Raw genomic sequence first — 56467 nt, 5'->3', positions numbered from 1 at the left:
ATGCTCGCGGAGGTCGACGTGATCGCCGCCCCGACCGTCCCGATCACCGCGGTGCGGGCCGGCGAGGAGACGGTCAGCTGGCCCGACGGCACGGCCGAGAGCGTCTCCGACGCCCTCGTACGCCTTTCCGCCCCGGCCAACATCACCGGGGTGCCCGCCCTGTCCGTCCCGGTCGGCCACGACACGGCGGGCCTGCCGATCGGCATGCAACTGCTCGGCCGCCCGCTCGGGGAGCGCACACTGCTACGGGTCGGCCACGCCTACGAGCAGACCCAGCCCGCCCGGGCACTCGCACCGGCCGCCGCCCACTAAACGCAAGAAATATGTTTTAAGATGCTTTCATGAGCCGCAAACCGATGGTGCGCCCCGGCGGCCGCAGCGCCCGGGTCCAGGCGTCGGTGCACACCGCCGTCCGCGAACTCCTGGCAGAGGTGGGCCGCGACGCACTGACGGTGCCGCTCGTCGCCCACCGCGCAGGAGTCACCCCCTCGACCGTCTACCGCCGCTGGGGCGACCTGCAGGAGCTGCTGTCGGACGTCGCGGTGGAGCGCCTGCGACCCGACACGGCGCCGGAGGACCACGGCGACCTGAGGTCCGACCTGACGGCCTGGGCCGAACAGTTCCTCGACGAGATGGCGTCCCCCTCGGGCCGCGCCTACATCCGCGACGCCCTGCTCGGCGACCCGGACGGCGGCAACGCCGGCCAGTGCTCGGCCTACGCGGCCGAACAGATCGACGCCATCCTCACCCGCGCGATCGACCGCCAGGAGAACACCCCCGCCGTCGAGACGGTCATGGACGGCGTCGTCGCCCCCTTGATGTACCGCATCCTCTTCCGCCCGGCAGGCCTCGCCCCCGCCTACGCGCGCCGCCTCGTCGCCGAGCTCCTCGACCCCCGCGCGGGCCGCACGGCGTGACCCGCGGTACCGGGTGATCGCTCGCCAACCGGCCTGCGGTGCAACCGAATTCGGCTCCGTTCGCCCCCTTGCCAAGGTTAGTGACGTTTCCTAACTTTGCCTCATGTCCGAGACCTCACGGCACAGCCGGTCCACCGACAACGCGCCGTCCCTCGAATCCGCCGCAACCGACCGGGCCGGCCACACCACCCGGCCCCGCCCGGCCGAGCAGCACGGGAGCCCCGCCGCCCGCCACTCCCGGCGCGACCTCCTCCGGGTGGGCGCGGCGGGCGGAGCCGCCCTCGCCGCCGCCGGCATCCTGCTGCCCGGCACCGCGCACGCTTCCGCACGCCCCACCGTCCTCGGCACGCCGCCCCTGCCCGCGCCCAGGAGCGAGAGGGCCGCCGGGTCCGCGCTGCGCCCCTTCGGCCGGCACCTGGCCTTCGGGGCCGATCCGTCCCAACAGGTGGTCGTCTCCTGGCAGGTACCGGGTGCGGTGACCGCGCCCTTCGTCCGGATCGGCCTCCAGCCCGGCGACTTCGGCTCCCCCGTCGCCGCCGAAGTCCGCACGCTGGTCAGCAAGCTCTCCTGGCAGCACCCGGTCGAGGACCAATCCCTGGTCAAGCCGACGACCGTCACCCAGTACTACCTGCACGCACAGCTGGACCGCCTGATCCCGGACACCACGTACTACTACGTCGTGGGCCATCAGGGCTACGACCCCGCAGGGCAGCGCGCGCAGCCCGGCGACGTGGCGAGCTTCCGCACCGCGCCCGCCCCGGGACGCGGCACCGGGTTCACCTTCACGGCCTTCGGCGACCAGGGCATCGGGTCCAACGCGGCCGCCACCGGCCGGCTGGTCGCCGGCCTCGGCCCCGCCTTCCACCTCCACATGGGCGACCTGTCGTACGCCAACAGCGGCGGCAGCGGCCAGACCGGCGACACATACGACGCCCGCCTGTGGGACGCCTTCTTCGTGCAGAACGATCCCGTCGCCGCCCACACCCCCTGGATGATGGCGGTCGGCAACCACGAGATGGAGCCGTGGTACGCGTCCGACGGCTACGGGGGCGTCCGCGCGCGGTTCACGATGCCCGACAACGCCTGGGGCCAGTCCACCGGCATCTACTCCTGGCGGTACCAGAACGTCGGCCTGATCAGCCTCGACGGCAACGACATCTGCTACAACACCCCGACCAACCTGAACCACACCAAGGGCAAGCAGAAGACGTGGCTGGAGAGCCGACTCGCCGCGCTCCGCGCCGACAGGACCATCGACTTCGTCGTCGTCTACCTCCACCAGTGCACGTACTCCACCTGCCACGACAACGGGGCCGAACTCGGTGCGCAGCAGGACTGGGCCCCGCTGTTCGACAAGTACCAGGTGGATCTGGTGCTCAGCGGCCACAACCACATCTACGAGCGCACCGACCCCATCCGCGCCGGCAAGGCCACCCGTAAGGTCGGCTCCGGCGGCACCGTCGACCCCGTGAAGGACGGCACCACCTACGTCGTCGCGGGAGGCGGCGGTGACGCGCTCTACACCTTCCCTGCCGCCGACACCTACCTCGGGCACGAGACCCCGAACGACTCGCCCGTCCCCATGGTGATCTCCGATCCGAGCGGCCACGACCACACCGTCAAGGTCACCTGGTCCAGGGTGCGTTACACCGGCTACTGCCTGGTGGCGGTCGACGCGGCGCCCGCCACCCCGGGCAAGCCGGCCCGGCTGACGGTGCGCTCACTCACCGAGAACGGCACAGCCGTCGACCTGTTCACCGTGCAGCGCAGCTGAGGCGGCGCACCCACTGCCGTCAACCGCGCCGGAGGCGGAAGCGGAGGGCGTGCCGGCCTTGCCGTCCAAGGGCGGGGCCGGGGAGGGCGTCGCCGACGGCTCCGGGGTGCTCGCGGGGCCGGTGGCTGCGGCGGTACCTCCGGGTGTCCGCTGGTCCATGGCCTTGACGGTGAGGGCCCCGGCCCCCAGCACGGCCACCGTCGCGATGGAGGCCACCAGCACGCCACGACGGCCCTGGCGTCGCGTGGGCTGGTTCGGCACGTCGGCGGTGGTCGGCTCACCGTCGCCGCCACCGGCCCCGCCGCGTCCGGTCGCCGCTCATGCGTCGGTGCGGGCCCGGCTCCGCTCGGCCGCCAGCTGGGCGGCCCTGGCGGCGATCGGATTGACGTGGGCCCGGCGCGCCTGCTGCATGGCCGTCAGCCGGTGCACCACCACGATCGCGGCCACGGCCGCCACCAGCCTCAGCGCCGCCCCGGCCGTCTCCACCCGAACCGCGCTGCGCAGTTCCTCCAGGCTGCCGTCCACCGCTATGTGCACGGACTTCAGGACGGAGTAGGCGTACCAGCCGACCAGAAGCGAGCCGATCCAGGTGGACCACCACAGGACCAGAACCCGCTGCGACAGCGTAGGCCGTCGTCCGTCGGCGTCGAGTGGGGCGCTCGCCTGCCAGCAGTCCACCATCAACTGCCAGGGGAACCACAGCAGGACGATCGGGGTGAACCAGGAGCCGATGGTCCAGCCGCGCCCGAGGCGGTGCCCGTTCGGCACCAGCAGATCGGCGTTCTGGCGGACACGGTGGAACCAGCGGATGAACACCACGGCGGTGGCCAGCATCACCACGATCGAGAATGTGTTCACCCCGGTCGCCAGAGTGCCCAGCGAGGCGACCTCGTCGGCGCCGACGTCGCCCGACCCGTCCAGAAGCCGACCGAGGATCGTGTCGCTCCAGAGGTCGATCACGACCACCCATGCCGACACTGCGGCGCTCAGCCCCAGCAGGACGAAGACCGCCACCGCGAGGCCGTTCGCCGAGCGGTATGCCGCCAGCCAGCCCGGAGTCGCCTCGGTGCAGCCGAAGCAGCGCCCGCTCTCGGTCCCCACGGGACGCGCCCCGCACACCACACACACCATCAGACCGTCAACTCCTGGATTTGCCGCGCGCCCGGACATCCGCGCTGGCCACGCCGAAGCCCCGACCGGGGCAGGCTCGCCGACCTTAGGGGGTCCACGACCTCTTCCGCCAGCAGGAATTCACAGCTCGGCGACGGTATCCGCACATAGCCGACAGATCGTACGGGCGTCGGGCCGTCCGGGGTGAAACGCCTCCGGCGCGGCACTGCCGGCGAGCACGGGCCGGCCGATGGAACACGACGTGCCGACGGACGGAGTCCTGACCCCGCCCCGTTTCGGCTCCGCCCGGGCGCCTTCGTACGCTGGGAGGACATCAGGGGGCGCCCGGTCTGCTGGACACCGGCCGAAACCAGCCGAAACCGCGCGGTCCACACCACGCGCCGCCGGCATCCAGCATCCTGGACCCGCCCCTTCCCGGCCTTGGCCGGGATCGCGCTTGGGAGGAACCGCCGTGGGGAAGAAGATCCCGGTCCGGACCGGATGTCAGAACTGCTCGCGATGCACCGGCTCGATCGGCGGCAACGCGGCCCGCAAGGCGGCGCGGGGTACCGGGGTGACGGTGGGAGCGCTCGTCACCGTCGGGGTGAGCCTGCTGTTCATCCGGAAGTGCCGCGCGTGCGACCACCCCATGGGTAGCCACCACCACCGCTGACCACGGACCTCGACGGGCCCGTCCGGCCCCCGTCGGATCCGGACAGGCCCGTCGGCCGGCGGCTCAGGCCGCTTGGTCGTCCAGGTGCTTCAGGAAGTCCAGCAGCGCCTCGTTCACCTCGGCCGGGCGCTCCTGCTGCGTCCAGTGCCCGGTCTCCGGCAGCCGGACGTGGCGGTGCAGCCGGGGCACCCGGCCCAGCAGGTGCGCCAGCACGTCCGGCGGGACGAGCGCGTTCACCAGGTCCAGTTCGCCGGCCACGTACAGCGCCGGGACCTGCACCGTCAGGCCGTCGAAGGCGGTCAGCAGTTCGGCGTTGCGGTCGATGTTGCGGTACCAGTTGAGCCCGCCGGTGAAGGCGTGCTCGCCGTGCCGGGCGTAGTCGGCCGCGAAGGCGTCGATGTCCGCCTCGGTGAGCCAGTCCGGCAGCCGCTCCGGCTCCGGGACGGTGTCCAGCAGGGTCTTGCCCTCGGGCACGACCCACGCCCGTGGCTTGCCGTCGGGGTGGGTGCCCCCGAGGATGCGGCGGAAGCTCGACTTGATGTCGGCCGCCAGCTCGGCGTCGGCCCGGCCGGGCTGCTGGAAGTAGATCTGGTAGAAGCCCTCGCCGAACCTCTCCCGGGACTCGCTCGTCGGCCGCAGCCCGCTCACGCCCACCGGCGGGACGCTCAACCCGGCGACGCCGCGCACCAGATCCGGCCGCAGCGTGGCGGCGGCCCAGGCGACCGGGGCGCCCCAGTCGTGCCCGACCACGACGGCCCGCTCCTCGCCGAGCGCGCCGATCAGCGCCGTCACGTCGCCGACCAGGTGCAGCAGGCTGTACGCGTCCACGGACTCGGGCTGCTCGCTGCGGGCGTACCCGCGCTGGTCGGGGGCGACGACCCGGTAACCGGCCTCCGCGAGGGGGCCGAACTGGTGCCGCCAGGAGTACCAGCTCTCCGGGAAGCCGTGCAGCAGCAGGACCAGGGGGCCCTCGCCCTGTTCCGCCAGGTGCAGCCGCACGCCGTTCACCTCGACGTGGCTGTGCTTGATCGCGTCGTTCAACTCCCGCTCCCGGTCCGCTCCGAAGGTCCGGGGCGTCGGCCGCCCCGGTTCTGCCCGCCCCAACACCCCCGGAGCCCCGGGCATTCCCCCCGCCCCGCACGCGACGCGGCCGAGGCCGCCCCGGAACTCCGGGACGGCCTCGGCCTCATGGTGGTGCGTCAGTTCACCGTGTAGCTGTACGGGATCGCCGCGAGCACCGAACCGGTGGTGCTCAGGACGTTGTTGGCGGTCGCCAGCGAGGTGGGGCCGGACACCAGGTACAGCACACCGTGGACGGTGCTGCCCTTCGGGCCGGTCGGGGTGACGGTCACCTGCAGCGAGCCGCTGGCACCCGGCTGGACGGTCACCGGGTTGGCGGCCGGGGCCGTGGCGTCGACCGCGCGGGCGTACGGGTCACCGGTGCTGGAGGCCAGCGCCGGGTCGAACGCCTGGGTGTGCGCGGTCGCCGTGATGGTGGCGGTGCCGGTCGGGGCGCCGGCGGTGCCGAACGGACCGATCTGCTGCAGGAAGGTGCCCCACACGCCGGGGAGGATCGGCTGGGCCTGGCTGCCGGTGTCGGTCACGACCGAGATGGTCGAACCGTCCTGGGCCTTCTTCAGGTCACCGAAGAGGTCCGGCGAGCCGGTGGTGCCGGACAGCTCCAGGTGGGCCGGCGTCGAGGAGGCCGCCACCGCCTTCAGCTGGTCGGTGCCCGGCGGGACGAGGAAGGACGGCACCGCGGAGGTGAGGCTCAGCGGCAGGCTGACCGTCGCGGAGGCGCCCTGCGGCACCAGCGGGAGGTCCGCCCGGCGGTCCAGGCGACCGTCGGCCGAGATGTTCTGCGGGGCGACGGTGTTGTTGGTGTAGTTCACCTGGACGGTGACCGGCTTGCCGGCCGCCAGCTTGGTGCGCGCGTCGTTCGGCAGGCCGGCGGCGGTGGCGCGGTTCTGGTTGAACGCGACGGTGCCGGTGAAGTCCTGGGCGAGCTCCTGGCCGCTGACCGGGCCGAGCACGTTCAGGACGAACCGCCAGCGGCCGGCGGCCGGGTTGACGGTGGTGGCCGAGACGCCCCCGGTGGTGCCGGTCAGGTTGCCCTGCGCGTCGAGCAGGCCGTTGCCCTCGATGTCGATCGGGGTGCCGTTCGGGCTGATCAGCGCGCCCTGCATGAGCAGCTTCGAGTCCTTGGCGACGGTGAGGCCGACGCGCAGGTCCTTCTGGCCCTTCGGGACGTCGAAGGCGTACGCGAAGCTCTGCGTCGGCGAGGAGCCGCGGCCGTTGCCACCGGTGATGGTGCCGGTGAAGGTGCCGGTGCCCTGGTTGACCGGGACGAGGCTGCGGAGCACGACCGGGACGCTGGTGGTGGTGCCGTTGGAGCCGGCCACGGTGATCGACTCGCTGGAGTCGCCGCTGGTCGCCGGGGTGGTGAGCTGGACCTTCAGGGTCTTGGTCTCACCCGGCTTCAGGTCCGCGACGGTCGGGCTGACGGCGCCGGCCGGCACCGCGCGCTGGGTGGCGGTGCCCAGCTGGACCGGGCCGTTGTAGCCGGCCTTGCCCGCCGGGGTGTACAGGATGGCGGTCCACTCGCCGGCCACCGGGTGCGGGACGTCCACCAGGCCGAAGTTCGCCGAGGTGGCACCGCCCTGCGGACGGGTGTTGGTCTCGAAGCGGCCCGACGGGTCGAGCAGCGTCATGCGGACCACCGGGCCGTTGACGACCGGGCTGGCCGCACCCTGCCAGGCGATCGACGCCGCGAGGCGGTCGGCGCCGGCCGGGACGGTGAACTTGACCTGCTTCTGCACCCAGGTGGCGCCGTTGGTGGCGTACTTGAAGGTGTCGGTCGAGGCCGTGTCCAGCTGGACGGTCTGCTGGTTGCTCGCCTGCGGGACGAAGGTGCGGGTCGCACCGCTGACCGTCTGGGTGGCGCCACTGGTGTTGGTGACGGTCACGTCGGCGGTGTGGGTCGAGCCGGGGGTGCCGGCGACGTCGACCTGACCGGAGGTGACGACGACGGTCTTGCTGTCGGACGAGCCGGAGCCACCCTGGTAGCCGCGGGCGGCCTCGACGGCCGCACGGACGTTCAGCAGACCGGCGCCCTGCTCCTCGGCCGGCACGCCGAGGTCCTGAGCGGTGCCGGTGATGAACTTCTTCACCAGCGCCGGAGCGGGCGACTGGCCGTGGTGGGTGTCGCGGTAGGCCTGGATGACCAGGGCCGCGGCGCCGGTGACGAACGGCGCGGCCTGGCTGGTGCCGCCGAACGACTGGATCGGCGAACCCTGGCCGCTGAAGCCCGTGCAGTCGGTGTACTTGCTGGTGTCGGGCGAGCAGAGCGCCCAGTCCGACTCGCCCGGCGCGACCAGGTCGACCGTGCGGCCGGCCTGGGTGAAGCCGCCCGAGGAGAGCGCGGAGATGCGGTTGTCGCTCCAGGTCTTGTTGGAGAACTGGGAAGCCGCGTAACCGGTCTGCTGGTAGTTCTGGTTGTCCGTGGAGGCACCGACCGCGATCACGTTCGGGTCGGTGGCCGGGGTGCCGATGGTGCCGCTGATGCCCGCGTCGCCGGAGGAGACGGAGACGGTGACACCGGCCTTGACGGCCTGGTCGTTGAAGAGCGAGATGGTGTCGTGCGCGCCGCTGTCCGGGGTGACGTTGCCGCCGAAGGACTCGTTCAGCACGTCGACCTTCGCGACCGAGACCGCGTAGTCGATGGACTGCAGGATCGACGAGTTGGACATGATCTCGCCGCCGGCCCGCAGGGCGACCAGCGAGGCGTCCGGGGCGAGGCCGCGGATGCGGATGTTGCAGCCGGCCGGCAGGGCGCGCGAGGAGTTGACGAACTTCGCGACGTCGTACACCTGGCGGCCCTGTGCGATGACCGCCGAGGCGTCGCCGAAGGCCTCCGCGCCACCGGTCGGCGCGTCCACGCCGTCGCCCGCGAAGTCCTGGTAGTCGACGACCGCGTGCGAGCCGTCGGCCCGGATGAAGTCCGGGTTGTTCGGGTCGAGGCCGTCCGCGATGTAGGCGACCTTGACGCCCTTGCCGGTGGCCAGGTCGGCCGCGCCGGGCTTGCCGCCGGCGCCGACGGCGTGCGTGGAGTAGAGGCCCTCCGGCTCCAGCAGCGGCTGGGACGGGTCGGACGGGCAGACCGTGTTGGTCGCGTTCTGCTCCGCGCCCTGGCTGCCGTTGCTGCCCGAAACGGCCTGCGGGGCGGCGGCGGCCTTGGGCGCCTTGGCGCCGGCCGTGGTGTCCGCGGCGTCCTTCTTGGCCGCGCCGGCGGCCGGCGGCGCGACGGCGACCTGCTCGTCCGCCACCACCGAGGCGACGGCCGGGTCGGCGAGCAGCGCGGCGCGCAGCGCCGGGCTGACGGTGGCCGAGAACGCGTTCCCGACCACGAAGCTCTTGATGTTGGTGCCGCCGTTGGCCTTGACCTTGTCCAGCAGCGGCGCCTGGGCGTTCGCGGCCTTCTGCTTACGGGCGCCGAGGTGGCCGTTGTCGGCCGGGGCGTCCGCTATCTGGTCCTTGAGAATCACGATCACCGGCACCGGGGCCCCGTCCGCGGACGCCACGGGGGCGTTCTGCGAGTCGGGGACCGGAGTCGCGTTGGCGCTGGACCCGAAGGTCAGGACCATGGACGCGGCGGTGACCGTGACGGCAGCTGCTAGCTGGGATTTCCGCCAGCCGATCAATGGACATCCTTTCGTCTGATGAGACGTCAGGTTGCGCAGCCCAGCGTACGCGGATCCTGTCGGACGCGTGGTTGCTCCGGACCGCGCGTCCCGACAGCGGTCGCATTCCAGCGCATCCGACACGACCACGACAAGGGGGGAAATGCCCATTAAAAAGTAAAAAAGACCATCAGAAAGTAAAATTCACAGCAGAAATCGGGCCATGTCCGCCCCTTTTCCCCTGACCGGGCCCGGCCGGATCCGTTCGATCCCGGTCGAAAAATGTCGGTGGCGAACTCTGGACACTGGCGAACCACCGCCACCTGCGACACATCGTCAACACCGCCACAGACCCTTCCCCGCACGCCCGCACTGAAACCGGACATGACAGAGCCGGCGGCCGCGGGAGGGCGGCCGGAAAGCCCGGCCGCCGCGACCGCAAGGACGGGATCAGGAGGCCGCGAACCGCTCCTGGGCGTCCGCCAGATCCTCGGCGGTGGGCGCGTCGTCCTGGGTCAACCGGTGGCGCCAGTACCCGGTGAAGTCGATCGACGACTTCGGCACCCCGCGCTCCTCCACCAGCTGCCGGCGCAGCGCCCGCACCGCGCCCGCCTCGCCGGCCAGCCAGGCGAACGGCGTGCCGCCCGGCAGCCCGGCGGCCCGGACGGCCCCGACCAGCGCCTCCCCCGGAGCCCGCCCGCACCGGGTCAGCCAGTGCACGGCCAGTTCGGCACCGCTCTCCAGCGGCTGCCGCTCGGCCTCGTCCGCGACCTCGACGAACGCCACCGCCCGCACTCCGGCGGGCAGCGCCGCGACCAGCGTCGCGATCGCCGGCAGGGCCGTCTCGTCCCCGGCCAGCAGCACCCAGTCGGCAGCGGCGGCCGCCTCGGCGAACGGGACCGTCGGGGCGTACAAGGCCGAGGGACCGACCATGCCGAGCCGCTGCCCGGGCGCGGCGCGGTCCGCCCAGGCCGCGGCCGGACCGCTGTCGCCGTGCAGGACGAAGTCGATCTCGACCAGCCGGGTGCCGGGCCGACGGCGGCGGAGGGTGAAGCTGCGCAGCAGCGGGCGCGCGGCCTCGGGGATCGCCAGGTACGCCTGGTACCAGCTCATCGGATCGTCGCTCTGCGCCGGCAGTTCGGGCTCCGCCTGCCCGGGGCGGGGGAAGCACAGCTTGACCTGCTGGTCGGGCGCCACGCCCACGGAGTCCGCCAGGGCCCCGGCCTCGAAGGTGACCCGGGCGGTGCGCGGCGTGATCCGGCGGACCTCGACGACCTCGACGAAGGTGACGGGCAGTGTCATCGCGAAACCCCTTCGATTGATAACCTTACGGCATAAAGAGTTGCCGTGGCCGAAGTTACTTTACGCCATAAGGAGTTGCTGCATGGTCGTCTACGCGGGACAGGGCGACGCCCACCGGTCCCTGTCCCTGCTCTGGGGCGCGACACCGGAACCGGGCACCGGGCGTACCGGGCGCAGCGGCCCCAAGCCGGGCCTCAGCGTGGACGCGATCGTGTCCGCCGGCATCGCGGTGGCCGACACGGACGGCATGGCCGCGCTCTCGATGCGCGCCGTCGGCGAGCGGCTCGGCCGCACCGCGATGGCCCTCTACACCTACGTGCCGGGCAAGGCCGAACTCCTCGACCTGATGCACGACCGGGCACTCGCCGAACTCCCGGCCGACCCCCCGGTCGCGGACGGCTGGCGATCGGCCGTCACCGCCTGGGCCGAGGAACTGTACGCCTGCTACCTGCGCCACCCCTGGATGCTCCAGGTGTCCCAGGCCCGCCCGGTGCTCGGCCCGGCCGAACTGGCCGCCATGGAACGCCTGTTGCGCGCCCTGCGGCCGGCCGCCCTCGCCCCGGGGCGGCTGCCCGGCGTGGTCGCGGCGCTCTGGCAGCTCGTCCGCGGCATGGCGGCGGTGGCCGCCGAATCGCGCGGCGCGGCCGCCGCGACCGGCGTCGCCGACGAGGACTGGTGGACCACCCGATCCGCCCGACTCGCCGAACTGGCACCGGACTTCCCCGAGCGCTTCCCCCTGCTGACCGCACTGCAGGGCGCCGCCGACGGTACCCCGCAGGACCGCGACCAGGAGGCCTTCCGCACCGGCCTCGCCGTCCTGCTCGACGGCGTGGCGGCCTCCGCCGCTGCCGCTGATTAGCCCCGGCGGGCCGCGGGGATCGCCAGCAGGATGCCGAGCACCAGCAGGATGGCGTACCCCGCGGTCTCATGACCCTCCGGCACCAGGAAGCGGACGAAGCCGAACAGGCGGAAGCCCTCCAGCCGGTCCGCCAGCAGGCCGGACCCGCCGCCGAGGATCAGGACGAAACCGAGATAGCCGAGCAGGGTCTTCATACCCCGAGCCTAGACAGCGCCCCGCGCCCGGAAATCCGACTTTCGGCGCGACCCGACCCATCGAAGGTAGCGACCACCGCGATGCCCGGGGCTGAACGGACCGCCCTGTGCTTCGGGCTCCGCCGGTCCCCCGACCCGCCGGGGGTGAAGGCCCGGCCGGGCCGGGTGGTGGGAACGGGAGAGGGGCACCGGGTGTGTCCGGTGCCCCTCTCCTCACGGTGCGCGTCCGCTTCGGCGGGCCGGTCCCGCCTCGGCGGCGGTCAGTTCATGAAGGTGACGTCCCAGTGGCTGCCCTCGTTGGCGTAGATGTTGCCCGAGGGAGCGGTCCACAGGTCGGCGCCGTCGGCGCGGGTGCCGCTGTGCGCGAAGTTGCCGGTGATGTAGTTGGTGAGGCAGCTCATCATGCCGAAGTCCAGCTTGTAGCCGTTCCCGTGGCTGTAGGTGCCGCTGGCGTGGCCGGTCTCGGTGCCGCCGGTGATGTTCAGCGGGCAGCTGCCGACCGCGTGCTTGAGCGCGACGGCGCCGTCCGCCGAGGCGCGGCGCAGGCCGTCGAAGGAGGTGCAGCTGCTGTTGTTGCGGTCGGAGCAGCCGCCCGAGGAGGACCAGGTGATCCCGGCGGACGAGAGCATCGAGGCGGCCTGCGACTGGCTCAGGGTGTCGCCACCGCCGCCGCCGGTGCTGCCGCCGCCGGAGACCAGGGCGGCCCAGGTGGCGGGGCCGACGATGCCGTCGACCGGGTTCAGGCCCGCGGACTGCTGGAAGTTCCGCACCTTGGAGTCGGTGCCGGCGCCGAAGGCACCGTCCACGGCGAGCCCGGCACCGTGGGCGTTCAGCTGGACCTGGAGCGCCTTGACGGCGTCGCCGTTGTCGCCCTGACGGACGGTCACGATCAGCTTGGACCAGGTGTCGGTGCCGACGACGCCGTCCACCGGGTTCAGGCCGTTCGCGCTCTGGAAGCTCTTGACCTTGTCCTGGGTGCCGGGGCCGAAGGCACCGTCGGCGGTGGTCCCGAAGCCGCGGGCGCTCAGCAGGTACTGGACGGTGGTCACATTGTCGCCCCGGTCACCGTTCTGGACGATGGGCCAGCTCGCGGCCTGGGCGACGGGGGCGGACAGCAGTGCCGCAAGGATCGCGGCGAACATCGCGGCGACTACGGCCGAGACGCGCTTCATGACGGTTCCTCACTGAGTGGGAAGGAAAGTGGAGAGGGGGTGGCGGCAGGGAAGGGCCGCCGCCGGAAGCGGAGCGGGGCGGTCGTGATCAGAAGTACGTCGGGATGAACTGGTAGCACGGCTGGGTGTGGCTGTAGACCATCGAGTTGCCCGTGTTCTTCCCGACGATGCCGTCCGGCACGATGCTCGGGTTGCTCTGGCTCTGGACCTGCTGGAAGTACGTCACCAGCCCCTTGGTCCGGGGACCCCAGAGGCCGTCCTCCTTCACCGAGACACCCTGGATGCCACCGTTGGAGGCCCAGGTGTTCAGCAACTGCTGTACGCACAGCACGCTCTGGTAGCTGTTCGGGTACCCGTCGCCGATGTAGTCCGCGGTGGTCGACGCCTGCGCCGGAGCGGCCAGCGCGAGCGTGGCGCCCGCCGTGGCCAGGGCGAGAGCCGTCTTGAGACCGAGCTTTGTCCGCATCATGGTGTGCCCCTTCCTGTGGGCCCGGGGAGGGAGTCCGGGCGGCCACCAGCCAAGCAGCGCCTCACGCGTCCCACCAGGTCATGCCGTCCCGGGACGCGGCCGGGACGGCCGTCCACGTTCATCCGGGGTCCGGGAAGCGGCAGTGTGGTCAGGGCGCGGGGGTGGTGGCCGGTGCCGGGGGCTTGGGCACCGGCATGGCGCTCGCGCGGGCGGCAGGGTCGTTGACGACGCTGGTGCAGGCCGCGCCGCCGGACCGGTGGCCGCACACCTGGAGAGTGGTGTCGCCCGGGCCCGCGTCGACCATCACCGAGTAGTTGTCGTAGCCCCAGTGGATCAGGGCGGTCTCCTGCTCGCCGGTGTTGGTGGTGATCGTGGCGCTGTCACCCGGGGAACCGTTGGTGATCCCGGCCCAGGCGGCCCGGCAGCGCGGGCTGTAGTGGACATAGAGGATCGCCTCGCCCACGTTGCCGGTCAGCAGGGTGCGCTCGTCGAGGTCGCACCCCTGGGTCTGAGGGTCCTTGCCCGCGCAGCCCACGCCCTGACAGGGCGTCGGCGCCGTCGGCGTCGTCGCTGCCGCCACCGGCTGCGATCCGGTCCGGTCGTCGTGCGTGCCGCGTGGGTACAGGGCCGCGAACAGTGCGAACGCGGCGACGACGGCCACGCCCAGGAGGGTCGCCGGCCGCCGCCACCCGGCGAGCGCCGGCCCGGCGGTGTCGGCGTCCGCCGTGGAGGGGGACGGATCCGGCGACGCTGCGGGCTCGACCGCTTCGACCGGCGGCGCGGGTGTGGGTACGGGTGCGGGCGTCGATATGGGTACGGCGGCGGGTGCGGCCTCCGTGTCGCGGGCGGCCTCGGCCTGTCGCAGGAGGGAGGTCAGCAGCGCGGCGTCGCACTCCACCGCCGCGATCAGGCCGGACAGCGCCTGCGAGGTGATCAGGCGCTTCCCGTTCAGCCACCGCTCCCAGGACGCCTTGCTGAGGTGGGTCCGCTTTCCCAGGTCGGCCAGCGAGATCCGGTGCGCGTCCTTGACCGCGCGCAGTTCCTCGGCCAGGCGCCGAGCCGGCTCCGAAAGATCAGCGGGGAGTGGCTTCCAGGACTGGCTCATCTCGGCTACCTCGTCAGGTGGATCGATGGGAGGCGTGGGACTGATTGCAGCCTGTGAGTTTATGCGGTCATTGCCTGTCCTTTCCACGCCTCCACGGACCGGCCCCGCCCCTGCCCGGGCCCCGCCCGGAGCCGCCGATCGGGACCGGCGTTCCGGGAGATCGTCTCAACTTGCTCCGGCCCGGCGTCTCAAAGCACAGCTCAGGGCCGTGGTGCGGGTTGGGTCGTCCCACAGCTTTCGGAGCTCTCGCATCTCACCGGAGGATGCCGCAGAGTTTGCATGGCTTTTGACCACACCAGAGTGAGCCACACCAGAGTGAGTACGGGGAGTAGCACCATGGTCCGCCACCTTGCATCCGGCAACACGCCTCCGGCCCCTGCCGATCAGCTCGCCAGCGAGCTCCAGGCGCTGAAGTCCGGTTCCGGTCTGACGTACGTCCGGATCAGCGAACGCACCCACTACGCGAAGTCCTCGTGGGAGCGGTGGGTGAACGGCAAGCAGTTCCCGCCCCGCGACGCCGTCGAGCGGATCGCCGGCCTCTGCGAGGGCGACGCCGCGCACCTGCTGGACCTGTGGAACCTGGCGGACGCCTGTCGCGCGGCGGGCGGTGCGCCGGACCGCACGGCGCCGGTCGGGCCGGCCGGCGCCGTGCGGTCCGAGGACCGGGACCGGGACCGCCAGCAGGTGGCCGTCCTGTGGTCACTGGCCTCGCTCGTGCTGATCCTGACGGCGGGTCTGGTGCTGACCACCGCCGACCGGCGGACCTTCCGGCGCAGCAGCTGATCCACCGGCCACGACGCCGCGTTCACCCCGGGACGGTTCCGGAAACGACGATGCCCCCGCGGAGCGCAGCGGCTCCGCGGGGGCATCGGGGGTGTCCTGGTCGTCCGATCAGTACCAGTTGTGGGACTGCCAGAAACTCCACGCCGAGCACGGGTCGCCGTAGCGGCCCTTGATGTAGTCCAGGCCCCAGCTGAGCTGGGTGTTCGGGTTGGTCTGCCAGTCGGATCCGGCGGCGGCCAGCTTGTCGCCGGGGAGCGCCTGCGGTATGCCGTACGCACCGGACGACGGGTTGGTCGCGTAGACCTTCCAGCCGCTCTCGTGGATGTAGATCTGGTCCAGGCAGCCGAACTGGCCGCTCACGCTCCAGCCGTGGCTGCCGAACTTCCACTGGGCGGTGATCTGCACGGTCCGCGCGATCCCCAGCGCGTTCATGGTCGCCGGCCCGGCGATGCCGTCGTAGCTCAGGCTGTGCGCACGCTGCCAGGTGGTGACGGCGTCGGTCGTCCCCGAGCCGTAGGCGCCGTCCGCGCCCGAGCCGACCGCGCGCTGCACCTCGGCGACCTTGTTGTGCAGCGCGAGTTCGGTGCGGCCGCCGTACACGCCGTCCTCGTCGAGCCCGTTGTCGTGCTGGAAGCTGCGGACGGCGGCGGTGGTGTTCGGGCCGTAGGTGCCGTCGACGCCGCCGCCGGCCAGGTAGCCGATCCCCACCAGGTTGCGCTGGAGCCAGGTGGTGGAGTCGAGTGCCTGTGCCGGTGCGGGCAGCAGGGCGAGTGCGACGAATGCGAGCGCGGCTGCGGCGAGTCCGCGCAGGGCCGAGGTACGTTTCACGGGTCATCCCTCCAGGGCCTGTCGGGTGATCAGGCGGTGTCGCCCACTGTCGGGCTCAACTGGCCGTCCCACCAGGGATCCTGGCGTCCCAGGGACGTCCCCGCAGCCCTCGGGGTGCCCGGTGGTCCCGGCGTGTGCGGCCGCCGACGCCGGTGCCCCTCGCGGGCGGCAGGTCCGCGAGGGGCACCGGCGGATGCGGCGTCAGGCGACCAGCCGGCTCCAGGTCCGGGCGTCGACCACGCCGTCGGCGGGCAGCGACGCCGAGTTCTGGAAGGACGTCACCCCGGACTGCGTGCCGGGGCCGAACGCGCCGTCGACCGTCACCGGGATCCCGTGCGCGACCAGCTGGCTCTGCACCGCCGTCACCGCGCTGCCCGAGGCGCCGCGGGCGAGCGGCGCGACGGCCTGGCTCCACGTCTGGTTGCCCGCGACCCCGTCCGCCGAGGCGTGCGTGGTGTTCTGGAAGGCCGTCACGGCGCTCTGCGTGGCCGGCCCGTACGACCCGTCCACGGTCAGGGTCGCACCGTGCTGCACCAGCAGGTACTGCAGCGTCTTCACCCGCTCGCCCGAGGCCCCGCTGCTGAGCATCGGCCACACCGGCCCGGTCGGGTCCCCGCCGATCCGCGCGGCCACATCGCGGCGCAGCTGCGGGAGCAGCGCGTACAGGCGGTCGCCGGGGCACTCGGTGTTGTTGAAGTCCCGGTGCCCGTAGATCTGGTAGGCCCGCAGCCCGTACTGGCGGCAGATGGAGGTGATCAGGTCGACCAGCGCCGCGTACTGCTCGCTACGCGGGTCGACGGTGCTGTAGGTGCCCTCGTTCTCGATGCCGATCGCCACCGTGTTCTGCGCCGTGCAGTGGGCGGACTCTACGTGCTGGGTGCCGCCGAGCAGCGTGGACAGGCTGTTGTGGCGGCCCTCCATGATGTACGCGCCGCGGCTGATGGTGAAGTGCTGGCCGGTGTCTATCCAGCTCTCGCTGTCCATCTGGTAGGTCTGCATCGACCGGGCCAGTGAGAACGCGGCCGCCTGCGAGTAGTCCGTCACGTTGGCGGTCGCGGTGTGGTGCACGATCACCTTGTCCGGCACGCCGGCCAGGACGTTGATGGGGCTGCTGGAGGGCCGGGCCCCCCACGCGTTCGTGTCGGCGATCGCCGGTCCACCGGCGGCCCGTGCCACCCCGGCGGGCAGCACGGACGAGAGCAGTGCACCGGTACCGATCGCGAAGGCGCCGGCCAGCACCGAGCGGCGGCCGGGGTGGGACGGGGTCGGGTCGGGGTTCATACGGGGCTACCTGGTCCTCAGCTGGTCGGGTGGTGGTGAAAACACCGCTGCCCTCGGGCCTCTTGACGGCGCGAGGGCAGCGGTGGAGTCCGGGCCCGGCGGGCGGGGTGTCGCGCGGCCGGCCGGGTCGGCTCCGGTCGCGTCGACGACGCGGCGCGGCAGAGCCGGGTGGCTCCGGAGCAGACGCGCTGCTACCTGGTCAGGAGCTGGTGGGCAGCGCGGCCCGGCACTTGCCGTCCCACCCCTGGTCGCCGTAGTCGAGCAGCAGGTCACCGGTGAGGGGGCCCACGATGCCGTCGGCGTGCTTCGCGTAGCTGATCAGCATGTTCTGCATCCAGATCACCGCGCTGCGGGTGTTCGGGCCCCAGTAGCCGTCCTCCTTGAGCGACGGGTAGTTACCGCCCCGGGCGAGGGAGAACTGGTTGAAGTCGTGTTGGACGCACTGCACGGCGGTCCAGTCGTTGGCCTGGTTGTCACCGACGTATCCGGCCTGGGTGTTGGCACTGGCCGTGCCGGCCAGCGTGGTCGCCGCGATGGCGGCGGACGCCGTCACCACGGCGGCACGCTTGACCAGGGAGTGAATCGCCACGGTTCTCCTCGGGCTAGGGCATGGTCCGCACTCGACGGACTCGATGACCGCCACGCTAGGAGCGGCACGGTCCGGACCACCACGCTTCGCCGTCCCCGAACCGTCCCTGGACCGTCCCTGATCCCGTCCCGGGACGTCCGAGATCCGGCTTCACCCGCCCACGGACCGTCAGCGACCGGATCGTGCCCGCCCCAGCGGCTGCGCGAGTCCGGCGCACCCTGGAGTGGAAGTCACCGAGTCGCCGGCCGGATAAGCGATGGCCTCGGCGATCTGCGCCGGGTCAGCCGAGCGCCCGGTCGAGGTTGAACGCCGCGCTGATCAGCGAGAGGTGGGTGAACGCCTGGGGGAAGTTGCCCAGTTGTTCACCGGTCGGGCCGATCTCCTCGGCGTAGAGGCCGAGGTGGTTGGCATAGGTGAGCATCTTCTCGAAGGCCAGCTGGGCCTCCTCCAGGCGCCCGGCGCGGGCGAGCGCCTCGACGTACCAGAAGGAGCAGATCGAGAAGGTGCCCTCGGTTCCCCGCAGGCCGTCCGGGCTGGCCTGCGGGTCGTAGCGGTAGACCAACGAGTCCGACACCAGGTCCGTGGTGAGCGCGTCCAGGGTCGAGAGCCATTTGGGGTCGGTGGGCGAGATGAACTTGGCCATCGGCATCATCAGCAGGGAGGCGTCGAGTACGTCGCTGTCCAGGCCCTGGACGAACGCTCCCCGCTCGGCCGACCAGCCGCGCTGCATGATCTGCCGGTAGATCGCGTCACGGCTCTGCCGCCAGCGGGGGAGGTCGGCGGGCAGGCCGCGCCGGTTCGCCATCCGGATGGCCCGTTCGATCGCCACCCAGCACATCAGCCGCGAGTACAGGAAGTTCCGTCGACCCCCTCGGGTCTCCCAGACGCCTTCGTCGGGCTGGTCCCAGTGACCGCAGAGCCAGTCCACCACGACACCGACCTCGTCCCACCGGTCGCTGCTGATCGGCTGTCCCCACTTGTCGTACAGGTAGACGGAGTCGATCAGCGCTCCGTAGATGTCCAGCTGGAGCTGGCCGGTGGCGGCGTTCCCCACCCGCACCGGAGCGGATCCCAGGTATCCCTCCAGGTGGGACAGCTCGTGCTCGGGCAGTTCGTCGCGTCCGTCGATGCCGTACATGATCTGCAGCGGGCCCGTGGCGGCGATGTCCTGGCCGGAGCCCTGCATGCCCCGCTCGTCGAGGAAGGCCATGAACGCCTCCGCCTCCGAGGTGAAGCCCAGCCGGAGCATGGCGTAGATGCAGAAGGCGGCGTCGCGGACCCACACGTACCGGTAGTCCCAGTTGCGCTCGCCGCCGATCTGCTCGGGCAGGCTGGTCGTGGGCGCGGCCACGATCGCGCCGGTCGGCGCATAGGTGAGCAGCTTCAGCACCAGCGCGGAGCGGTGCACCGTCTCCCGCCACCGACCGTGGTAGCGCGAACCGGCCAGCCAGCGCCGCCAGAACCTGACCGTCGCCTCGAACTGCTCCTCCGCCTCGGCCCGGGGGCAGGCGCGGGGAACGACGTCGTCGCCGATCTGGTCGAGGGCGAACACCGCGGACTCGCCTTCGAGGAGCTTGAAGTGCGACCACACGTCCAGGTCGTCGCACTCGAGCGCCGCGGTGGCCGTCAGCGCCAGCGACATCGACCGGGACCGGAAGAGCGCCTCGTGGGCCCGCAGCTCCACGGTGTGCGGTTCGGCCCCGTAGCCGAAGCGGGGAGCGATCCGCGCCCGGAACGGGAGCGTCCCCCGCACACAGATCACCCGTCGGATCAGCCGGTGCCGGGCCGCCTCGCGCGACTCGTCGACGACCGGCATGAAGTCCTGGATCTCCGCCACACCGTCGGAGGCGAAGAACCGCGTGATCAGCACGTTGGTGTCGGGGAAGTAGAACTGTCGCGTGCGGGTCGGTACATCGGCGGCCAGTTCGAACGATCCGCCCCGGTCGGCGTCGAGGATGGACGCGAACACGCTGGGTGCGTCGAAGCGCGGGCAGCAGTACCAGTCGATGGTGCCATTGGTGCCCACGAGTGCGGCGGTACGGAGGTCACCGATCAGGCCGTGCTCGGAGATCGGCAGGTAGCGGGCGCCGTCCACGCCTCCGAGACAAGCATTCCCGAACGCCATGTCGGCCTCCCTACCACTGCGGCCCGGGCACCGAAGAATGTCCCTATTCATGGTAGTCGGCCCGGACCGCGACCACCCGCCCTGCACGAGGCCACGCGCTGTCGGCATGCCCTCTGACCAGGCCGGACGAGGTCTCCGGGAGGGCGGGGTCGCCGGCTCGCAGCCGATGCCCCCGTTGACCGAAGGCAGTCCTGGCGGGCGGCGCGTGTCCCGGGCGGATGATCACCGATCCGCAGGTGGAGTGCGGCCAGCCGGACGGAGCAGCAGGCGCGGCGGCCCGGCGGCGGCCCGGGTACGTTCGCCGTGTGCAGCAGAAGTCACAGCAGGTCAGCAGGATAGCGGCGGCCGCCGCGGTGTCCGCCCTGGCGCTCGGCGCCGGCGTCCCGACCGCCGACGGCGATCCGACGGCCTTCGGTGCCCCGCCGGCCTTCGGTGCCCCGACTGCCTTCGGGAAGGACTCCGCCGGCGCGGTCGGCGGGGAGCGGCTCGGCCGATCGACCGTCCAGGTCGCGCCGCTGGCTGGTGCGCCCGCGCTCCCGCGCGCGTTGACCGGGCGGTCCTGGCTGATCGCCGACGCCGGCAGCGGCGAGGTGCTCGCGGCCCGCAACGCCCACCTGCCGCTGGCCCCGGCCAGCACCCTGAAGATGCTCTTCGCGGACACCGTGCTGCCCAAGTTCGACCGCGCGACGGAGCACCGGGTGACCGCGGCGGAGCTGGCCGACGTCGGTGTCGGCAGCAGCCTGGTCGGCGTCAAGGAGAACCTGCCGTACCGCGTCGAGGACCTCTGGCGCGGCGTCTTCCTCAGCTCCGGCAACGACGCCGTCCACGTCCTCGCGCACATGAACGGCGGCCTCCAGCAGACCGTCGCGCAGATGCAGGCCCGCGCCAAGGCGCTACAGGCCGGCGACACCAAGGTGGTCTCCCCCGACGGCTACGACATGGACGGCCAGGTCTCCTCCGCCTACGACCTCACCCTGTTCGCCCGCGCGGGGCTGCGCAACGCCGACTTCCGCGCCTACTGCTCGACCCGCACCGCGCGCTTCCCCGGCGGGCTGGACAAGCTCACCGGGCAGCGCATCAGCTTCGACATCGCCAACACCGACCGGCTGCTCGGCAAGTACCCGGGCCTGATCGGCGTCAAGAACGGCTACACCACCAACGCGGGCGCCACCTTCACCGGCGCCGCCCAGCGCGGCGGCCGCACCCTGCTGGTGACGGTGATGCACCCCGAGGCGCAGGCCAAGGTCTACGACGAGGCGGCCGACCTGCTCGACTGGGGCTTCGCGGCGACCGGCAAGGTCCAGCCGGTCGGGCAGCTGGTGGAGGACACCTCCGCCGCCTCCGCGGGCCCGGCCCCCGTGCGCGGCGGGCCCGCCTCCGGCCCCACCGCGAAGGTGGACCCGCAGGCCGTCCAGGACAGCGGACCCGGCCTCGGCCCGGCCGCCTGGACGGCCGCGTCCCTCGGCGCCGCACTCGCGCTCTGGGCCGCCTGGCGCACCGCCGCCCGCCGCCGCGGCGCACCCGCCGCCTCGGCCGCCGCCGCGCCGCCGGCCGAGCTCCCCCGCCCGGGCGCCGGCGCCGTCGGCTCCACCGGTGTCGGCGGGTGCGGCCGGCTGACCCGCCGGGCCCGCGCCCTGGCCGTCACCGCCCGCACCCGTCTGCACCGCTGAGCCCCCGGCCACGGCCACGGCCACGACCGGCCGGCCAGCGGTGATCGGGGCGGGGCCCTAGACTTCCGGCCATGACCACGCCCGACCCCGCCTCGCCGGACCGGCTCGCCCGGATCATCAGCCTCGCCGCCGGGAGCTACCTCCTCGTCAGCACCTACAAGAAGGACGGCACCGCCGTACCGACCCCGGTGTGGGTGGTCCGCGACGGCGAGGCGCTCGGCGTCTGGACCGTCGCGAACTCCTGGAAGGTCAAGCGGATCCGCAACCGCGCGGACGTCCTGGTCGGCCCGTGCGACGTCAAGGGCCGGCCGACCGGCGAGCAGTACCCGGCCACCGCCGAACTCCTCAGCCCCGAGCGCACCGCCGCCTACCGCACCCTGCTGCGGCAGAAGTACGGCCTGCTCGGCGTGCTCACCCTGCTCGGCAGCCGGCTGCGCCGCGGCGAGCGCGGCACCGTCGGCATCCGGATCACGCTGACCTGACGCCCCGCCACCGCCCGGCCTTCCCGGTGGGCGGAGCGGGAGCAGCCCGGGCCGTGGCAGGCTTGGCGACCATGGGAGTCAAGGACGCGGCCGGGGCCCGGGGCGGGCTGTCGCTGCTGGTGGTGGACGGTGCCAACGTGGTCGGGTCGGTGCCCGACGGGTGGTGGCGGGACCGGCGCGGCGCCGCCGAGCGGCTGCGGGACGCACTGGTCGCCGTCGCCGGGCAGGGCCTGCCGGAGCGGCCGGGGCCGCTGGAGGTGGTGCTGGTCGTGGAGGGCGCGGCCCGGGGCGTGCGCGAGGTGCCCGAGGTGCGGGTGGTCGCCGCGACCGGCAGCGGTGACGACCTGATCGTCGAGCTGGTCCGGGCGGCCAGGGCCGATCAGCCTGACCGGGACTGCCTGGTCGTCACCGCCGACCGCGAACTGCGGGCCCGGGTCGGCGCGCTGGGCGCAGCGGTCACCGGGCCGCGCAGCGTGCGGCGCTAGGTGTTCTGCCCCGTGAGGGTGGGGTCAGTCCGCCTGGGTGGCGTACATGCCCCAGTGGATCGCCTGGTCGGAGGCGGTGACGGTGAACTGCAGGTCCCGGCCGGGTCTGGCGGGGATCTCCACCGAGCCGATGCCGATGGCGTCCGCCGGGCACTGGACCGCGAAGTCGGCCGGGGCCAGGCCGGCGACGTGGACCTGCACCGAGCCGCCGCCCTGGCAGCCGACCGTCACGGTGAAGGGCATCGAGGGGTTCACGGAGGCTGACACGGCACCGCCGTCGCCGATCCATTCCGGGATCCAGCCGATTCGGCGCCGGGCGCATTCACCGGCAGCCGGACTCAGTAACGGACGGCCTTGACCACCACGGGCAGCAGCCGCTGCTGTGCCGGGGTTCGGCTGAACGCGATCGGGGCGGCCTGCTCCCCCACCGGGACGTGCTCGGCGCCGACCACCGTGCTGTCCACGGCCCTTCCGGCGGTGTCGGTGAAGTCCACCTGCACCGCGTAGGAGGCCGCGTTGATGCCCTGGTTCTCGATGGTGGCCACGACGGCGGGCAGCCCACCGGAATCGCTCAGCGGCACCGGGGTGAGGGTGACCGAGTCGAGGGCGTTGCCGCCGCCGGGCAGATCGGCGAGCACCGAGGCGGCCTTGGCCTGGGTCTGGGCCTCCTGGGCGGAGACCGAGGCGGCGAACGAGGCCGCCACCGACGCGTCGGCCGTGGGGGCCGCGGACGGCGACCCGGCCGGTGACGGGGAGGCGGTGCCCTCGGAGGCGGTGGCCGACTCGGACGGCGCCGGCGCCGAGGCGGCGACCGAGGGGTTGGTCGACGAGCTGCTGCACGCTGCCAGCACCCCGGCAGCCGCGAGGGCCGCCAGCAGGGCGGCCGCCCGGCGGCGGGGACGGCGGCCCTGCCGACGGCTGGTGGCCGAGGGACTGGGAAGGCTGTGGAGTTCGCGCACCGGGGTTCTCTCTTCTCGCTCGGCGTCCGGCGGCCGGAGGCCCGTATGCACCCCATGCTTCGGGGTGCCCCGGGCGGGAGCGAGAGCTGCACACCCGTTCGAGTGGAGGGGATGACGATCAGCGGGAACGGCTCGGACTCCGGCTCCCGGACGCACCCCCGGTGGTGGGAGGCGGACGGCGTGGGCGATGGAGGGCGCCTCCCGGGGATCACCAACGGGCACCGGCAACTCTTCTGACGGGAAGTAGCCGGGCCCAGCTCAGCGGGAGGCGCCGTCCCGGACGCTACCCGCTCCGTTCGGGTCCGTCATCCGAATAAAACCGCTGGTGGTTCGAACCGTACGGGAACCAACCGCCTCCGCCGTCCGACTGCTGGGGGGTGAGTGCGAAGTCGCCGGGTGTCCGGCCGTTGAGTGTGCTGGCGGGGTTCGCCCTGCTGCTGGTGGTGGTGTTCGTGGCGGCGTATGCCGTGGGACGGCAGGCGGGGCCGGTGTCCCCCGGGCTGAGGCCCGGGAACCAGGGCAGCGACTCGCCCGGGATGGGCGGGCACGACATGGGCGGGATGCGGTGAGCCCGGTCGCGGGGGCCGATGCCGGGGCCCTGGTGAGCACCGATCTGGCGGTCGGCGGGATGACCTGCGCGGCCTGCGTGGGCCGGGTGGAGAAACGGCTGGCCCGGATCGACGGGGTGAGCGCCGGGGTGAACCTGGCGACCGGTCGGGCCCGGGTGCTGCATCCCGCCGCGGTGCCGGTCGCGGAGCTGGTGGCAGCGGTCGAACGCGCCGGCTACACCGCAGAGCCCGCGCCCGAGGGAGTGGGCGTCGGAGTGCCGGACGAGGAGCCGGCGGAGCGGTGGCGGCTGCTGGTGACGGCCCTGCTGGCCGTCCCGGTGGTGGTGCTGTCGATGGTGCCGTCGCTGCAGTTCCCCGCCTGGCAGTGGGTCTGCTTCGCGCTGGCCGTCCCGGTGGTGACCTGGGGGTCGGCCGGGTTCCACCGCCGGGCCTGGCAGGGGCTGCGGCACGCGGCCGCCACCATGGACACCCTGGTCAGCCTGGGGGTGGTGGCGTCCTTCGGCTGGTCGGCGTACGCGCTGGTGTGCGGCGGCGCCGGGGAGATCGGCATGCGGATGCCGTTCTCGCTGACCGCGGACGGCGGCGGCGCGGCGCACGTCTACCTGGAGGCCGCGGTCGGGGTGCCGCTGTTCGTGCTGGCCGGGCGGCTGCTGGAGGGCCGGGTGCGGCGGCGCAGCGGTTCCGCGCTGCGGGCGCTGGCCGAGCTGGGCGCGAAGCAGGTCTGCGTCCGGGCCGGCGGCACCGGGGAGGAGCGCCTGGTGGCGATCGAACTGCTGCTGCCCGGGCAGGAGTTCGTGGTGCGCCCGGGCGAGCGGGTGGCCACCGACGGGGTGGTGGTCGAGGGCGGTTCGGCGCTCGACCTGAGCCTGCTGACCGGGGAGAGCGTCCCGGTGGAGGTCGGTCCCGGGGACAAGGTGGCGGGCGCGACGGTCAACGTCGGCGGCGCGCTGGTGGTGCGAGCGACGGCCGTCGGCGCGGACACCCAGCTGGCCCGGATCACCGCGCTGGTGGCCGAGGCCCAGGCCGGCAAGGCGCGCGCCCAACGGCTGGCGGACGCGGTGGCCGGGGTGTTCGTGCCCTGCGTGCTGGCGGGTGCGGTGTGCGTACTGGGCTTCTGGCTGGGCGCGGGCGCGGCCCCCCAGGCGGCGGTGACGGCCGCGGTCGCGGTGCTGGTGGTGGCCTGCCCGTGCGCGCTGGGCCTGGCCACGCCGACGGCACTGCTGGCGGCGACCGGGCGGGGCGCGGAGCTGGGCGTGCTGGTGCGCGGACCGGAGGTGCTGGAGAGCCTGCGCCGGGTCGACACCGTCGTCCTGGACAAGACCGGGACGCTGACCACCGGGCGGATGGAGCTGGCCGAGGTCACGGTGGCGCCGGGCCTCGACGAGCGCGAGGTGCTGCGGCTGGCCGGCGCGGTGGAGCACCGCTCGGAGCATCCGATCGGGCGGGCCGTGGCGGCGGCCGCGCGGGAGCGCTGCGGCCCGCTGCCCACGGCGGACGGCTTCGCGGCCGCCACCGGGCTCGGGGTGTCCGGGGCGGTCGAGGGCCGTGCCGTCCGGGTGATCCGCCCGGACGGCACGGCGCAGCCGCTGCCCACCGCCCTGGCGGACGCCGTCGCCGCGGCTGCGGACGCGGGCCGCACCGCCGTCGTGGTGGAGCTGGACGGGCGGGCCTCGGCCGTGCTCGCGGTCGGCGACACGCTGCGCTCGGGCAGCTGGCGGGCGCTCCACCGGCTGCGCGGGATGGGCCTGGAGGCCGTGCTGGCGACCGGGGACGGTCCGGGCGCGGCCCGGGCGGTGGCGCGCGAGCTGGGCATCGAGCAGGTGCACGCCTCGGCCTCGCCGGAGCGCAAGGCCGAGGTGGTGGCCGAACTGCGGGCCGCCGGGCGGACGATCGCGGTGGTCGGCGACGGCGTCAACGACGCGGTGGCGCTGGCCTCGGCGGACCTCGGGGTGGCCCTGGCCTCGGGCAGCGACGCCGCGATCGGCGCGGCGGGACTGACCCTGGTGCGCGGCGAGATCGAGGCGGTGGTGGACGCCGTCCGGCTGGCCCGGCAGACGCTCGCGACGATCCGGGCCAACCTGCTGTGGGCCTTCGGCTACAACGTCGTGCTGATCCCGCTGGCGGCGGTCGGACTGCTCAACCCGATGCTGGCGGCGGTGGCGATGTCGCTCAGCTCGCTGCTGGTGGTCGGCAACAGCCTGCGGCTGCGCACCTGGCAGCCGGGGCGCGGCACCTCGGCGGCCCGGAAGGGGGCGCGGCGATGAGCGCGATCGAACGGCTGCGGACGGTCGGCCCGCCGGTGGGCGCGGCGGCGCTGACGCTGGCGCTGCTGACCGGGTGGACGGCGGCCGGCGGAGCCGGGCGGCCCCGGCCGGTGGAGGCCGGAGCGGGCTGGCTGCTACTGCCGACGGCGGGCGCGGCCCCGGCCACGGCGGCGTTCTTCACGATCCGCAACCCGGGCGACGTGCCGGACGAACTGACCAGTGCCAGCTGGGAGTTCGGCGGTCGGATCACCCTGAAGCGGCACCTGCACCAGGGCGCCGCAGGACGCTGGGAGCCGGTGAGCGCGCTCCCGGTGCCGGGCCGCGGCGAGCTGGCGATGTCCCCGGAGGACGCCGACCTGATGATCGCCGACCCGCCGCCGCTGCGGGCCGGCCAGTGGGTGGAGTTCACCCTCGGCTTCCGGCACAGCCCGGAGCTGCGGCTCAGGGCCCAGGTGTTGCCGCCGGGCTCCCGCCCGCGCTGAGCGGGCCCGCGACCGGCCGCCGGGGACGCCGCCGTCCCCGGCCGGCCCCCGTCAGGTCGCCGAGCCCGCCGCGGACCCGGAGGAGCCGGCGGCCACGGGCTGCTGCTGGGTGGAGCAGTGGATGCCGCCGCCGCCGGCGGCGATCGCGTTGATGCTCACCGGCACGATCTCGCGCCCGGGGTGGAGGTCACCCAGGATGCCCGCCGCCCGGTCGTCGGAGGCCTTGTCCCCGAACTGGGGCATGATCACGGCTCCGTTGACGACGTAGTAGTTGAGGTAGGTGGCCAGGAAGTCCTTGCCCCAGTCGGGCTGTCCGCTGAGGTCGGGCTCGACGAGCTCCACGACGCGCGGCGTCCGGCCCTGGGCGTCGGTGGCGCCGTGGAGCACCTGCAGGGCCTGGTCGGAGGCGCGGGACCAGATGTCCGGCGGGGTGTCCGGGCCGGGGCGGTGGATGACGACCACGCCCGGCTCGGCGAAGCGGGCCAGGGCGTCGACGTGGCAGTCGGTGATGTCCTGCCCGGACACGCCGGGGAACCAGATGACCTTCCGGACGCCGAACAGGTCCATCAGAGCGGCCTCGATCTGGCCCCGGTCCTTGCCCGGGTTGCGGTTCCCGTTGACCCACGAGCTCTCGGTGGCCATCAGGGTGCCCTCGCCGTCGACCTCGATCGCGCCGCCCTCGCCGGTGACCGGTGCCTGGATACGCCGGATCCCGTAGTGGTCGAGGAGCTTGCGGGCGACCTGGCTGTCGTTGTCGTGGTTCTGCTTGTTGCCCCAGCCGTTGAAGTTGAGGTCGACGCCGGCCAGCGCGCCCGGCCCGGTGACGAAGGTGGGGCCGGTGTCGCGGGCCCACAGGTCGTCCACCATGAGGTCGATGACCTCGACGCTGGAACCGCACTGCTGCCGGGCCTCGGCGCTCTGGTCCGGGCGGGCCATCAGGACCACCGGCTCGAACCGGGCGACGGCCTGCGCCACGTGCGCGATGTCCTGGCGGACGGCGGGCAGCTGGTCGCCCCACACCTGATCGAGGGCCGGCCAGGCCATGAACGTCCGGGTGTGCGGGAGCCACTCGGCCGGCATCGCGAGCGGGCCCGGGGCCGTCGTGGCGGCGGGAGGTGCCGAGGACTCCTCCTCCCCGGGCGGGGTCGCGTCCGAGCCGCAGCCCTCCAGTACCGCCAGCGCGGCGGCGACGGCCCCGGATCGCAGCAGGGCCCGGCGGGACAGGGCGGGTTCTCTCATAGCACGTCCCCTCGCGGTCGGATTCACCCGGAAACGGGCGAATCCGACAGTAGGGCGGGCGGGAGGCAGGTCGGTGAACCCGCGCGCCGCCGATCGGGGGAATCGGGTCCGGGCCGCCGCCGTGGGGGCGTCGACGACCCGGACCCGGGTCAGGGGGCCGCCGCGTTACAGCGCCCGGCGGGCGGCCGCGATGGACCGCGGGTCCCAGCCCGGTCGGGGCACGGAGTCCAGCAGCAGCCGGGTGTAGTCGTGCTGTGGGTGGGCGAGGACCTCGGTGGTGGGCCCGGACTCGACGATCCGGCCGTGCCGCATCACCACGACGTCGTCGGTGACGCACCGGACGACGCCGAGGTCGTGGGTGATGAACAGGTAGCCGATGCCGGTCCGGGCGCGGATGTCGGCCAGCAGGTTGAGGATCTGCGCCTGCACGGAGACGTCGAGGGCGGCCACCGCCTCGTCGAGGACGAGCACGGCCGGTTCGACCGCCAGCGCGCGGGCGATGGCGACGCGCTGGCGCTGGCCGCCGGACAGCTGCCGGGGCAGTGCGTCGGCCTCGCGCTCGCCGAGACCGACCTGGTCGAGGAGTTCGGCGATCCGCCGCGGGTGGTCCGCGTCGGGGAAGTGCAGCCGAAGGGTCTCGCGCAGCGCGGCGCCGACGGTGGTGCGCGGGTCCAGGGACAGGTACGGGTCCTGGAAGACCAGTTGGACCTCCCGGGCCCGGGCGAGCCGGTGGGCCCGGCCGCGCCGGTGCTCGGTGCGGTCCCGGCGGTGGACCAGGACCTGCCCGGCGTCCGCCCGTTCCAGCCCGACCACGATCCGGGCGGTGGTGGTCTTCCCGGAGCCGGACTCGCCGACGATGCCCAGCGACCCGCCCTCGGCCAGGGTGAAGGAGACGTCGTCCACCGCCCGCACCCCGCCGAACGCGCGGTGCAGGCCGACGACCTCCAACACGGTCCTGCGCACCGCAGGCGCTCCCTTCGGATCGACGGCGTCCTCCTGGTTCAGGTCAGGCATCGGCGCTCCCCTCCCCCGTCCGGTCGCTGTGGTGGCAGGCGGTGCGGCGGCCCGGCTCGGCCTCGATCGACAGCAGGGCGGGCGCCTGTTCGGTGCACAGTTCGGTGGCGATCGGGCAGCGCGGCGCGAACGGGCACCCCGTCAGCTCCTCGCGCAGGCCGGGCGGCCGGCCCTCGATGGCGGCCAGCCGGCCCTGCGGGGCGTCCAGGCGCGGGGTCGAGGCGAGCAGTGCCGCCGTGTACGGGTGGCGCGGCCGGTCGAACAGGTCCTCGGCGGGGCCGGTCTCGACGATCCGGCCCGCGTACATCACGGACACCCGGTCGCTGATGGCGGCGGCGAGGCCCAGGTCGTGGGTGACGAACAGCAGACCGGTGCCGAAGCGCTCCTGGAGGTCGCCCAGCAGCGCGACCACCTCGGCCTGGGTGGTGACGTCCAGGGCGGTGGTGGGCTCGTCGGCGAGGATCAGCGCCGGGTCGCCCATCAGGGCGGCCGCGATCATCACGCGTTGCAGCATGCCGCCGGACACCTGCCCCGGGTACCGGTCCAGGACGGCGGCGGGCAGCCCGACCGCGTCCAGCATCTCGGCGGCCCGCTCGGCGGCCGCCGCGGCGGCGAGCCGGCCGTTGAGGCGCACGCTCTCGGTGAGGAAGTCGCCGAGGCGGCGCAGCGGGTTGATGGCGGCGCGGGGGTCCTGGAAGACCATCGCGGCGGTGCCGGTGCGCAGGTCGCGCAGCCGCTCGGGCGTCATGGTGAGGACGTCCTCGCCGTTGACCCGTACGGTGCCCCCGGTGGTCGCCCCGTCGGGAAGCAGCCCGAGGACGCTGCGGGAGGTGAGGCTCTTGCCCGAACCGGACTCCCCGACCAGGGCGACCGTCTCCCCGGCCCGGACGGTGAGGTCGACGCCGTCGAGGACGGGCCGGGCGGTGTCCGGCAGGCGCAGGCGGTAGGCCTGGATGTCGAGGATGGTCATCGGTCCCTCCTGGCGACCTGGTCGGCCCAGCGTTCGCCGACGACGTTGAAGGCGACGACGGTCAGCACGATCGCCAGGCAGGGCAGGATCGCGGACAGCGGGTAGCCGTGCTGGATGGCGGACTGGCCGTCGAAGACCATGCGGCCCCAGTCGGGGGTGAGGGCGGGGACGCCGAGCCCGAGGAAGGAGAGGCCGGCCAGGTCGATCAGGGCGTAGCCGAAGTTGACCGTCGCCTGGGCGAGGACCACCGGGGCGATGCCGGGGATGACGTGGCGCAGGCAGATCTGCAGGCCGGAGTGGCCCTGCACCTGGTAGGCCTCGACGTAGGGACGGGAGCGTTCGGCGAGGACGAGGGAGCGGGTGAGGCGGCTGACGTAGGGCAGGTAGGCGATCGCGAGGGCGACGACGGGGGCGATCAGGCCCTCGCCGTACACGGAGACGATCAGGATGGCCAGCAGCAGACCTGGGAAGGCGAAGACCAGTTCGGTGCCGCGGGAGAGGACGGAGTCCAGCCAGCCGCCCCGCCAGGCGGCGGTGACGCCGACGGCGATACCGGCCAGCGTGGAGAAGGCGACCACGCCGAGTGGTCCGAGCAGGGAGGTGCGGGCCCCGGCCACCAGCCGGGCCAGGGTGTCGCGGCCGGAGGCGTCGACGCCGAGCGGGTGGTCTCCGGACGGGCCGGCGAGGGCGTTGCCCAGGTCGACGGCGTTCGGGTCGTGGGGCGCGAGCCAGGGTGCGAGCAGCGCGGCGAGGACGACCAGGGCGACGAAGCCGAGGCAGATCCGGTGCAGCGGGGCGCGGGAGGTGCGCAGCCGGGCGAGGCCGGGCCGGCGCAGGAGGGTGGCGGTCATCCGGCGGCCCTCCCGGCTCCGAGCGTGACCCGGGGGTCGACCAGGGGGTGGAGCAGGTCGACGACCAGGTTCACGGCCATGAACAGGCCGACCAGGATCAGGGAGATGGCCTGCACGGTGGGGAAGTCCTTGGTGGTGGTGGACAGTTCGAGGAGCTGCCCGACGCCGCCGACGCTGAACGCGGTCTCCACCAGGACGGTGCACACCAGCAGGGTGGAGACGATGAGTCCGCCGGTGGTCAGTACGGTGCCCAGGGCGTTGCGGAAGACGTGACGGCGGATCACCTGGTGCCCGGTGACGCCGCGGCTGCGGGCGACCGTGACGTGCTCCTGCCCGAGGACCTCGACCATCGCGGCGCGGGTGACCCGGGCGAGCATGCCGATCAGGTAGAGGGCGAGGGCCAGCGCGGGCAGCACGAGGTGCCAGAGCATCGACCCGAGGCCGTCCCCGGTGCCGCCGGTCGGGAACCAGCCCAGCTTCACCGCGAACAGCCCCTGCAGCAGGACGGCCGCGACGAAGGACGGGGTGCCGAGCGCGACGGTGGTGCCGATCAGGATGGTGGAGTCGGCGGCGCCGCCCCGGACGGCGCCGATCCAGCCGAGCAGCAGGCCGAGGGCGACGACGAGGACGAGCGCCATCGCGACCAGCAGCAGCGTGGCGGGCAGGCGGTCGGCGAGCAGCCGGGAGACGTCCGTGCGGTAGGTGATCGAGCGGCCGAAGTCGCCGTGCAGGATCTGCCCCGCCCAGCGCAGGTACTGCACGATGAACGGGTCGTTCAGGTGGTACTGGGCGTTCACCGCCTGCAACGCCTCCGGGGTGGCCGAGCGGCCGGCGAGCAGGAAGCTCGCCGGACTGCCCGGGGCGAGGTACATCGCGCCGAAGATCACCAGCGAGGCGCCGGCCAGGGTGGCCGCCATCTCCAGGAGTCGACGGACGATGAATCTGAGGAAGCTCACCGGGCCGCCCCCACGTCGGCCGCCCACGGGTAGTAGAGGTAGGAGATGGTGGTGGGGGCGCCGGTGATCCGCTTGTTCAGGAACACCGTGGTGGGCCATTCGGCGACGGGGATCCAGAGCAGCTGCTCGGAGGCGGTCTTCTGGAGCTGGGCCTCCAGGGTGAACCGCTCGGTGCTGTCGGTGGCGGCGGTGGCCCGCTTGACCAGGTCGTCGTAGGCCGGGTCGCTGTACGAGGCGAAGTTCTGGTAGGCGCCGGTCCTGAAGTTGGCCAGGAGGTCCAGCGGGTCGGTGATGGAGTCGTAGTACGTCTCCGGGAAGAGGTCGATGCCCTCGCGTGCCTTGGGGTCGGTGAACAGGGCGGTGAAGGCGTTGGGGGCGATGGTCTTCAGCTGGACGTCCAGGCCGATCTTCGCGCCCGCCGCCTGCACGGCGGTGGCCAGCAGCGCGACGTCCTGGCCGATCGGGCTGGTGGCGACGGTGACGGTCTTCCCGGTGGCGCCCGCCTCCTTGATCAGCGCCTTGGCCCGGTCGAGGTCCGGGGCGGTGGGGGTGAGCCCCTCGAACGCCTCGGTGCGGACGTGCTCGGGAGCGGCCGCCCAGGCGGCGCGGGTGGTGAGCGAGCCGGTGGCGCTGCCGGCCCCGCCGAGGCCGGTCCGGACGAAGCCGGAGCGGTCCAGGGCGAGCGAGAGCGCCTTGCGGACCCGGACGTCGCCGAGCACGCCCGTCATGGTGGTGACGTTGACGTTGACCGTGCTGAGGCCCTCGCCGAAGTAGAGCGAGCCGTTGCCGGCCGAGCGCAGCCGGTCGTAGCTCTCGGTCGGGATGAGGTAGCCGCCGTCGGCCTCGCCGGTGAGCATGGCGTTGACCCGGGCCGAGGGGTCGGTGAGGAAGCGGAACACGGCCTTGGCCGACTTGGCCTTGGGGCCCCAGTAGTCGTCGAAACGCTGGAGCTCGACCGACTGGCCCTTGTTCCAGGTGCCGAGCCGGAACGGCCCGGTGCAGTCCAGGCTGCCGCTGGTGCCGTAGTCCTTCCCCGCCGCCTCGATCCCGGCCTTCGACGCGACGACCCCGGCCGCGGTGGCCATGTACTGGTTGAACTGCGAGTCGGGCTGGGTGAGTTTGACGGTGACCTGGAGCGGGCCGGTCTTGGTGATGCCGGCGACGTTCTGGAACTGCTGGGCCCAGGCCGCGGCGTTGTCCGGGTTGGTCTGGCGGCCGAGGCTGTAGACCACGTCGTCGGCGGTCAGCACACCGCCGTCGTGGAAGTGGACGTCGGGGCGCAGGTCGTAGATCCAGGTCGTCGGGTCGGGGCTGCTGGCCTTCTCCGCCAGGCCCGGGGCGAGGGTGAGCTGAGGCGTCCACCGCATCAGGCTCTCGCAGACGTTGGAGAGGATGGTGTTCTGCGGGTAGTCGAACGCCGAGATGTAGTCCAGGGTCGGCGGCTCGGCGTAGACGGCCCAGGTGAAGGAGTCCAGACCGCCCTTGGCGGGCGGGGTGTCGGCGGAGAGCTTGTACGACACGCCGGATCCGCCGTCCTTCGGCGGCCCGGCACAGCCGGTGGCCAGGGAGAGGGCGAGGACGGCGACGGCGGCGGCCGGGGCCCCGAAGCGGCGGCGGCGCAGGATGCGGGTTCCGGCCCCGGCCTGAGAGGTGCTCATGAGGGTTCTCTTCCGTGGGGGAGGTGCCGGTCAGACGCCGGGCTGGGCGGCGGGCACCTGCTGGGTGATGCAGTGGACGCCGCCGCCGCCGTAGGCGATGACGCGGGAGCGCACCCCGACGACCTTGCGGCCGGGCAGCGCCTCGGCGAGCACCGCGAGGGCGCCCTCGTCCTGGGGCACGCCGGCCGTCGGCACGACGACGCCGCCGTTGGCGATGTAGAAGTTGAGGTAGCCGACCTCGGTCTCCTTGCCGTCGACGTCGACGAAGGCGCTCTGCGGCAGGTCGATGATCTCCAGCGTGCGGCCCTTGGCGTCGACGGCCGCCGCCAGGACGGCCCGATTCTCGCGCATCCGCTCGTGGTCGGGGTGCGCCGGGTCGTCCGGGAGCTGGACGACGACCTTGCCGGGGGCCACGAAGGCGCACACGCCGTCGACGTGGCCGTCGGTCTCGGTGTCCAGCAGTCCGCCGTACGGCAGCCAGATCACCGTGGTGACGCCGAGCTTGGCCTTCAGCTCGGCCTCGATCTCCGCCCGGCTCATGCCCGGGTTGCGGTTGGGGTGGAGCAGGCACTGCTCGGTGGTGATCAGGGTGCCCTCGCCGTCGACGGTGACGGCGCCGCCCTCCAGGATCATCCGGGAGTCGATGCGCTCGACGCCCAGGCGCTCCAGCAGGAGGCCCGCGATCCGGTCGTCGGTGTCGTACGGGTGGTGCTTGCCGCCCCAGGCGTTGAAGCGGAAGTCCACACCCGCCCGCCGGCCGTCGGGGTCGAGCACGAAGATCGGGCCGGAGTCGCGGAACCAGGAGTCGTCGAGGGGCAGTTCCACCACCTCGACGCCCTCGCCGCACAGGGTGCGGGCCTCCTCGCCCTGGCCGGGGCAGGCGACCATCGTCACCGGCTCGAACGCGGAGATCGCCCGGGCGACCCCGGCGTACTCCCGCTTGACCTCCTCGTAGGTCTCGCCCCAGAGCTCGGCCCGGGTGGGCCAGGCCATCAGGCAGCCCTCGTGGTGGGTCCACTCGGCGGGCATGCGGAAACCAGCGGTACTCACGATGGAACTCTTCTCTGCTCGGACGTTCGGTCGGTGCGGAAGGGCTCCCGCCCGGGCGCACGGGGCGCCTTCGGGCGGGTGGTTCGGGCTTGAGCGGCTCAGGGGGCGGGGCTCGGCGGGCGGGACGGTCAGAGGACGGCGGGCACGGCCGGCTGGGACTGCGTGGCGCAGTGGATGCCACCGCCGCCGGAGGCGATGGCGTCGATGTCGACCTGGACGACGGTGCGGTCCGGGTACGCGGCCTGGAGGATGGCGTAGGCGACGCCGTCCGCGTAGCCGTCGCCGAACTGCGGGACGATGACGGCGCCGTTGACGGTGTAGTAGTTGACGTAGCTGGACAGGAAGTCCTTGCCGCGGCCCCGGATCACGCTGCGGTCCGGCCCGGGGAGTTCGGTGATCTGCAGGCGTCTGCCCTGGGCGTCGGTGGCACCCTGCAGCACCTGCTTGGTCGCGTTGTAGACGGCGACCCACTGGGCGTCGACGCCGGGGCCGGGCTGGTCCAGGATGACCTGGCCGGGGGCGGTGAAGCGGGCCAGGCAGTCGATGTGGCAGTCGGTGATGTCCTGTCCGGCCAGGCCCGGGACCCAGATGACCTTGTCGATCCCCAGCGACGACTTCAGTGCCTGTTCCACCTGGGCCTGGGACTGGCCGGGGTTGCGGTTGGGGTTGACCAGCGAGCTGACGGTGGCCAGCAGGGTGCCCTGGCCGTCGGTCTCCAGCGCGCCGCCCTCACCGACGAACGGGGCCCGGATCCGGTCGACGCCGTAGCCGGCGAGGAGCGTCGCGGCGGCTGCGGCGTCGTCGGCGAACGGCTGGTAGTACGGCGTGCCGGTCTTGCCCCAGCCGTTGAAGTTGGTGTCGACGCCGGCGATCGCGCCGGGCCCGACCACGAAGGTCGGCCCGAAGTCGCGGATCCACAGGTCGTCGACGGCGATCTCCAGGACCTCGATGGCGTAGTAGGCGCCGGAGCCGCAGGCGTAGCGTGCGTCGGCGGCCTGCCCGGGGCGGGCGAGGAGCACCACCGGCTCGAAGCGTGAGATCTCGTAGGCCAGGTTGGCGATGTTCCGGCGGACGGCGGGCAGTTGGTCCTGCCAGACCGAGCTCAGGGCCGGCCAGGCCATGAAGGTGCGGGTGTGCCGGTCGGTCTCCACCGGCATCCGCAGCCCGCCGCCGGCCGGCGGGGTGGCGGCGTGCGCGCTCGCGGGGAGGGCGGCGGCGTACGCGCTCGCGGGGAGGGCGGTGCCGAGGGCCGCCAACGGCAGGGCGGCCGCGCCGAACTTGAGCACGCTGCGGCGCGAGGACGTGGGGGTGTTCATGGGGCTCCCTGGAGGGATCGGGAGGTGGGGGTGAGCACATCCTGGACCGAACTGAAAGTTCAGTCAATATTCCGGCGCGAGATACCCGTCGGCGGATTCGGTGCGGCCCGCACAGCCCGCGCCGTGCGCGGACGTACCGAATCTCGGGCGCCGCCGAACCGCGGGCGGAGCAGCAGAAACGACGGGAGGGCAAGATCCTGAAGATGTGATCAGGATGTGGCCCGTCGACCGGGTCCGTGCGAGTAGAGTGAACGCCCGTGTCAGAGCGTCGAACAGAGATCGTCAGAGCCGCCACCCGCGTCATCGCGCGACGCGGCGTCCGCGGGCTGCGGGTGGGGGAACTGGCGGCCGAGGCCGGAGTGTCGACCTCGCTGATCTACTACCACTTCACCGACCGCGCCGGAATCCTCCGCGAGACCCTGGAGTTCATCGGCGAGCGGGCCGACCGCTACACCGCCGAGCCCGACCGGGAGAACCCCGGGAACGACCCCAGGACGGAACTGGAGCAGGCCCTCCTGCTGGAGCTCCAGGACGCCGCCGAGGTGCGCGAGAACAGCACCGCCTGGGGCGAGTTGAGGGCGAGCGCGGTGTTCGAGTCCGGCCTGCGCGACGACCTCGCCCGGGCCACCCACAGCTGGGTGCACGAGATCGCCGGGTTGCTCGGCCGCACTCACCCGGCCGGCACCGCGCCCGCCCACGCCGCGTCCGCGGAGCGCCTCACCGCCCTCCTGGAGGGCCTCAGCGTCCGGTGGCTGAGCGGCTCGCTGTCGCTCGACCAGGCCCGCAGGCTGCTCGGCGAGGCGATCGACGCGGAGCTGGCGTACGCCCGGGCAGGGCACGGCAGGAGCGACTGATATTTCAGTAGCCGAGGGCCGCGTCCACCACGACGCCCAGCCCCCGAGCCTGCGGCTCGGAGGCTGGGGCTGGGGCTGGGGCTGTTCGCCGGTACCCGGTCGGCTCCACGAAGGAGAGGTGGCTGAGCGAGACGCCGTCCGCGGGTGCGGAGTGCAGCGGCTCGCCGTCGGATCGGCAGCCGGTTCCGCTCAGTCGGTCCTACGTTGTTGGTACGGGTTGAACGGGCCGTCGTAAGGTCCAGAGATCCAGAGACACCGGGTATGGCTTTCAGTTGGTTGCCCTCGATGGTTTACGACACCTGGCCACCCGGTGCCTCACGACGACTCGACCGCTGATTAGGAGCTGCGGGCCCCTCGGGTGCATCGCTGAGTAGGACCACGCTGGCGAGGTCGTCCGGACGAACAGCACGCATCGAACGACCGGAGGAACAGGTGGCCCAGATCTGGGCGGGCACGGACATCGGCAAGACCCACCACCACTGCGTGGTCCTGGACACCGAGGGCCGCAAGCTGCTCTCGCGCCGGGTCCTGAACGACGAGCCGGAACTGCTGGCCCTGCTCGCCGATGTCCTGGCGCTGGACGAGGACGTGCTCTGGGCGGTCGACGTCGCCGACGGCATGGCCGCCCTGCTGATCAACGTGCTCCTCAACCACGGCCAGCAGCTGGTCTACATACCCGGCCTGGCGGTCAACCGGGCCTCGGCCGGCTACCGGGGCATGGGCAAGACCGACGCCAAGGACGCGGTCGTCATCGCCGACCAGGCCCGGATGCGCCGGGACCTGGCCGTGATCCGGCCGGACGACGAGCACGCCGTCGAGCTGAGGATCCTCACCGACCGCCGCTCCGACCTGTCCGCTGACCGCACCCGCAGGATCAACCGGCTGCGCGGCCAACTCACAGGAATCTTCCCAGCGTTGGAGCGAGTCCTGGACATGGGCAACGTCGGTCCGCTGGTCCTGCTGACCGGCTACCAGACCCCGGCCGCCCTGCGCCGGACCGGCCGCAGCCGCCTGGAGACCTGGCTGCGCAACCGCAAGGTCCGCGGCGCCGACACCCTGGCCCAGGCCGCCCTGGAGGCGGCCGAGCGCCAGCACACCACCGTCCCCGGGGAGAAGATCGCCGCGCAGGTGATCCACACCCTGGCGAAGGAGGTGATGGGCCTCAACGAGCAGATCGCCGAGATCGACAAGCTCATTGCGGCCCGGTTTCGCGACCACGACCTCGCCGAAGTGATCGCCAGCATGCCCGGCATCGGCCCGCTGCTGGGCGCCGAGTTCCTGGCTGCCACCGCCGGCGACATGAGCCGCTTCGCCAGCGCCGACCGTCTGGCCAGCTTCGCCGGAGTCGCCCCGGTGCCCCGCGACTCCGGCAACATCAGCGGCAACCTGCACCGCCCCCGGCGCTACCACCGTGGACTGCAACGCGTCTTCTACACCTCCGCGCTCATCAGCATCCGCAGCTGCGAGGAATCCCGGCGCTTCTACGAACGCAAGCGTGCCGAAGGCAAGCGACACACCCAGGCCGTCCTCGCCCTGGCCCGACGACGCGTCAACGTCCTGTGGGCCCTCATTCGTGACGGACAGTGCTTCCAGCGTGGACTCCCTGTCATTGCTGCCGCTTGACAACAGCATTAGGAGGTGTCGGTCGCGTGGTGCCTCGTCCGGGAGGGGAGCCGCACCTGACAGGGGGTCAGGACTCCGGGCCGACAGGGAGCGGGTCAGGACTCCGGCTTGCCGGGCTGGTCGTGGGTCGAGCAGTGGATCCCGCCGCCGCCGGAGGCGATGTTGTCGATCTTCACCGGGACGATGTCGCGGCCGGGGAAGTGGTCGCGCAGGATCTGCTGGGCCCGGTCGTCGGCCTTGGCGTCGCCGAAGCGCGGCAGGAACAGCGACTTGTTGGCGACGTAGAAGTTGATGTACGAGGAGACGAAGGCGTCGCCGCGCCCGGTGATCCGGTCCGGGTCGGGCTGCGGCAGGTCGATCACCTGCAGCGGCTTGCCGTGCGCGTCGGTGGCGTTCTTCAGGACCTCGCGCGCCTGGGCCGAGGACCGCGACCAGACGTCGGCGGGCGCACCCGGGAACGGCTGGTCCAGCAGGACGACCCCGGGCGCCGCGAAGCGCACCAGGCAGTCCACGTGCGCATCGGTGATGTCCTGGTCGCGCACGCCGGCGAACCAGATCACCTTGGTCACGCCGAGGGCCTTCTTGAGCTCGGCCTCGATCTCGTCCCGGCTCTTGCCCGGGTTGCGGCGCTGGTTGACCACCGAGCTCTCGGTGACCATCAGCGTCCCCTGGCCGTCGGTCTCGAAGGAGCCGCCCTCGGCGACCACCGGCGTGCGGACCCGCTCGATCCCGTACTTGCCGAGGACGGCGGCGGCCAGCGCCGTGTCGTTGCCGTGCTCCTTCTGCTTGTTGCCCCAGCCGCTGAAGTTGAAGTCGACGCCCTTCAACGCGCCGCCGTCCTCGACGAACACCGGCACGGTGTCCCGGGCCCACAGGTCGTCGACGGGCAGCGGGACGACCTCGACGTCCTTGCCGCAGGCGCTCTGCGCGGCGTCCACCTGCGCGGGCCGGGCGAACATCAGCACCGGTTCGTAGCCCCCGACGGCGCGGGCCAGCCGCGCGATGTCGGCGCGGACGTCCGGGAGTTGATCGCCCCAGATGCCGGTGGACGCGGGCCAGGCCATGAAGGTGCGGGCGTGGCTCTCCCACTCCGCGCCGAACCTGCGCCCAGGCGTCGCCCCCGTCGGGCCGGGCGCGGTGGGGGCGGAGGTGCCCGGCGCCGGCGGCTGGGGCCCGCCCGCTGCGGGCGGCGTGGCGGAGTCCGAGGGCAACGCCTCGTCGCTCCCCTCCGAGGAGGAACAGGCCGCGGCGCCGAGCGTCAGCAGGCCGACGCCGGCCGCGGCGCGCAGCATCGTGCGGCGGGACGGGGTGGAGCGGGGGGCGGACGGCGGGGAGGCGTTGAACACGGAACACTCCGGCTGGATGAGGGTGCAGGACTGCGCGGATGGGGTGGACGGCCCCGGCCTGGTCACGGGAGGCCTCACGGGGGGTCCGTCCGGGGACGGGCCCTAGGGAAGCGGTTCCTGCATCGTGGAGCAGTGGATGCCGCCGCCCCCGGCCATCAGGCGGTCGACGTCGAGCTGGACGACCTCGCGCCCGGGGAAGGCCTCCGCGAGGGTGCGCCGGGCGGCCTCGTCCTTGTCCACGTCGCCGAACTGAGCGGCGATCACGCCGCCGTTGACCACGTGGAAGTTGAGGTACGAGTCGACGAACTTCGCATCCCGCGAGCGGACGGTGTCGGGGCCGTCCACGCGGATCACCTGGAGCCGTCGGCCCCTGGCGTCGGTGGCCCGGGAGAGGATGTCGAACTGCTCGCGGGCGTCCCGGGCCCAGACGTCGTGGCGGTCCGCCGGGGGCAGCTGCACCAGGACGACGCCGGGCCGGACGAACCGGGAGGTGACGTCGATGTGGTTGTCGGTGATGTCCTTGCCCTTGATCCCGGGGACCCAGATCATCCTGTCCGCGCCGTACGCATCGAGGACGGCCTCCTCGATCTCGTCCCGGCTCATGCCCCGGTTGCGGTTCTTGTTGACCAGGCTGCTCTCGGTGGCCATCACCGTGCCGTCGCCGTCGGTCTCGATCGAGCCGCCCTCGCCGACGAACTCCGCGCAAGAGAAGGGGAGTCGGAGCAGCCCGGCGATGCCGCGCGCGGCCTCGGCGTCGTCGCGGTGGGTCTGCTTGTCGCCCCAGCCGTTGAAGTTGAGGCCGACCGCGTCGAGCCGTCCGTAGCCGTCACGCCGGAACACCGGGGCGATGTCCCGCATCCACAGGTCGTCGGTGGGGATGGAGTCGGTCACCGTGACGTTCGGGCCGCACAGGGACTGCGCCTCCCGGACGCTGTAGTCGTCCGGGGCGCACATCACGACCGGCTCGAAGCGGGCGATCGTCGCCGCGATCAGCGCGATGTCCTGCTGGACGCCCGCCAGCTGCCGGCCCCAGACGGACCTGCGGGACGGCCACGACATCCAGGTGCGGGCGTGCGGGACGTCGTCGCGGTCCACCCACCACTGCGGGAGCCCCGCCTCGCCGTCACCCGCCCCGTGGGCATGGGCGGGCGCCCAGCCGCTGTCCGGAACCGCCCCGTGCGGGGGCTGGGCTCCGAAGAGGCGGCCGAACAGGGAGCGGCCATCACCGTGGGTGTCGCTCATGCTGATCTCCAGAATCAAGTATTGCCCACCGGCCGACCGGTGGCCTTGCCGCGGGGGCCGGGCGGTGATCGCCCGGCGCCACGTCTCCACTCTTACATTGACTGAATTTTCAGTCAAGAAATGGGACAGGGATCGGCCCCGCAGGGTTACCGTCACCCTCGGGGGGCACCGAGCGGGGCCACGGCGGGCACGAGAAGGCCCCGGACCGCCTGAGCCCGGGGCCGAATCCGACCGGCGCCGGCCGCCCGGCTCGGTCGCTCAGCTCGGTCGCTCAGCTGCTCAGCCGTTCAGCCGCTCCAGCTCGCTGTCGATCGCGCCCGCCATCAACTCACGTGCGTGCTTCACCGGCAGGCTGCCGCTGAGCCAGCGGACGCTCAGCCCCTCCAGCAGCGCGGTCAGCCGCTCGGCAGAGGCGGCCAGGGCGGCGGCCCCGCTCATCGGCCGCACCTTGCCGAGCAGGTCGGCGACCTCCTGCACCCAGACCAGCGTCGCCCGGGCCAGGTCCTCGCGCAGCTCGGGGTCGAACACCGCACTCGCCCGCAGCTCGCCCCAGGCCGTGCTGTTCTCCCGCACCTCGGGGGTGTCCTGGAACTCCAACAGCAGCGTCTGCTCCAGCTCACCCCTGGCGTCCAGGGGCGGCGCGTCCGCCGCACGCTCCGTCGTGTACCGCTCGGCGCGGTCGTTGATGAACTCCAGGGTCGAGCGGAGGATCCCCGCGCGGTCCTTGAAGTGGTAGTAGATCAGCGCGGTGGAGACACCCGCCTCCGCCGCCAGCTCCTCCACGCGCAGCCCGCGCACACCGCGCCGGGCGATGACCCGCGCAGCCGCTTCCATGATCAAGGTTCGACGGTCAGCCACAAGAGGTCACCCTACCCGGCGGACCGGCCGCCCGGCCGAATCGGGCCGGTCCTGACTGAAACTACAGTCGGGGTATGATCCGTGCGGTTCGGACGTCGGCGCACCCGCGGGCCCTGCCCGGTCGCCACACCCTCCCGTCCCACCCGCCCGACCCGCTGGGAGCCAGCATGACCACAGAGCCCTTCGGCGCCCCGTCGCCCTCGGCCTTCCAGGCGCTGACCCCGGACGACCCCCGCGAAATCGGCGGCTACCGGGTCTGCGCGCGGCTCGGCGCGGGCGGCATGGGCCGCTTCTACCTCGCCTACACCCCGGCGGGCGCCCGGTCGCGCTCAAGGTGATCCGGCCCGAACTCGCCGAGGACCCCGACTTCCGGCACCGCTTCGCCCAGGAGGTCGCCAGTGCCCGCCGCATCCACGGCCTCTACACCGCCCAGGTGGTCGACGCGGGCACCGACGCCGCCATGCCCTGGCTCGCCACCGCCTTCGTACCCGGCCCCTCCCTCCAGCAGGTCGTCCAGCGGCACGGGCCGCTGCCCGAGCGGACCGTCCTGCTGCTCCTCGCCGGCATCGCCGAGGCCCTGCAGGCGATCCACACCGCAGGCGTCGTCCACCGCGACCTCAAGCCCGGCAACGTCCTCATCGCCGCCGACGGCCCCCGGGTCATCGACTTCGGCATCGCCCGCGCCGCCGACGCCAGCCCGCTCACCGGCACCGGCCTGCGCATCGGCTCGCCCGGCTACATGGCCCCCGAGCAGGCCCTCGGCCTGGCCGCCACCCCGGCCACCGACGTGTTCGCCCCGGGGCGCCCTGATCGCCTCCATCGGCTCCGGCACCTCGCCGTTCGGCGACGGGCCCGAGCCCGCCGCCCTCTACCGGGCCGTGCACGAGGAACCCGACCTCTCCCGGCTCCCGCCCGGACTGCACGAGCTGGTCCGGCTCTGCCTGGCCAAGAACCCGGGGGACCGGCCGGACACCGCCCTGCTGATCGAGGCCGCCCGCGACCACCCCGCCACCGGCGGCGAACTGCGCTTCGCCGACGGCTGGCTGCCCCAGCCGGTGAGCAACGACATCCACCGCCACAGCGACCTGCCGACCACGCCTCCCCCGCGTGTCGGCGGCCACGCCCCGGCCAGCGCCGCGGCCGATGCCCCGACCGCGCACGTCCTCCCCGCCCCGGCGGCCACCAGACTCCTGCCGGCCCCCGCCCCCGCCGCCCCCACCGGACGAAGAGCCGCGGCCACTCCACGCCGAGGCGCCCGCACCGTGTTGCTGACCACCGTCGCCCTCCTCGTCGGCGCCGCGGCGGCCTTCGTCCTTCTTGATCCCGGGTACCTCGACGACCTCGACGACCAGAACGCCGCCGCCACCGGCGGCCCGTCGCCGTCCGCCGCCGCGACTGCCGACTCCCCCTCCCCCATCCCCACCACGCCCGCGCAGCCAACCACCGTCCCCGGCTACACCACCGCGTACGCGAACCTCGAACTCACCTCCCCCGACCACCAATACGAGTTCGACCTCACCACCGGGAAGGTGGCCGCCCAGGACACCGCCACCTGGTACCTGGGCCGCCACTCCGGTGAGTTCTACATCGCCGACGACAACGAAGCGCACATCGCACCGGCCGACGGGCTCACCCTCCCCGAGTGCCTCAAGGGCATCAAGACCCAACCCGCCGCCACGCTGCCCTTCGCCACCCTGCGCCCCGGCCGCAGCTTCTGCGTCAGCTCCCAGGGCGGCCGGGACGTCGCCGTCGTCCGCGCGCTCACCACCGCCTCGGACGACGGGCCGGTCAGGGTCTCGATCACCGCCTACCACCGGGCCGGCTGACACACCGACGTCGGTCGGCCGGTCGGACGGACGTCCGTGAGCGGCCGGATCGACGGCTCCCCGGCCGGCGCGGAGCCAGAGCCCGGCGGGCGCGGGCCAGAGGCCTCGCCCGCCGGGCCGTAGGTCACCTCACCCGTGCGGGACGACCGCCACCGGGGCCTGCGCGTGGTGCAGGACGGCGTGCGTGACCCGGCCGAGGCGGGGCCCGAACTCGACCGACCGGTGGCGGCGACCGACGACCACCAGAGCGGCCCCGGCGGAGGCCTCGACCAGGCCCCGGGCGGCGCCGAGCCGGACGTCCTCGACCACCACGGTGTCCGGGTGCCGCTCGCGCTGCCCGGCCAGGGCGAGCGAGAGCAACTTGGTTTCCAGCGCCTCCAGCTGGGCGATCTCGCCGGCCGGCACGGCGCCGCCCGCGTAGCCGAACACCGGTGGGAGGTCCCAGCCGTGGACGGCCCGCAGCCGGGCGCCCCGCAGGGCGGCCTCCTGGAAGGCGAAGGCGAGCACCTCCTCCTCCGGGGCGTGCGCGTCGACGCCGACCAGCACCTCGGGCCCGCCGTCGCCGGCCCCGTCGCCGGCGCCCGGCTCGCGCACCACGACGACCGGCACGTCGCTGCGGGCGGCCGCGGCCATGCCGACCGAGCCGAGCAGCAGACCGGTGAACCCGCCGAGGCCGCGCGAGCCCAGCACCAGCAGTGCGGCGTCCGCGGCGGCCGAGAGCAGACCGTCCACCGGTGCGTCCAGGACGGCGTCGGTGTGCACCACCAGGCCGGGGTGGCGTTCGCGGATCTCGTCGGCGGCCGCGCCCAGGACCCGCTGCGCGGCGGCGGGCAGATCGTCGGGTTCGGCGAAGGAGGCCACGCCGTCGGTCAGCCAGGGCCAGGCGTGCACCAGGCGCAGCGGCACGCCCCGGAGCAGTGCCTCCTCGGCGGCCCAGTGGGCGGCGGCGGTGCTCTGCGGCGAGCCGTCGACCCCGACGAGAACGGTCGGCGTCATGCGCCCGCCTCGCTTCGCTCCGCGCGGGCGTTCGCCCACGCACGCCTCTCGATGATGAGCTCGCTTCGCACGCTCATGACGGTTCCTCCACTGTGTCGGCACTCGGCAGGTCGGTGCTGGGACCGGTACGCGCTGACGCCCCGTCCGTTCCACTCCCCCACCCTGACGGCCCCCGCCCGCCCCGCACCAGAGGCCGCAGGGCCCGCGGGGACGGGACGAAAGGCCCGCCCGACGGAGCCTACGGCCGACCCCGCCGTACCGGGCACCGACACCCGGGCGCCGCCTCGGCCGCTCTCCCGCCCGAGCCGGGACGTCCGCTTCGCCCGGCGGACTTCCGATCCGTGCCGCGCGGGCAGGCCCTTCGGGCGGCCGCGTCCCGGAACGCTGGAACCCCTCCCGCCGCCACGAGTCGGCGGCGCGGGCTCCGGCCGGCATCGTGTCAGACCTCGCGGGGCCAGGGGTCAGCCTCCACGGGTCAGCGTGCCCGCGTCCCCGGACCGGGAGCAGCCGCAGTCCCACCCGGCCCGAAGGCCTCGTCATCCGCCGGTCTATCTTGTGAACACGGCAATCCCGCTGGTCGGACGGCACCCGAGGCGGTCCGACGGACGGTGGGAGGCGTTCAGGGCGACACACGAGGAGGACACCGGTGGGCGGAGCGGACGGCAGCGCGGCGGTCGGCGGCGCGCGGATGCCCCGGCTGCGCCTGGACGAGCTGCTGGGGGAACTCCAGTGGCGGATCGACGCGGCGCGCGGCACCCGGGACCGGGTGCACAGCCTGCTGGAGGCGGTGCTCGCGGTCGGCCGGGAGCTGGACCTCGCCCAGGCCCTGCACCGGATCGTCGAGGCCGCCGCCGACCTGGTGGACGCCCGCTACGCCGCGCTCGGGGTGATCGGCCCGGACGGGCACTCGCTGTCGCAGTTCCTGACGGTCGGACTGTCCGAGGAGGAGCTGGCGGCGATCGGCCCGCCGCCGTCCGGTCAGGGCATCCTCGGCGAGTTGATCCGCGACCCGCAGCCGCTGCGCTGCCCGGTGCTGTCCGAGCACCCGGCCTCGGTGGGCTTCCCGCCGAACCATCCGCCGATGCACACCTTCCTGGGGGTGCCGGTGCGGGTGCACGGCGAGGTGTTCGGCAATCTGTACCTCACCGACAAGCGCGGCGGGGTGGACTTCGACGCCGACGACGAGGCGGTGATCTCCACCCTGGCGGTCGCGGCCGGGGTGGCGATCGACAACGCCCGGCTGTACGAGGAGGCGCAGCTGCGCCAGCGCTGGCTGCGGGCCAGCGCGGAGATCACCCGCAGCCTGCTGTCGGGGGCGCCCCGGCTGGAGGTGGTCGAGCTGATCGCCCGCCGGGCGGGGGAGATCGCCGGCGCCGAGCTGGCGGACGTCTCGGTGGCGCTGGCCGGTCCGGAGGAGCGCGCGGACGAGCTGACGGTGGAGGTCGCACTGGGCGGGGCCCCGGCCGCTCGGCTGGGGGTGACGGTGCCGGTGGACGGCACGCTGTCGGGCGCCGCGTACGCCTCCGGTTCGCCGGTGACCAGCGACGACCTGGCCTGCGACGCCCGCTACCCGGCGGGCCCGGCGGGGCGCTTCGACGGGCTGGGCCCGGCGGTCGCGGTGCCGCTGGGTACCGGGGCGGGGTACGGGCGGGGCGTGCTGCTGCTGGCCCGGGCGGCCGGGCAGTCCGCCTTCGGTCCGGACGAGACGGGGCCGCTGCTGGGCTTCGCGGATCAGGCGGCGCTGGCCCTGGAGCTAGCCGAGCGGCGGCGCGACGCCGAGCAGCTGACCCTGCTGGAGGATCGCGACCGGATCGCCCGGGACCTGCACGACCTGGCGATCCAGCGGCTGTTCGCGACCGGGATGACGCTGCAGAGCGCGGGCCGGCTGATCGACAGCCCGGCCGCCGCCGACCGGGTCGCCCGCGCGGTGGGGGACCTGGACGAGACCATCAAGATCATCCGTTCGACGATCTTCGGGTTGCGCGCCCACAGCGAGCCGGACCGGGGTCTGCGGGCCCGGGCCACGCGTGCTGTCGCCGAGGCGCAGGGGACGCTCGGCTTCGCGCCCCGGCTGAGCATGGAGGGCCTGCTGGACACCGACGTGCCGCAGGAGTTGGCCGAGCACCTGGTGGCCGTCCTCGGCGAGGCGCTCAGCAATGCCGCCCGGCACGCCCGGGCCACCCGGGTGGAGGTGACCCTGCGGGCGCTCGCCGGACGGGTGGCGCTCACCGTGACCGACGACGGGGTGGGCGTGCCCGAGGGCGGGCGACGCAGCGGGCTGCGCAACCTCGCCGAGCGCGCGGAGCGAGTGGGCGGCGCCTTCACGGTCGCGCCCGCCGAGGGCGGCGGCACCAGGATCGCCTGGGAGGCCCCACTGGGCTCCTGACGCCACGTCACGAGCCTTGGCCCGGGCCGTCCGCCGCCACGCCCCGTCGGCGGCACGACCCGCCGTTGACCCGCACCGCCCCTACCCGAACGACCGAACAGCCTTGGGCGGCGGGTCAGCCGGCCTGCGGCCTGCCCCCGATCGCCACGCTCTGCCCGCGGAACTCGGCGATGACCTTCCCGTCCGTCCGCCGGACCGTCACGTCGTAGATCCCGCTGCGCCCGGCCCGCGACCGCTCCACCGCCTCCGCCACCAGCTCGTCCCCGACCGCCGCCGGGGCAAGGAAGGCGACCTGCGCCGCCTGCGCGACGGTGACCGGGCCGTGGCTGTTGCAGGCGAACGCGAACGCGGCGTCGGCCAGCAGGAACAGGTAGCCGCCGTGCGCCGTCCCGTGCCCGTTCACCATCGTCGCGGCCACCGTCATCCGCGTCACCGCGTGGCCGGCGGACACCTCGTCCAGCGCGATGCCCAGCGTCCGGCAGGTCTCGTCCCGCGCGTAGAGGGCGGCGATCCCGGAGTCGAGCATCTGTCCTGTCCCTCCGTCGGCGGTGTCCGGCCCAGCCTAGGGCACGCCCCTCTCCCGGGCCCCGGCCGCCGTCCGGGGGAACTCCGCCGCGCCGGACCCCCGTTCGGCCGACCCCGCCCCGCGCCGCCCCTAGCCTGCTCGCGTTCCCCGAGCACAAGGACGGCTGATGGCTCAGAAGTCACCCCTGACCGCCGTCCCCACGGGCGCCGCCGAGATCCCCTCGGCGCGGCCGCCCTGCTGGCCTTCGTGATGCCGCTGCCCCGGCAGATCTCCTGGCTGCTCGCGGCCGTCCTGATCGCCTGGTACGGCTACTACTTCTTCCGGATCGGCCGCTGCAGCGAGGACGACGAGGAGGAACTCGTCGGCGTCCCGGCCCGGTTGGCCGCCCTGCCGCGACGCCGCCGCCGGGCCACCACCGTGTTGGTCTTCGCGGTCGTGGCCGGCGTGGTCTTCGCCTGCGCCGAGCCCTTCGCCACCTCCCTGGTTGACGCCGGCGCCTCGCTCGGCATCGACCGCTTCCTGCTGGTGCAGTGGCTGGCCCCGCTCGCCTCCGAGGCGCCCGAGCTGATCGTCGCCGTCGTCTTCGCCTGGCGGCTGCGCGGCGACGACGGACTCGGCGCGCTGCTCTCCAGCAAGGTCAACCAGTGGACCCTGTTGATCGGCTGCCTCCCGCTCGCCTACCTGGCCGGTGGTGGCGGGGCCTCCCTCCCGCTGGTCGAGCGCCAGGTGGACGAGGTGCTGCTGACCGCCGCCCAAGTGCTCCACCACGTAGCCGCGTACGTCGTCGCGGACCTGATCGGCATCCCACTTGGCCCGGCCCAGCAGGTGCTGCATTCCGCCCGGCGTCGTCTCACCGGCCCACTCGGCGATGGTCCAGCAGTTCTTGCGCGGCAGGTCGGACAGCAGCCCGAGCACCAACTTCCTCATGCGGCGTCGGGGTTCGACCCGGGTGAAGCGACCCGCGACCTGGCCCATGAGGTTCTCGAACGCAGCCTGCCAGCGGGCGGGGTCCACGTTGTGCCCGGCGGTCACCGTCTGGTCCTTCTCGTCTTGGTAGAGCTGGGTGGGTGCCGATGGCCGCACCGGTGCCAGTGTCGGCCTCGCATCGATGGTGGGCTTGCCGGGATGGGCGAAGGAGGTTCTTTCACAGGTCCAGTTGGTTGCGCATCGCGTCCGCGTCGCGCAGGGCCCAGTGCTCGACAATTCGGCCGTTGTGGACGCGGACCATGTCCATGCTGAGGACCTCGTAGTGTCGTCCGGAGGCCGTGTGGGTGCCCCGGCTGGTATACCGGTTGACGGAGGTGTCGCCGCAGACGATGTTCTGTTCGATCGTCACCGAGACGTCGTGGAAGGCGCTGCCCGCGCTCATTCGTTCCCACTTCTGTCGCCAGGCGTCGCGTCCGCGGTGGTCGCCTTCCATGCCTCCCCTGTGGTCGACGACCTCCGGGTCGACCAGCGTAAGGGCGTCTTCGAGTCGGCCTTCCAGAATCTGCGCGTAGCTCTCGACGATGCGTCGGTGGACCTCGCCCGGTCCTGCGTGCGCGGTGTCTTCTGTTCCCTGTGGCATACGGAATCTCCTCTGCGGGACACGCTTGAGGCGGCAAGTGGGGATCTCCCCGTTTGTCGTGTTCGGATACCGTAACCGGGGATGTCCCCAATTAACAAGGAGGGTCATGTCATCGCAAAACGCCGGACCTGCGCCACGGCCGGAACCCCAGCGTCGTCGTCGCGCAGACGCACAGCGCAACTACGACCTGCTCGTAGCCGCAGCCAGGGACGTCTTCCACAACCACGGCATCGACGCCCCACTCGACGACATCGCCCGCCAGGCCGGCGTCGGCAACGCCACGATGTATCGGCACTTCCCCACGCGCCGCGAGCTGATCATCGCCGTCTACTCCGAGGAGGTAGCCGAACTCGGCGCCCGCAGCCAGTCCCTGCTTGCCGAGAACCCTCCCGGCGACGCCCTCTTCATTTGGCTACAGGACTTCATCGCGCACGTGGCCGACAAGCGGGAACTCGCTTTGTCCATCACCGACGACCGCGCCGGGCAGCGCTCAGCGCTCTTCGACCGCTGGCACACCTCGATGCACACCGCCGCGTCCGCGCTGCTGACCCGGGCTCAGTGCGCCGGTACTGTTCGCTCCGACCTTGACCCGTCGGAACTGCTCGCTCTAGCCAATGGGATCGCCCTGACCGCCACAGGCGCCACTCAGGCAGAGCGACTCGTCCTTCTTGTCAGACAGGGCACGGACACTCCCACCGCACCGGACGACAACATCCGCTGAAAGCCGCAGACGCGATGCCGACGGCCTCGAGATCACGATCTACGGCTGGAGTATTAGTACTCCAGCAGGACTTCGATGTTTTGCCTGCTCAGAGGCTGCGCGCGGTGAGTGTAGCGGCCTGATGTCCCATCAGGGACGGTCTGCATGAGATCGCCCCTCGATCGTGTGCAGCCGACGTTGGTAGTGACAGCGGCGGGCGATGGCCTGGCGTTGTCGGCGCCAGGTGGACCAGTTCGAGGAGTGAGCGCGGGGCGAGCACCGTGGCGGACGCGGCCCGTGGGGGCGGCCAGCCGCCAGGAGCCGCCGGATCTCTGCCACGGTGAGGTCCACCAAGGCGCGGGAACCGTTTCTGCAGCCCCCTTTGATGCCGCCGCCATCGCGGCCAGGAAGGCGTGGGCGAGCATGGCCAGGGTGATGTGCCGCATCCAGCCGGTGTAGCGACGGACCTCGTACTGATCCAGGCCGCATTCGTTCTTCGCAGCCTGGGGGATCTTCGCCGCGCGGCAGCGGTCCCGATCCTCGGTCCAGGACCTGGGCAGGTAGAGCTCGCGGTCGACAAGGGCCCGCAGACAGAAAGCCCCCGCTACCCGCCTCCCGTGCGCGCGGTGACCAGGCCGGACTCGTAGGCCGCGATGACCGCCTGGGCACGGTCCCGGACGTCGAGCTTGCCGAAGATGCTGGTGATGTAGTTCTTCACCGTCGACAGGCTGATGTCCAGGGCCCGGGCGATCTCGGTGTTGTCGAGGCCGGTGGCCATCAGCCGCCACACCTCGACCTCCCGGGGCGTCAGCCCGCCCGTGTCGGTGACCGGCGGCGGGGCGCCGACCGGGGCCCGGACGTAGGTGGAGATCAGCCGGGTGAGCAGGCGCGGGGCGACCACCGCCTCGCCGGCGTGGACGGTGCGGATCGCCGCGCCCAGTTCCTCCGGCGAGACGTCCTTGGGCAGGAACCCGTGGGCGCCGGCGCGCAGCGCGGCCACCACGTACTCGTCCATGTCGAAGGTGCTGAGGGCGAGGACTCGGCAGGAGGGGAGGGTGCGGGCCAGCTCCCGGGTCGCGCCGACCCCGTCGAGCACGGGCATCCGGATGTCCATCACCACGACGTCGGGGCGCAGCAGGCGGGCGGCGGTGACGGCCTGCTCCCCGTTCTCGGCCTCGCCCACCACCTCGAAGGACGGGTCGGGGGAGAGGATCAGGGACAGGCCGCGCCGCACCAGCGGCTGGTCGTCCGCGATGAGGACCCGGATGCCCGGTGCCACCGCGCCCACCGGGCCGCCGTCGTTCGACCTCACCGGGCCGTCCCCGTCCCCGCTCACCGGGCCGTCGCCGTTCCGTGCTGGACGGCCGCGTCGGCCGTCTCCTCCGGGGCCAGTGGCAGGTCGGCCAGGACGGCGAAGCCGCCCTCCGGACGTGGTCCGGTCCGCAGGGTGCCGCCGTGCAGGGCGACGCGCTCGCGCATGCCGATCAGGCCGTACCCGCTCCGGCCGCCGGCCGGCACCGCCTCCTGCGGTGCGGCGCCGCCCGTGCCCGCCGTGCCCCCGTCGTCGCGCACCTCGACGGTGACCCGGTCCGGACCGTACGTCAGGGTGACGGTCGCGCGGGCGGGCCCGGCGTGCTTGCGGGCGTTGGTGAGGCCCTCCTGGACGATCCGGAACACGGTCAGGCCGACGGTGGGCGGCAGCGGGCGGCGGGGCCCGTGGACGCCGAAGTCGGTCGGCAGGCCGGCCACCCGGGACTCGTCCACCAGCCGGCCGAGGTCCTCGGCCCCGGGCTGGGGCGAGGGCGGGGCGGTGTCCGGTTCGTCGCCGGCCCGCAGGACGTCCAGGAGCTGGCGCATCTCCCGCAGGGCCAGTCGCCCGGAGGACTCCAGGGTGACCAGGGCGTCCCGGACCACCTCCGGGTGGGCGAGGTTGGCCCGGGCGCCGCCGGCCATCAGCTGCATGGTGGTGATGTGGTGCGCCACGATGTCGTGCAACTCCCGTGCGATGCGGCGGCGTTCGTCGGCCACCGCGCGGTCGGCCAGCAGTTTGCGGTTGGCCGCGACCTCCCGCTGCCAGCGCGCCACGGCGAGGCCGGCGCCGGCCACGAGCAGGGTGGAGCAGGAGGTGCCGGCGAGCGCCTGCCAGGAGGGGACGCGCAGGTGGCTCTGGCTCAGCGTGGTCAGCACCGTCGTCGCCGCCGCGGCGGCCGCCGTCACCGGGACGGGGCGGGCCCGGGCGACCGAGTACAGGCTGACCATCAGGACGGCGCCGAAGTGGGTGCTCGCCGGTGTGGAAAGGTCGATCGCGGCCTCGACGGCCAGGACCACGGCGAGCGCCGGCACCGGGTGGCGGCGCCGGACGAGCAGCGGCAGGGCCGACAGCGCGACGAGGAGCAGGCCCGGCGGGGTCACCCGGCGTACCCCGTCCATCTCGCTGAAGAGCAGGTAGTTGAGCAGGTCGAGCGTGCAGGCGCCGGCGGCCACCAGCGCGTCGGTGTGGGTCCACGGCGCGCCGTCGGTCTCCGGCGGCGCGTCCGCCACCCCGCCGGGCCCCGGGCTCCCGCTCGCCCGGTGTGCCGGGTGCGCCGGGTCCGCCCCGAGTGCCGCGTCCATCGCGGGGCGCTGATGACCGCCCATGTCCGTTCCCCCTCCGTGCCCGGCCCGCGCCGCGCCTCACCGATGAGCCCTGACGAGCCCCCGATGAGCCCGATCTGGCCCCGATCAGACCCTGTTTCAGACCCTGAACAGGCTCTGAACAGGCTCTGAACAGGCCCGATGACCCCATTCTGGCATCGGCCCACCCCGCCCCGGCATGGTCCCCACGGCCGATCACGGGGGCCCGGACCAGGACCACGGTCCCGGGTCCGGGCCCGGCCGAGGAGCAGGGGCCCCGGTGCGGATCGTCCGTCGCAGGGACGTCCGCGGCCCACCCCGGGTGATGGTCTGGAACCCGGCCGGGAACCCCCGGAGCCGAGACCGACCTTGCGGACGCTCGCGTCCACCGCCGGAGGAAACCGTGATCCGCGCACTGACCGGATACTCCACCAGGAACCCGTGGAAGGTGATCACCCTCTGGGTGGTGCTGGGAATCTCCCTGGCCCTGCTGAGCCCGATGCTGCTCGCCCGCGTCACCCAGTCCCAGACCGGGGACTTCCTGCCCAAGAGCTACGACTCGGCCGCCGCGCTGCGGATCGCCGAGGAGAACTTCGGGATGAAGCCCGACGCCACCACGGTCACGGTGCTGGTCGCCAGGACCGACGGCCAGGCGCTCACCGCCGCCGACCAGCAGCGGGTCGAGGCCGAGGCGGCGAAGCTCGCCCAGCGCCGGGTCGTCATGCCCAGGAAGGACGACGAGCCGGCCTTCCTCGTCCCCGACCGGTCCCAGACCCCCCGGGTCGCCCCGGCCATGGTGGCGCCCGACCGCGGCTTCGAACTGCTCTCCGTCGAACTGACCGGCAACGCCGCGGACGAGGGCGTCCAGGGCGTCTACCGGGCGTTCCGGGACGCCACCCGGGCCCAGTTCGCCGACGCCGGGATGCGCACCGGGTTCACCGGGCGACTGGCCGACGCCGTGGACACCGCCGACTCCCACCGCACCGCCGCGACGGTCGGCAGCGCGCTCGTCATGGGGTTGATCGTCCTGCTCAACGTGCTGGTGTTCCGCAGCGTGGCGGCGGCCCTGCTGCCGCTGCTCGCCGTCGCCATGATCGGCAGCGTGGCCGGCGGAGCCGTGGCCGTCGCCGCGACGCTGACCGGCCTCAAGCTCGACGCCGGCACCCCCGGGCTGGTCTCCGTGGTCCTGCTCGGCATCGGCGTCGACTACCTGCTCTTCCTGCTCTTCCGCTTCCGCGAGCACCTGCGGGCCCGGCCCGAGCAGCCCGCCCGCGAAGCCGCCGCCCAGGTGACCGCCCGGGTGGGCACCGCGATCACCTCGGCCGCGCTGACCATCGTCGCCGCCTTCGCCACCCTCGGCGTGGCCAGCTTCGGCCAGTTCCGCTCGCTCGGCCCGGCCATCGCCGTCGCCGTCCTGGTCATGCTGCTGGGCAGCCTCACCATGATGCCCGCCCTGCTCGCCGCCTGCGGCCGCGGCATGTTCTGGCCCTCCCGCAGCCTGCGCCGCCAGCCGGGCGAGGGCTTCGCCGCCCGCTTCGGCACGCTCGTCGCCCGGCGGCCGCTGCCGATGCTGCTCGCCGCCCTCGCCCTGCTCGGCGCGCTGGCCGCCGGGATGACCGGGATCCGGATGGACTACGGCCTCGGCGGCGCCGGCGACCGGACCCCGGCCGCCGCCACCGCCGCCGAGATCTCCCGCACCCTGCCGGCCGGCGTCTCCGACCCGACGAGCGTCTACGTCGTCACCACGGACGGCACCACCCTCACCCCCGGCCGGCTCGACGGCCTCTCCCACGCCCTCACCCAGGTCGAGGGCGTCGGCAAGACGGGCGGCACCGTCCTCAACGGGGACCGGCGCGCCGCCCGGATCGACCTCTACCTGACCGCAGACCCGCAGAGCCGGCGCGCCCGCGACCTGGCCTCCGGCCCGGTCCGCGCCGCGGTCGCCGCCCACACACCCGCCGGGACCAGCGCCCACGTGGGCGGCACGGCGGCGATCTTCGCCGACATCTCCACCGCCGTCGACCACGACCTGGCGATTGTCTTCCCGGTCGCGGCCGCCCTGATCGCCCTGATCCTGCTGCTGCTCCTGCGCAGCCTGCTCGCCCCGCTGGTCCTGATGCTCTCGGTCGGGCTCGGCTTCGCCGCCACCCTCGGCGCCGCGACCCTGCTGTTCCAGCACGGGCTGGGCGAACCGGGCGTCAGCTTCACCCTCCCGCTGGTGCTGTTCCTGTTCGTCGTGGCGCTGGGCACCGACTACAACATCCTCATCACCGACCGGATCCGCGAGGAGATGCAGCGCCCCGGCCCGCCCCGCGCCGCCGTCGCCCGCGCCGTACGGCACACCACGCCCGCCATCGCCACGGCCGGCCTGGTCCTGGCCGGTTCCTTCGCGACCCTCGCCGCCACCCCGGGCAGCGAACAGGTCGCCTTCGCGCTGACGCTCGGCATCCTGCTCTCCGCCGTCGTCCTGTCCCTGGTCCTGGTGCCCGCCGTCGCCGCCCTGCTCGGCCGCGCCCTCTGGTGGCCGCTCCGCCCGGCCCGCCACCACCACCGGGCCGAGCCGGCCCCGGAGCCGTACCGCGTCCCGGTGCCCTGACCGGCGAGCCGTTAGTACTCCAGCACGACTTCGATGTTTTGCCTGCTCAGAGGCTGCGCGCGGTGAGTGTAGCGGCCTGATGTCCCATCAGGGGCGGTCTTCATGAGACCGCCCCTCGATCGGTTGCAGCCGACGTTGGTAGTGACAGCGGCGGGGCGGCCTCTCATCGTGATCAACGAGCCTGCAGCCGAGACCTGGGACAACGAACTCGAAGACCTCTTCCTCCGCATCGGCCACCGCTTCAGCCGTGTGGAGCCACGCCGGCGGATGCGCGACTACGTCCGCGGCTCGCTCGGCCCGGTCGGCCGCAAGAACGGCTGGGTGCGCCACGAGGCGCCATGTGACCGAGTGGAGGTGCGAGACCTTCACCGCCGGACCGTCGCAGCGGCTGGGTAGAAGCTGAGGGCAGTCTGATCCGGGGAACGCCGGGGAGGATGGAAAGCAGCCCTGACAACGCCGGGACGGTGCGGCACTTCCAGACGTGCCGGGTCCGGCAAGCGAGGCCAGAAGGCGTACGAAGAGGAACCCGTGTAAAGCCCCGTAAGTCTTGTCACCGGCTCCAACCTGGAGGATGTGGGCCGGGGTGCAGTGCGTGGCCACTTGCTCTGCTGGGGTGGTCAACTCCGAAGCCGGTCTCCAACTGCCGGTGGGGAGGCCACGTTGAAGGTCTGCGGCGTAGGCGTGGCGATGCTGCCGGGGTAGTAGCGGGACGCCGACCTGGCCGATCGGCACATGGTGAACGTGGGAACCGCCTGCGGTCGTCCTTGGGGCCGGACAGCCAGTCCGGACTGCTGGGGACAGGCCCGTTGCCGGCTGAGGGCCGCAGGTGGGGCGGAGGCCTCGTAGTAGTCCGAGCGGAGGAAAGCTCCGTACATGGCGAAGGGGGCCAGCAAGTCGGCGGGGAGGAGACTGCAATGCCGGGAGGTCGTTGGTGAATACCGACGCGCTGGAGATCGCCTTGTTCAAGGCAGAGCGCCGGGTACTGGAGATGCAGACCAAACTGCACTGTTGGGCGAGCGGCGATCGTGATCGCCGGTTCGATGACCTGTTCGTGCGCCACGAGGCGCCACTTGACCGTGCGGAGGTGAAAGACCGCCGCCGTGGCCTTGTCGCAGCAAGGCCACGAAGCTGAGGACAGCCTGACCCGGGAGTCGCCGGGAGGGGTGGAAAGCAGTCCTGACAACGCCGGGACGCTCCGGAACTACCAGACGGGGCGGGTCCGGCAAGCAAGACGAGAAGGTGTACGAGAGGAACCAGCGCGTGAAGCTCCGTAAGCGTCGAGCCGGCTCCAACCTGGTGGATATGGGCCGGTCCGCAGCGCACACCTGCCGTGATCATGCGGCGGGTGACTCCGAAGCCGGGATGGATAGGCCGGTGGGGAGGCCACGAGGAAAGCCTGCGGCGTACTCGTGGCGAGGCTGCCGGGGTATAGCTGGGCACCTCCCTCGTCAAACGGTCAGTGGTGAACGTGGGAACCACCTGCGGCTGCCCTCACGATGCTCCAGCCAG

At 73.1% G+C, this 56467-nt stretch carries 47 protein-coding genes and 6 pseudogenes (1 of these 53 cut by a window edge); 19 read left to right on the top strand and 34 right to left on the bottom strand.

What is annotated here, in order from left to right; genetic code table 11:
• The 3 genes from P3T27_RS27825 to P3T27_RS27815 all read left to right on the top strand — a co-directional run.
• Nucleotides 1-312, top strand: the final stretch of a protein-coding gene (locus P3T27_RS27825) for an amidase (protein WP_280683261.1). It extends 1086 nt beyond the left edge of the window; only the last 312 of its 1398 coding nucleotides appear in the window; its start codon lies beyond the left edge, outside the window; the stop codon is at nt 310-312.
• A gap of 29 nt (nt 313-341) precedes the next feature.
• Nucleotides 342-917: a TetR/AcrR family transcriptional regulator gene (locus tag P3T27_RS27820; RefSeq protein WP_280683259.1), complete on the top strand. Its 576-nt coding sequence runs from the start codon at nt 342-344 to the stop codon at nt 915-917.
• A gap of 103 nt (nt 918-1020) precedes the next feature.
• Nucleotides 1021-2691 (top strand): metallophosphoesterase family protein, encoded by a 1671-nt coding sequence (locus tag P3T27_RS27815; protein ID WP_280683258.1) that lies wholly within the window; start codon nt 1021-1023, stop codon nt 2689-2691.
• Nucleotides 2692-3009: 318 nt separating this feature from the next.
• Here the strand turns inward: P3T27_RS27815 and P3T27_RS27810 are convergent, their stop codons facing one another.
• The 5 genes from P3T27_RS27810 to P3T27_RS27790 all read right to left on the bottom strand — a co-directional run bounded on the left by P3T27_RS27810 (nt 3010) and on the right by P3T27_RS27790 (nt 10455).
• Nucleotides 3010-3792: a DUF4328 domain-containing protein gene (locus P3T27_RS27810; protein ID WP_280683256.1), complete on the bottom strand. Its 783-nt coding sequence runs from the start codon at nt 3790-3792 to the stop codon at nt 3010-3012.
• 513 nt (nt 3793-4305) lie between these two features.
• Nucleotides 4306-4452 carry a hypothetical protein gene (locus tag P3T27_RS27805; RefSeq protein ID WP_280683254.1) on the bottom strand — a complete coding sequence of 49 codons (147 nt, stop codon included), beginning with the start codon at nt 4450-4452 and terminating at the stop codon, nt 4306-4308.
• Nucleotides 4453-4537: 85 nt separating this feature from the next.
• Nucleotides 4538-5515: an alpha/beta hydrolase gene (locus tag P3T27_RS27800; protein ID WP_280683252.1), complete on the bottom strand. Its 978-nt coding sequence runs from the start codon at nt 5513-5515 to the stop codon at nt 4538-4540.
• A gap of 158 nt (nt 5516-5673) precedes the next feature.
• The gene (locus P3T27_RS27795) at nt 5674-9117 is read right to left on the bottom strand and encodes a S8 family serine peptidase (protein ID WP_280683250.1); all 3444 of its coding nucleotides are present in this window, start codon (nt 9115-9117) and stop codon (nt 5674-5676) included.
• Between the two features lie 486 nt (nt 9118-9603).
• Nucleotides 9604-10455, bottom strand: a complete 852-nt coding sequence (locus tag P3T27_RS27790; protein ID WP_280683248.1) for a siderophore-interacting protein — start codon at nt 10453-10455, stop codon at nt 9604-9606.
• A gap of 82 nt (nt 10456-10537) precedes the next feature.
• Between P3T27_RS27790 and P3T27_RS27785 the strand changes: the two genes are divergently transcribed.
• Nucleotides 10538-11314, top strand: coding sequence for a TetR/AcrR family transcriptional regulator C-terminal domain-containing protein (locus tag P3T27_RS27785; RefSeq protein WP_280683246.1), 777 nt, complete (start codon nt 10538-10540; stop codon nt 11312-11314).
• Here P3T27_RS27785 and P3T27_RS27780 read toward each other — a convergent pair.
• The 5 genes and pseudogenes from P3T27_RS27780 to P3T27_RS27760 form a co-directional block, all read right to left on the bottom strand.
• Nucleotides 11311-11508, bottom strand: a complete 198-nt coding sequence (locus tag P3T27_RS27780) for a hypothetical protein (protein ID WP_280683244.1) — start codon at nt 11506-11508, stop codon at nt 11311-11313. The two genes, P3T27_RS27785 and P3T27_RS27780, sit on opposite strands and share 4 nt — an antisense overlap.
• Before the next feature lie 260 nt (nt 11509-11768).
• A pseudogene (locus tag P3T27_RS27775) lies at nt 11769-12161 on the bottom strand (peptidoglycan-binding protein); the annotation flags it as partial.
• A 54-nt stretch (nt 12162-12215) separates the two neighbouring features.
• A pseudogene (locus P3T27_RS27770) lies at nt 12216-12650 on the bottom strand (peptidoglycan-binding protein); the annotation flags it as partial.
• A gap of 118 nt (nt 12651-12768) precedes the next feature.
• Nucleotides 12769-13149 (bottom strand): hypothetical protein, encoded by a 381-nt coding sequence (locus tag P3T27_RS27765; RefSeq protein ID WP_280683242.1) that lies wholly within the window; start codon nt 13147-13149, stop codon nt 12769-12771.
• Between the two features lie 148 nt (nt 13150-13297).
• Nucleotides 13298-14254, bottom strand: a complete 957-nt coding sequence (locus P3T27_RS27760) for a DUF2690 domain-containing protein (protein WP_280683240.1) — start codon at nt 14252-14254, stop codon at nt 13298-13300.
• 336 nt (nt 14255-14590) lie between these two features.
• On the opposite strand from P3T27_RS27760, the gene P3T27_RS27755 reads away from it, so the two are divergent.
• The gene (locus tag P3T27_RS27755) at nt 14591-15037 is read left to right on the top strand and encodes a helix-turn-helix domain-containing protein (RefSeq protein ID WP_280683238.1); all 447 of its coding nucleotides are present in this window, start codon (nt 14591-14593) and stop codon (nt 15035-15037) included.
• Between the two features lie 108 nt (nt 15038-15145).
• Here the strand turns inward: P3T27_RS27755 and P3T27_RS27750 are convergent.
• From P3T27_RS27750 to P3T27_RS27730, 5 genes and pseudogenes are all read right to left on the bottom strand, one after another.
• Nucleotides 15146-15358: pseudogene (locus P3T27_RS27750) on the bottom strand (lytic transglycosylase domain-containing protein); the annotation flags it as partial.
• Between the two features lie 111 nt (nt 15359-15469).
• Nucleotides 15470-15865: pseudogene (locus tag P3T27_RS27745) on the bottom strand (peptidoglycan-binding protein); the annotation flags it as partial.
• A 201-nt stretch (nt 15866-16066) separates the two neighbouring features.
• Nucleotides 16067-17146: an N-acetylmuramoyl-L-alanine amidase gene (locus P3T27_RS27740; protein ID WP_280683236.1), complete on the bottom strand. Its 1080-nt coding sequence runs from the start codon at nt 17144-17146 to the stop codon at nt 16067-16069.
• Nucleotides 17147-17345: 199 nt separating this feature from the next.
• Nucleotides 17346-17735, bottom strand: coding sequence for a peptidoglycan-binding domain-containing protein (locus tag P3T27_RS27735; RefSeq protein ID WP_280683234.1), 390 nt, complete (start codon nt 17733-17735; stop codon nt 17346-17348).
• A gap of 280 nt (nt 17736-18015) precedes the next feature.
• Entirely contained in the window at nt 18016-19860 is a 1845-nt protein-coding gene (locus P3T27_RS27730; RefSeq protein ID WP_280683232.1) for a glycoside hydrolase family 15 protein, read from the bottom strand.
• Between the two features lie 305 nt (nt 19861-20165).
• Between P3T27_RS27730 and P3T27_RS27725 the strand changes: the two genes are divergently transcribed.
• The 3 genes from P3T27_RS27725 to P3T27_RS27715 all read left to right on the top strand — a co-directional run bounded on the left by P3T27_RS27725 (nt 20166) and on the right by P3T27_RS27715 (nt 22497).
• Entirely contained in the window at nt 20166-21530 is a 1365-nt protein-coding gene (locus tag P3T27_RS27725) for a D-alanyl-D-alanine carboxypeptidase (protein ID WP_280683230.1), read from the top strand.
• 71 nt (nt 21531-21601) lie between these two features.
• The gene (locus P3T27_RS27720) at nt 21602-22012 is read left to right on the top strand and encodes a PPOX class F420-dependent oxidoreductase (protein WP_280683228.1); all 411 of its coding nucleotides are present in this window, start codon (nt 21602-21604) and stop codon (nt 22010-22012) included.
• Between the two features lie 71 nt (nt 22013-22083).
• On the top strand, nt 22084-22497 hold the full coding sequence (locus P3T27_RS27715; protein ID WP_280683227.1) for an NTP pyrophosphohydrolase: 414 nt from the start codon (nt 22084-22086) through the stop codon (nt 22495-22497).
• A 24-nt stretch (nt 22498-22521) separates the two neighbouring features.
• Here the strand turns inward: P3T27_RS27715 and P3T27_RS27710 are convergent, their stop codons facing one another.
• Nucleotides 22522-22764 (bottom strand): hypothetical protein, encoded by a 243-nt coding sequence (locus P3T27_RS27710; RefSeq protein ID WP_280683225.1) that lies wholly within the window; start codon nt 22762-22764, stop codon nt 22522-22524.
• 71 nt (nt 22765-22835) lie between these two features.
• The gene (locus P3T27_RS27705; protein ID WP_280683223.1) at nt 22836-23456 is read right to left on the bottom strand and encodes a hypothetical protein; all 621 of its coding nucleotides are present in this window, start codon (nt 23454-23456) and stop codon (nt 22836-22838) included.
• Between the two features lie 407 nt (nt 23457-23863).
• Between P3T27_RS27705 and P3T27_RS27700 the strand changes: the two genes are divergently transcribed.
• From P3T27_RS27700 to P3T27_RS27690, 3 genes are read left to right on the top strand one after another with little or no spacing between them, the layout of a single operon-like run.
• Nucleotides 23864-24025 carry a hypothetical protein gene (locus P3T27_RS27700; RefSeq protein WP_280683222.1) on the top strand — a complete coding sequence of 54 codons (162 nt, stop codon included), beginning with the start codon at nt 23864-23866 and terminating at the stop codon, nt 24023-24025.
• 32 nt (nt 24026-24057) lie between these two features.
• Nucleotides 24058-26289 carry a heavy metal translocating P-type ATPase gene (locus P3T27_RS27695; RefSeq protein ID WP_348534140.1) on the top strand — a complete coding sequence of 744 codons (2232 nt, stop codon included), beginning with the start codon at nt 24058-24060 and terminating at the stop codon, nt 26287-26289.
• On the top strand, nt 26286-26771 hold the full coding sequence (locus P3T27_RS27690) for a copper chaperone PCu(A)C (protein WP_280683216.1): 486 nt from the start codon (nt 26286-26288) through the stop codon (nt 26769-26771). Before P3T27_RS27695 ends, P3T27_RS27690 begins: the two co-directional genes overlap by 4 nt.
• 51 nt (nt 26772-26822) lie before the next feature.
• On the opposite strand, the gene P3T27_RS27685 is transcribed toward P3T27_RS27690, so the two are convergent.
• The 8 genes from P3T27_RS27685 to P3T27_RS27650 all read right to left on the bottom strand — a co-directional run bounded on the left by P3T27_RS27685 (nt 26823) and on the right by P3T27_RS27650 (nt 35825).
• Nucleotides 26823-28010, bottom strand: a complete 1188-nt coding sequence (locus P3T27_RS27685; RefSeq protein WP_280683214.1) for an agmatine deiminase family protein — start codon at nt 28008-28010, stop codon at nt 26823-26825.
• Between the two features lie 165 nt (nt 28011-28175).
• Nucleotides 28176-29024, bottom strand: coding sequence for an ABC transporter ATP-binding protein (locus P3T27_RS27680; RefSeq protein ID WP_280683212.1), 849 nt, complete (start codon nt 29022-29024; stop codon nt 28176-28178).
• Complete coding sequence (locus P3T27_RS27675; protein ID WP_280683210.1) at nt 29017-29994, bottom strand: ABC transporter ATP-binding protein; 978 nt, start codon at nt 29992-29994, stop codon at nt 29017-29019. The genes P3T27_RS27680 and P3T27_RS27675 overlap by 8 nt, the downstream gene beginning before the upstream one ends.
• Entirely contained in the window at nt 29991-30845 is an 855-nt protein-coding gene (locus P3T27_RS27670; protein WP_280683208.1) for an ABC transporter permease, read from the bottom strand. Before P3T27_RS27670 ends, P3T27_RS27675 begins: the two co-directional genes overlap by 4 nt.
• On the bottom strand, nt 30842-31801 hold the full coding sequence (locus P3T27_RS27665) for an ABC transporter permease (RefSeq protein ID WP_280683206.1): 960 nt from the start codon (nt 31799-31801) through the stop codon (nt 30842-30844). The genes P3T27_RS27670 and P3T27_RS27665 overlap by 4 nt, the downstream gene beginning before the upstream one ends.
• Entirely contained in the window at nt 31798-33459 is a 1662-nt protein-coding gene (locus P3T27_RS27660) for an ABC transporter substrate-binding protein (RefSeq protein ID WP_280683204.1), read from the bottom strand. The genes P3T27_RS27665 and P3T27_RS27660 overlap by 4 nt, the downstream gene beginning before the upstream one ends.
• A 30-nt stretch (nt 33460-33489) precedes the next feature.
• On the bottom strand, nt 33490-34509 hold the full coding sequence (locus P3T27_RS27655) for an agmatine deiminase family protein (RefSeq protein ID WP_280683203.1): 1020 nt from the start codon (nt 34507-34509) through the stop codon (nt 33490-33492).
• A gap of 128 nt (nt 34510-34637) precedes the next feature.
• Nucleotides 34638-35825, bottom strand: coding sequence for an agmatine deiminase family protein (locus P3T27_RS27650; RefSeq protein WP_280683201.1), 1188 nt, complete (start codon nt 35823-35825; stop codon nt 34638-34640).
• A 257-nt stretch (nt 35826-36082) separates the two neighbouring features.
• Here P3T27_RS27650 and P3T27_RS27645 point away from each other — a divergent pair, with 257 nt between their 5' ends.
• Nucleotides 36083-36679 carry a TetR/AcrR family transcriptional regulator gene (locus P3T27_RS27645; protein ID WP_280683199.1) on the top strand — a complete coding sequence of 199 codons (597 nt, stop codon included), beginning with the start codon at nt 36083-36085 and terminating at the stop codon, nt 36677-36679.
• A gap of 432 nt (nt 36680-37111) precedes the next feature.
• The gene (locus tag P3T27_RS27640; protein ID WP_280683197.1) at nt 37112-38302 is read left to right on the top strand and encodes an IS110 family transposase; all 1191 of its coding nucleotides are present in this window, start codon (nt 37112-37114) and stop codon (nt 38300-38302) included.
• A gap of 95 nt (nt 38303-38397) precedes the next feature.
• Here the strand turns inward: P3T27_RS27640 and P3T27_RS27635 are convergent, their stop codons facing one another.
• The 3 genes from P3T27_RS27635 to P3T27_RS27625 all read right to left on the bottom strand — a co-directional run bounded on the left by P3T27_RS27635 (nt 38398) and on the right by P3T27_RS27625 (nt 41724).
• Entirely contained in the window at nt 38398-39594 is a 1197-nt protein-coding gene (locus P3T27_RS27635) for an agmatine deiminase family protein (protein WP_280683432.1), read from the bottom strand.
• 156 nt (nt 39595-39750) lie between these two features.
• Nucleotides 39751-40890 carry an agmatine deiminase family protein gene (locus P3T27_RS27630; RefSeq protein ID WP_280683195.1) on the bottom strand — a complete coding sequence of 380 codons (1140 nt, stop codon included), beginning with the start codon at nt 40888-40890 and terminating at the stop codon, nt 39751-39753.
• A gap of 279 nt (nt 40891-41169) precedes the next feature.
• Nucleotides 41170-41724, bottom strand: a complete 555-nt coding sequence (locus P3T27_RS27625; protein ID WP_280683193.1) for a TetR/AcrR family transcriptional regulator — start codon at nt 41722-41724, stop codon at nt 41170-41172.
• Nucleotides 41725-41915: 191 nt separating this feature from the next.
• Between P3T27_RS27625 and P3T27_RS27620 the strand changes: the two are divergent.
• Nucleotides 41916-42716: pseudogene (locus P3T27_RS27620) on the top strand (serine/threonine-protein kinase); the annotation flags it as partial.
• 987 nt (nt 42717-43703) lie between these two features.
• Here P3T27_RS27620 and P3T27_RS27615 read toward each other — a convergent pair.
• A complete protein-coding gene (locus tag P3T27_RS27615) occupies nt 43704-44570 on the bottom strand; it encodes a universal stress protein (protein ID WP_280683191.1) in 867 nt (288 codons plus the stop codon).
• A 688-nt stretch (nt 44571-45258) separates the two neighbouring features.
• Between P3T27_RS27615 and P3T27_RS27610 the strand changes: the two genes are divergently transcribed.
• A complete protein-coding gene (locus P3T27_RS27610; RefSeq protein ID WP_280683428.1) occupies nt 45259-46956 on the top strand; it encodes a GAF domain-containing sensor histidine kinase in 1698 nt (565 codons plus the stop codon).
• 115 nt (nt 46957-47071) lie between these two features.
• Here the strand turns inward: P3T27_RS27610 and paaI are convergent, their stop codons facing one another.
• From paaI to P3T27_RS27595, 3 genes are all read right to left on the bottom strand, one after another.
• Complete coding sequence (gene paaI / locus P3T27_RS27605; protein WP_280683190.1) at nt 47072-47482, bottom strand: hydroxyphenylacetyl-CoA thioesterase PaaI; 411 nt, start codon at nt 47480-47482, stop codon at nt 47072-47074.
• 171 nt (nt 47483-47653) lie between these two features.
• Nucleotides 47654-48457, bottom strand: a complete 804-nt coding sequence (locus P3T27_RS27600) for a transposase (RefSeq protein ID WP_280683426.1) — start codon at nt 48455-48457, stop codon at nt 47654-47656.
• 169 nt (nt 48458-48626) lie between these two features.
• Complete coding sequence (locus P3T27_RS27595; RefSeq protein WP_280683188.1) at nt 48627-49049, bottom strand: ester cyclase; 423 nt, start codon at nt 49047-49049, stop codon at nt 48627-48629.
• Nucleotides 49050-49155: 106 nt separating this feature from the next.
• Between P3T27_RS27595 and P3T27_RS27590 the strand changes: the two genes are divergently transcribed.
• On the top strand, nt 49156-49770 hold the full coding sequence (locus P3T27_RS27590) for a helix-turn-helix domain-containing protein (RefSeq protein ID WP_280683186.1): 615 nt from the start codon (nt 49156-49158) through the stop codon (nt 49768-49770).
• Nucleotides 49771-50353: 583 nt separating this feature from the next.
• Here P3T27_RS27590 and P3T27_RS27585 read toward each other — a convergent pair.
• Complete coding sequence (locus P3T27_RS27585) at nt 50354-51061, bottom strand: response regulator transcription factor (RefSeq protein WP_280683184.1); 708 nt, start codon at nt 51059-51061, stop codon at nt 50354-50356.
• Between the two features lie 20 nt (nt 51062-51081).
• On the bottom strand, nt 51082-52386 hold the full coding sequence (locus tag P3T27_RS27580; protein WP_280683182.1) for a sensor histidine kinase: 1305 nt from the start codon (nt 52384-52386) through the stop codon (nt 51082-51084).
• Between the two features lie 379 nt (nt 52387-52765).
• Here P3T27_RS27580 and P3T27_RS27575 point away from each other — a divergent pair, with 379 nt between their 5' ends.
• The 3 genes and pseudogenes from P3T27_RS27575 (at nt 52766) to P3T27_RS27565 (ending at nt 56090) form a co-directional block, all read left to right on the top strand.
• Entirely contained in the window at nt 52766-54958 is a 2193-nt protein-coding gene (locus P3T27_RS27575; RefSeq protein ID WP_280683180.1) for an MMPL family transporter, read from the top strand.
• A 168-nt stretch (nt 54959-55126) separates the two neighbouring features.
• Nucleotides 55127-55279, top strand: a pseudogene (locus tag P3T27_RS27570) (IS701 family transposase); the annotation flags it as partial.
• 610 nt (nt 55280-55889) lie between these two features.
• Nucleotides 55890-56090, top strand: a complete 201-nt coding sequence (locus P3T27_RS27565) for a hypothetical protein (RefSeq protein WP_280683178.1) — start codon at nt 55890-55892, stop codon at nt 56088-56090.
• Nucleotides 56091-56467 lie beyond the last annotated feature (377 nt).

The organism is Kitasatospora sp. MAA19, assembly GCF_029894125.1.
Classification (GTDB): Bacteria; Actinomycetota; Actinomycetes; order Streptomycetales; family Streptomycetaceae; genus Kitasatospora.
This window is presented reverse-complemented; position numbering and strand designations above follow the sequence as displayed.

What these genes read in the sequence shown, in the direction of transcription:
- P3T27_RS27805 (WP_280683254.1), bottom strand. Translation starts at nt 4,452, where the DNA reads ATGGGGTGGTCGCACGCGCGGCACTTCCGGATGAACAGCAGGCTCACC.
- P3T27_RS27785 (WP_280683246.1), top strand. Translation starts at nt 10,538, where the DNA reads ATGGTCGTCTACGCGGGACAGGGCGACGCCCACCGGTCCCTGTCCCTG.
- P3T27_RS27595 (WP_280683188.1), bottom strand. Translation starts at nt 49,049, where the DNA reads ATGCCACAGGGAACAGAAGACACCGCGCACGCAGGACCGGGCGAGGTC.
- P3T27_RS27685 (WP_280683214.1), bottom strand. Translation starts at nt 28,010, where the DNA reads ATGAGAGAACCCGCCCTGTCCCGCCGGGCCCTGCTGCGATCCGGGGCC.
- P3T27_RS27760 (WP_280683240.1), bottom strand. Translation starts at nt 14,254, where the DNA reads ATGAGCCAGTCCTGGAAGCCACTCCCCGCTGATCTTTCGGAGCCGGCT.
- P3T27_RS27670 (WP_280683208.1), bottom strand. Translation starts at nt 30,845, where the DNA reads ATGACCGCCACCCTCCTGCGCCGGCCCGGCCTCGCCCGGCTGCGCACC.
- P3T27_RS27580 (WP_280683182.1), bottom strand. Translation starts at nt 52,386, where the DNA reads ATGGGCGGTCATCAGCGCCCCGCGATGGACGCGGCACTCGGGGCGGAC.
- P3T27_RS27790 (WP_280683248.1), bottom strand. Translation starts at nt 10,455, where the DNA reads ATGACACTGCCCGTCACCTTCGTCGAGGTCGTCGAGGTCCGCCGGATC.
- paaI (WP_280683190.1), bottom strand. Translation starts at nt 47,482, where the DNA reads ATGCTCGACTCCGGGATCGCCGCCCTCTACGCGCGGGACGAGACCTGC.
- P3T27_RS27820 (WP_280683259.1), top strand. Translation starts at nt 342, where the DNA reads ATGAGCCGCAAACCGATGGTGCGCCCCGGCGGCCGCAGCGCCCGGGTC.
- P3T27_RS27650 (WP_280683201.1), bottom strand. Translation starts at nt 35,825, where the DNA reads ATGAACACCCCCACGTCCTCGCGCCGCAGCGTGCTCAAGTTCGGCGCG.
- P3T27_RS27730 (WP_280683232.1), bottom strand. Translation starts at nt 19,860, where the DNA reads ATGGCGTTCGGGAATGCTTGTCTCGGAGGCGTGGACGGCGCCCGCTAC.
- P3T27_RS27600 (WP_280683426.1), bottom strand. Translation starts at nt 48,457, where the DNA reads ATGGGCCAGGTCGCGGGTCGCTTCACCCGGGTCGAACCCCGACGCCGC.
- P3T27_RS27690 (WP_280683216.1), top strand. Translation starts at nt 26,286, where the DNA reads ATGAGCGCGATCGAACGGCTGCGGACGGTCGGCCCGCCGGTGGGCGCG.
- P3T27_RS27625 (WP_280683193.1), bottom strand. Translation starts at nt 41,724, where the DNA reads ATGGAAGCGGCTGCGCGGGTCATCGCCCGGCGCGGTGTGCGCGGGCTG.
- P3T27_RS27815 (WP_280683258.1), top strand. Translation starts at nt 1,021, where the DNA reads ATGTCCGAGACCTCACGGCACAGCCGGTCCACCGACAACGCGCCGTCC.
- P3T27_RS27630 (WP_280683195.1), bottom strand. Translation starts at nt 40,890, where the DNA reads ATGAGCGACACCCACGGTGATGGCCGCTCCCTGTTCGGCCGCCTCTTC.
- P3T27_RS27680 (WP_280683212.1), bottom strand. Translation starts at nt 29,024, where the DNA reads ATGCCTGACCTGAACCAGGAGGACGCCGTCGATCCGAAGGGAGCGCCT.
- P3T27_RS27765 (WP_280683242.1), bottom strand. Translation starts at nt 13,149, where the DNA reads ATGATGCGGACAAAGCTCGGTCTCAAGACGGCTCTCGCCCTGGCCACG.
- P3T27_RS27660 (WP_280683204.1), bottom strand. Translation starts at nt 33,459, where the DNA reads ATGAGCACCTCTCAGGCCGGGGCCGGAACCCGCATCCTGCGCCGCCGC.
- P3T27_RS27675 (WP_280683210.1), bottom strand. Translation starts at nt 29,994, where the DNA reads ATGACCATCCTCGACATCCAGGCCTACCGCCTGCGCCTGCCGGACACC.
- P3T27_RS27720 (WP_280683228.1), top strand. Translation starts at nt 21,602, where the DNA reads ATGACCACGCCCGACCCCGCCTCGCCGGACCGGCTCGCCCGGATCATC.
- P3T27_RS27635 (WP_280683432.1), bottom strand. Translation starts at nt 39,594, where the DNA reads ATGCTGCGCGCCGCGGCCGGCGTCGGCCTGCTGACGCTCGGCGCCGCG.
- P3T27_RS27715 (WP_280683227.1), top strand. Translation starts at nt 22,084, where the DNA reads ATGGGAGTCAAGGACGCGGCCGGGGCCCGGGGCGGGCTGTCGCTGCTG.
- P3T27_RS27740 (WP_280683236.1), bottom strand. Translation starts at nt 17,146, where the DNA reads ATGAACCCCGACCCGACCCCGTCCCACCCCGGCCGCCGCTCGGTGCTG.
- P3T27_RS27615 (WP_280683191.1), bottom strand. Translation starts at nt 44,570, where the DNA reads ATGACGCCGACCGTTCTCGTCGGGGTCGACGGCTCGCCGCAGAGCACC.
- P3T27_RS27755 (WP_280683238.1), top strand. Translation starts at nt 14,591, where the DNA reads ATGGTCCGCCACCTTGCATCCGGCAACACGCCTCCGGCCCCTGCCGAT.
- P3T27_RS27610 (WP_280683428.1), top strand. Translation starts at nt 45,259, where the DNA reads ATGCCCCGGCTGCGCCTGGACGAGCTGCTGGGGGAACTCCAGTGGCGG.
- P3T27_RS27780 (WP_280683244.1), bottom strand. Translation starts at nt 11,508, where the DNA reads ATGAAGACCCTGCTCGGCTATCTCGGTTTCGTCCTGATCCTCGGCGGC.
- P3T27_RS27590 (WP_280683186.1), top strand. Translation starts at nt 49,156, where the DNA reads ATGTCATCGCAAAACGCCGGACCTGCGCCACGGCCGGAACCCCAGCGT.
- P3T27_RS27795 (WP_280683250.1), bottom strand. Translation starts at nt 9,117, where the DNA reads ATGGTCCTGACCTTCGGGTCCAGCGCCAACGCGACTCCGGTCCCCGAC.